The sequence below is a fragment of the Nocardia sp. NPDC047654 genome (genome assembly GCF_043205035.1).
In the GTDB taxonomy this organism is placed as follows: domain Bacteria; phylum Actinomycetota; class Actinomycetes; order Mycobacteriales; family Mycobacteriaceae; genus Nocardia.
In genome coordinates, this window is record NZ_JBIDDF010000018.1 from 1 (window position 1) to 56521 (window position 56521).

Annotated in this window: 56 protein-coding genes and 2 tRNA genes (1 of these 58 cut by a window edge); 17 read left to right on the top strand and 41 right to left on the bottom strand. The window is 68.4% G+C overall.

The window, feature by feature from the left end; translation table 11 throughout:
* Window positions 1–397 precede the first annotated feature (397 nt).
* The 24 genes from murA to argS form a co-directional block, all read right to left on the bottom strand.
* Window positions 398–1657, bottom strand: coding sequence for a UDP-N-acetylglucosamine 1-carboxyvinyltransferase (gene murA, locus ACGF7Y_RS31045; RefSeq protein WP_040865172.1), 1260 nt, complete (start codon window positions 1655–1657; stop codon window positions 398–400).
* A gap of 216 nt (window positions 1658–1873) precedes the next feature.
* A complete protein-coding gene (locus tag ACGF7Y_RS31050; protein ID WP_393240056.1) occupies window positions 1874–2455 on the bottom strand; it encodes a cob(I)yrinic acid a,c-diamide adenosyltransferase in 582 nt (193 codons plus the stop codon).
* A 51-nt stretch (window positions 2456–2506) separates the two neighbouring features.
* Complete coding sequence (locus ACGF7Y_RS31055; RefSeq protein WP_084466922.1) at window positions 2507–2929, bottom strand: DUF2550 domain-containing protein; 423 nt, start codon at window positions 2927–2929, stop codon at window positions 2507–2509.
* A 259-nt stretch (window positions 2930–3188) separates the two neighbouring features.
* Window positions 3189–3566 (bottom strand): F0F1 ATP synthase subunit epsilon, encoded by a 378-nt coding sequence (locus tag ACGF7Y_RS31060; protein WP_393240059.1) that lies wholly within the window; start codon window positions 3564–3566, stop codon window positions 3189–3191.
* A gap of 6 nt (window positions 3567–3572) precedes the next feature.
* Window positions 3573–5021, bottom strand: coding sequence for a F0F1 ATP synthase subunit beta (gene atpD, locus ACGF7Y_RS31065; RefSeq protein WP_159930782.1), 1449 nt, complete (start codon window positions 5019–5021; stop codon window positions 3573–3575).
* Between the two features lie 76 nt (window positions 5022–5097).
* The gene (locus ACGF7Y_RS31070) at window positions 5098–6069 is read right to left on the bottom strand and encodes a F0F1 ATP synthase subunit gamma (RefSeq protein ID WP_357125956.1); all 972 of its coding nucleotides are present in this window, start codon (window positions 6067–6069) and stop codon (window positions 5098–5100) included.
* Between the two features lie 132 nt (window positions 6070–6201).
* Entirely contained in the window at window positions 6202–7839 is a 1638-nt protein-coding gene (atpA, locus tag ACGF7Y_RS31075; protein ID WP_063051797.1) for a F0F1 ATP synthase subunit alpha, read from the bottom strand.
* A gap of 54 nt (window positions 7840–7893) precedes the next feature.
* Window positions 7894–8703: a F0F1 ATP synthase subunit delta gene (locus ACGF7Y_RS31080; protein ID WP_393240064.1), complete on the bottom strand. Its 810-nt coding sequence runs from the start codon at window positions 8701–8703 to the stop codon at window positions 7894–7896.
* A 19-nt stretch (window positions 8704–8722) separates the two neighbouring features.
* Window positions 8723–9283 (bottom strand): F0F1 ATP synthase subunit B, encoded by a 561-nt coding sequence (locus tag ACGF7Y_RS31085; RefSeq protein ID WP_393240067.1) that lies wholly within the window; start codon window positions 9281–9283, stop codon window positions 8723–8725.
* A gap of 5 nt (window positions 9284–9288) precedes the next feature.
* Window positions 9289–9537 carry an ATP synthase F0 subunit C gene (locus ACGF7Y_RS31090; RefSeq protein WP_039796339.1) on the bottom strand — a complete coding sequence of 83 codons (249 nt, stop codon included), beginning with the start codon at window positions 9535–9537 and terminating at the stop codon, window positions 9289–9291.
* Window positions 9538–9615: 78 nt separating this feature from the next.
* Window positions 9616–10464 (bottom strand): F0F1 ATP synthase subunit A, encoded by an 849-nt coding sequence (gene atpB, locus ACGF7Y_RS31095; protein ID WP_393240070.1) that lies wholly within the window; start codon window positions 10462–10464, stop codon window positions 9616–9618.
* Window positions 10465–10732: 268 nt separating this feature from the next.
* Entirely contained in the window at window positions 10733–11188 is a 456-nt protein-coding gene (locus ACGF7Y_RS31100; protein WP_040865163.1) for a hypothetical protein, read from the bottom strand.
* 11 nt (window positions 11189–11199) lie between these two features.
* The gene (locus ACGF7Y_RS31105) at window positions 11200–12357 is read right to left on the bottom strand and encodes a glycosyltransferase family 4 protein (protein WP_040865162.1); all 1158 of its coding nucleotides are present in this window, start codon (window positions 12355–12357) and stop codon (window positions 11200–11202) included.
* On the bottom strand, window positions 12354–13025 hold the full coding sequence (locus ACGF7Y_RS31110) for an L-threonylcarbamoyladenylate synthase (RefSeq protein ID WP_357125988.1): 672 nt from the start codon (window positions 13023–13025) through the stop codon (window positions 12354–12356). Before ACGF7Y_RS31110 ends, ACGF7Y_RS31105 begins: the two co-directional genes overlap by 4 nt.
* A 449-nt stretch (window positions 13026–13474) precedes the next feature.
* Window positions 13475–14353: a peptide chain release factor N(5)-glutamine methyltransferase gene (prmC, locus tag ACGF7Y_RS31115; protein WP_393240074.1), complete on the bottom strand. Its 879-nt coding sequence runs from the start codon at window positions 14351–14353 to the stop codon at window positions 13475–13477.
* Window positions 14354–14378: 25 nt separating this feature from the next.
* Complete coding sequence (prfA, locus tag ACGF7Y_RS31120) at window positions 14379–15449, bottom strand: peptide chain release factor 1 (protein WP_393240077.1); 1071 nt, start codon at window positions 15447–15449, stop codon at window positions 14379–14381.
* Between the two features lie 81 nt (window positions 15450–15530).
* Window positions 15531–15761, bottom strand: coding sequence for a 50S ribosomal protein L31 (rpmE, locus tag ACGF7Y_RS31125; RefSeq protein ID WP_039796334.1), 231 nt, complete (start codon window positions 15759–15761; stop codon window positions 15531–15533).
* Window positions 15762–16185: 424 nt separating this feature from the next.
* Complete coding sequence (locus tag ACGF7Y_RS31130; protein WP_393240080.1) at window positions 16186–16347, bottom strand: hypothetical protein; 162 nt, start codon at window positions 16345–16347, stop codon at window positions 16186–16188.
* Window positions 16348–16381: 34 nt separating this feature from the next.
* On the bottom strand, window positions 16382–18490 hold the full coding sequence (gene rho, locus ACGF7Y_RS31135; protein WP_393240083.1) for a transcription termination factor Rho: 2109 nt from the start codon (window positions 18488–18490) through the stop codon (window positions 16382–16384).
* A 328-nt stretch (window positions 18491–18818) separates the two neighbouring features.
* On the bottom strand, window positions 18819–19772 hold the full coding sequence (gene thrB, locus ACGF7Y_RS31140; RefSeq protein WP_393240085.1) for a homoserine kinase: 954 nt from the start codon (window positions 19770–19772) through the stop codon (window positions 18819–18821).
* Between the two features lie 25 nt (window positions 19773–19797).
* A complete protein-coding gene (thrC, locus tag ACGF7Y_RS31145) occupies window positions 19798–20919 on the bottom strand; it encodes a threonine synthase (RefSeq protein ID WP_393240313.1) in 1122 nt (373 codons plus the stop codon).
* Window positions 20920–20942: 23 nt separating this feature from the next.
* Entirely contained in the window at window positions 20943–22298 is a 1356-nt protein-coding gene (locus tag ACGF7Y_RS31150; protein WP_393240088.1) for a homoserine dehydrogenase, read from the bottom strand.
* Window positions 22295–23716, bottom strand: a complete 1422-nt coding sequence (lysA, locus tag ACGF7Y_RS31155; protein WP_393240090.1) for a diaminopimelate decarboxylase — start codon at window positions 23714–23716, stop codon at window positions 22295–22297. Before lysA ends, ACGF7Y_RS31150 begins: the two co-directional genes overlap by 4 nt.
* A 61-nt stretch (window positions 23717–23777) precedes the next feature.
* Window positions 23778–25436: an arginine--tRNA ligase gene (gene argS, locus ACGF7Y_RS31160; protein ID WP_393240093.1), complete on the bottom strand. Its 1659-nt coding sequence runs from the start codon at window positions 25434–25436 to the stop codon at window positions 23778–23780.
* Window positions 25437–25529: 93 nt separating this feature from the next.
* Here argS and ACGF7Y_RS31165 point away from each other — a divergent pair, with 93 nt between their 5' ends.
* From ACGF7Y_RS31165 to ACGF7Y_RS31175, 3 genes are all read left to right on the top strand, one after another.
* On the top strand, window positions 25530–26465 hold the full coding sequence (locus ACGF7Y_RS31165; RefSeq protein ID WP_393240096.1) for a DUF3105 domain-containing protein: 936 nt from the start codon (window positions 25530–25532) through the stop codon (window positions 26463–26465).
* Between the two features lie 545 nt (window positions 26466–27010).
* The gene (locus tag ACGF7Y_RS31170) at window positions 27011–27646 is read left to right on the top strand and encodes a DUF305 domain-containing protein (RefSeq protein ID WP_393240316.1); all 636 of its coding nucleotides are present in this window, start codon (window positions 27011–27013) and stop codon (window positions 27644–27646) included.
* Window positions 27647–27752: 106 nt separating this feature from the next.
* Window positions 27753–27825 (top strand) — tRNA-Arg (locus ACGF7Y_RS31175).
* A gap of 56 nt (window positions 27826–27881) precedes the next feature.
* On the opposite strand, the gene ACGF7Y_RS31180 is transcribed toward ACGF7Y_RS31175, so the two are convergent.
* The 4 genes from ACGF7Y_RS31180 to ACGF7Y_RS31195 all read right to left on the bottom strand — a co-directional run bounded on the left by ACGF7Y_RS31180 (window position 27882) and on the right by ACGF7Y_RS31195 (window position 30063).
* Window positions 27882–28259: a hypothetical protein gene (locus tag ACGF7Y_RS31180; RefSeq protein ID WP_393240098.1), complete on the bottom strand. Its 378-nt coding sequence runs from the start codon at window positions 28257–28259 to the stop codon at window positions 27882–27884.
* Window positions 28260–28331: 72 nt separating this feature from the next.
* Complete coding sequence (locus ACGF7Y_RS31185) at window positions 28332–28706, bottom strand: hypothetical protein (RefSeq protein WP_393240101.1); 375 nt, start codon at window positions 28704–28706, stop codon at window positions 28332–28334.
* A 258-nt stretch (window positions 28707–28964) separates the two neighbouring features.
* Complete coding sequence (locus ACGF7Y_RS31190) at window positions 28965–29171, bottom strand: DUF397 domain-containing protein (protein WP_393240104.1); 207 nt, start codon at window positions 29169–29171, stop codon at window positions 28965–28967.
* Entirely contained in the window at window positions 29161–30063 is a 903-nt protein-coding gene (locus tag ACGF7Y_RS31195; protein WP_393240107.1) for a helix-turn-helix domain-containing protein, read from the bottom strand. Before ACGF7Y_RS31195 ends, ACGF7Y_RS31190 begins: the two co-directional genes overlap by 11 nt.
* Window positions 30064–30221: 158 nt before the next feature.
* Between ACGF7Y_RS31195 and ACGF7Y_RS31200 the strand changes: the two genes are divergently transcribed.
* From ACGF7Y_RS31200 to ACGF7Y_RS31210, 3 genes are all read left to right on the top strand, one after another.
* Window positions 30222–30509, top strand: coding sequence for a hypothetical protein (locus ACGF7Y_RS31200; RefSeq protein ID WP_393240110.1), 288 nt, complete (start codon window positions 30222–30224; stop codon window positions 30507–30509).
* A gap of 94 nt (window positions 30510–30603) precedes the next feature.
* Complete coding sequence (locus ACGF7Y_RS31205; protein WP_393240113.1) at window positions 30604–30774, top strand: hypothetical protein; 171 nt, start codon at window positions 30604–30606, stop codon at window positions 30772–30774.
* Between the two features lie 274 nt (window positions 30775–31048).
* Window positions 31049–31666 (top strand): L,D-transpeptidase, encoded by a 618-nt coding sequence (locus ACGF7Y_RS31210; protein ID WP_393240115.1) that lies wholly within the window; start codon window positions 31049–31051, stop codon window positions 31664–31666.
* Between the two features lie 294 nt (window positions 31667–31960).
* Here the strand turns inward: ACGF7Y_RS31210 and ACGF7Y_RS31215 are convergent, their stop codons facing one another.
* Together ACGF7Y_RS31215 and ACGF7Y_RS31220 are read right to left on the bottom strand one after the other, a co-directional pair.
* On the bottom strand, window positions 31961–32644 hold the full coding sequence (locus ACGF7Y_RS31215) for a hypothetical protein (protein WP_357125906.1): 684 nt from the start codon (window positions 32642–32644) through the stop codon (window positions 31961–31963).
* Between the two features lie 288 nt (window positions 32645–32932).
* Window positions 32933–33307 carry a hypothetical protein gene (locus ACGF7Y_RS31220; protein WP_040865145.1) on the bottom strand — a complete coding sequence of 125 codons (375 nt, stop codon included), beginning with the start codon at window positions 33305–33307 and terminating at the stop codon, window positions 32933–32935.
* Window positions 33308–33456: 149 nt separating this feature from the next.
* On the opposite strand from ACGF7Y_RS31220, the gene ACGF7Y_RS31225 reads away from it, so the two are divergent.
* The 6 genes from ACGF7Y_RS31225 to ACGF7Y_RS31250 all read left to right on the top strand — a co-directional run bounded on the left by ACGF7Y_RS31225 (window position 33457) and on the right by ACGF7Y_RS31250 (window position 39968).
* A complete protein-coding gene (locus tag ACGF7Y_RS31225; protein WP_357045124.1) occupies window positions 33457–33858 on the top strand; it encodes a nuclear transport factor 2 family protein in 402 nt (133 codons plus the stop codon).
* A gap of 526 nt (window positions 33859–34384) precedes the next feature.
* Window positions 34385–34807 (top strand): hypothetical protein, encoded by a 423-nt coding sequence (locus tag ACGF7Y_RS31230; protein ID WP_393240120.1) that lies wholly within the window; start codon window positions 34385–34387, stop codon window positions 34805–34807.
* A gap of 4 nt (window positions 34808–34811) precedes the next feature.
* Window positions 34812–36230 carry a metallophosphoesterase gene (locus tag ACGF7Y_RS31235; protein ID WP_393240123.1) on the top strand — a complete coding sequence of 473 codons (1419 nt, stop codon included), beginning with the start codon at window positions 34812–34814 and terminating at the stop codon, window positions 36228–36230.
* 110 nt (window positions 36231–36340) lie between these two features.
* Window positions 36341–37363, top strand: a complete 1023-nt coding sequence (locus ACGF7Y_RS31240) for an iron ABC transporter substrate-binding protein (RefSeq protein WP_393240126.1) — start codon at window positions 36341–36343, stop codon at window positions 37361–37363.
* 2 nt (window positions 37364–37365) lie between these two features.
* On the top strand, window positions 37366–38919 hold the full coding sequence (locus ACGF7Y_RS31245; RefSeq protein WP_393240129.1) for an ABC transporter permease: 1554 nt from the start codon (window positions 37366–37368) through the stop codon (window positions 38917–38919).
* Window positions 38916–39968 carry an ABC transporter ATP-binding protein gene (locus tag ACGF7Y_RS31250; RefSeq protein WP_393240132.1) on the top strand — a complete coding sequence of 351 codons (1053 nt, stop codon included), beginning with the start codon at window positions 38916–38918 and terminating at the stop codon, window positions 39966–39968. Before ACGF7Y_RS31245 ends, ACGF7Y_RS31250 begins: the two co-directional genes overlap by 4 nt.
* 98 nt (window positions 39969–40066) lie before the next feature.
* Here the strand turns inward: ACGF7Y_RS31250 and ACGF7Y_RS31255 are convergent.
* Window positions 40067–40141: transfer RNA gene (locus tag ACGF7Y_RS31255), tRNA-Cys, on the bottom strand.
* A gap of 114 nt (window positions 40142–40255) precedes the next feature.
* On the opposite strand from ACGF7Y_RS31255, the gene ACGF7Y_RS31260 reads away from it, so the two are divergent.
* Both ACGF7Y_RS31260 and ACGF7Y_RS31265 read left to right on the top strand, forming a co-directional pair.
* The gene (locus ACGF7Y_RS31260; RefSeq protein WP_040865121.1) at window positions 40256–40807 is read left to right on the top strand and encodes a MarR family winged helix-turn-helix transcriptional regulator; all 552 of its coding nucleotides are present in this window, start codon (window positions 40256–40258) and stop codon (window positions 40805–40807) included.
* Window positions 40808–40932: 125 nt separating this feature from the next.
* Entirely contained in the window at window positions 40933–41979 is a 1047-nt protein-coding gene (locus tag ACGF7Y_RS31265; protein WP_393240135.1) for an Hsp70 family protein, read from the top strand.
* Window positions 41980–42028: 49 nt separating this feature from the next.
* Here the strand turns inward: ACGF7Y_RS31265 and ACGF7Y_RS31270 are convergent, their stop codons facing one another.
* The 6 genes from ACGF7Y_RS31270 to ACGF7Y_RS31295 all read right to left on the bottom strand — a co-directional run bounded on the left by ACGF7Y_RS31270 (window position 42029) and on the right by ACGF7Y_RS31295 (window position 48568).
* A complete protein-coding gene (locus ACGF7Y_RS31270) occupies window positions 42029–42856 on the bottom strand; it encodes an enoyl-CoA hydratase (protein WP_393240138.1) in 828 nt (275 codons plus the stop codon).
* Window positions 42853–43752, bottom strand: a complete 900-nt coding sequence (gene mmsB / locus ACGF7Y_RS31275; RefSeq protein WP_393240140.1) for a 3-hydroxyisobutyrate dehydrogenase — start codon at window positions 43750–43752, stop codon at window positions 42853–42855. The genes ACGF7Y_RS31270 and mmsB overlap by 4 nt, the downstream gene beginning before the upstream one ends.
* On the bottom strand, window positions 43752–44831 hold the full coding sequence (locus ACGF7Y_RS31280) for an enoyl-CoA hydratase/isomerase family protein (protein ID WP_393240143.1): 1080 nt from the start codon (window positions 44829–44831) through the stop codon (window positions 43752–43754). Before ACGF7Y_RS31280 ends, mmsB begins: the two co-directional genes overlap by 1 nt.
* A complete protein-coding gene (locus ACGF7Y_RS31285; protein WP_393240146.1) occupies window positions 44828–45967 on the bottom strand; it encodes an acyl-CoA dehydrogenase family protein in 1140 nt (379 codons plus the stop codon). The genes ACGF7Y_RS31280 and ACGF7Y_RS31285 overlap by 4 nt, the downstream gene beginning before the upstream one ends.
* A gap of 5 nt (window positions 45968–45972) precedes the next feature.
* The gene (locus ACGF7Y_RS31290) at window positions 45973–47472 is read right to left on the bottom strand and encodes a CoA-acylating methylmalonate-semialdehyde dehydrogenase (RefSeq protein ID WP_393240149.1); all 1500 of its coding nucleotides are present in this window, start codon (window positions 47470–47472) and stop codon (window positions 45973–45975) included.
* A gap of 112 nt (window positions 47473–47584) precedes the next feature.
* A complete protein-coding gene (locus ACGF7Y_RS31295; protein ID WP_393240152.1) occupies window positions 47585–48568 on the bottom strand; it encodes a DUF2157 domain-containing protein in 984 nt (327 codons plus the stop codon).
* 279 nt (window positions 48569–48847) lie between these two features.
* Here ACGF7Y_RS31295 and icmF point away from each other — a divergent pair, with 279 nt between their 5' ends.
* Window positions 48848–52066: a fused isobutyryl-CoA mutase/GTPase IcmF gene (gene icmF / locus ACGF7Y_RS31300; protein ID WP_393240155.1), complete on the top strand. Its 3219-nt coding sequence runs from the start codon at window positions 48848–48850 to the stop codon at window positions 52064–52066.
* A gap of 21 nt (window positions 52067–52087) precedes the next feature.
* Here icmF and ACGF7Y_RS31305 read toward each other — a convergent pair whose 3' ends face one another.
* On the bottom strand, window positions 52088–52489 hold the full coding sequence (locus ACGF7Y_RS31305; protein ID WP_393240157.1) for a Dabb family protein: 402 nt from the start codon (window positions 52487–52489) through the stop codon (window positions 52088–52090).
* 306 nt (window positions 52490–52795) lie between these two features.
* On the opposite strand from ACGF7Y_RS31305, the gene ACGF7Y_RS31310 reads away from it, so the two are divergent.
* On the top strand, window positions 52796–53866 hold the full coding sequence (locus ACGF7Y_RS31310) for an amidohydrolase family protein (protein ID WP_393240160.1): 1071 nt from the start codon (window positions 52796–52798) through the stop codon (window positions 53864–53866).
* Window positions 53867–53925: 59 nt separating this feature from the next.
* Window positions 53926–54333: a DUF3224 domain-containing protein gene (locus ACGF7Y_RS31315; RefSeq protein ID WP_393240163.1), complete on the top strand. Its 408-nt coding sequence runs from the start codon at window positions 53926–53928 to the stop codon at window positions 54331–54333.
* Here ACGF7Y_RS31315 and ACGF7Y_RS31320 read toward each other — a convergent pair.
* The 3 genes from ACGF7Y_RS31320 to ACGF7Y_RS31330 all read right to left on the bottom strand — a co-directional run.
* Window positions 54318–55115, bottom strand: a complete 798-nt coding sequence (locus tag ACGF7Y_RS31320) for a helical backbone metal receptor (protein WP_393240166.1) — start codon at window positions 55113–55115, stop codon at window positions 54318–54320. The genes ACGF7Y_RS31315 and ACGF7Y_RS31320 overlap by 16 nt on opposite strands.
* 260 nt (window positions 55116–55375) lie before the next feature.
* Window positions 55376–56143: an SWIM zinc finger family protein gene (locus tag ACGF7Y_RS31325; RefSeq protein ID WP_393240168.1), complete on the bottom strand. Its 768-nt coding sequence runs from the start codon at window positions 56141–56143 to the stop codon at window positions 55376–55378.
* Window positions 56140–56521, bottom strand: partial view of a DEAD/DEAH box helicase gene (locus tag ACGF7Y_RS31330; protein ID WP_393240170.1) — the final stretch only. 2435 nt of this gene lie beyond the right edge of the window; the window shows 382 of its 2817 coding nt (coding positions 2436–2817); its start codon lies beyond the right edge, outside the window; it ends in the stop codon at window positions 56140–56142. The genes ACGF7Y_RS31325 and ACGF7Y_RS31330 overlap by 4 nt, the downstream gene beginning before the upstream one ends.

Sequence of the window (56521 nt, forward strand, 5' to 3'; positions counted from 1 at the left end):
CACACGGGGGGTGAAGAGCCGGAACCAAATAAAACATTTGGCACTGACATTCATCGACACACTATTGAGTTCTCAAAGAACACACGCACACACATTCACCCCGAACATTCTCGGAACTTCAGTGAGGCAACTTTTCCAGCTTAGCTCAGTGGTGAACCCAGTTGCAAACTGGGGTCGCGGCCGAGCCATGTGATCGCCAGGCGCTCCTCGTCCTACCTCGTTTCCCTGGCCTCCGGCTCAGCGTTTCCGCTCAGCTCCTGGGCCCCGGGTCGGTGTCCGTGTCGCTCTGACTTGGAATAAGTTACGTGTCTGCGTGCACGATGTCAAATCCCCTGGTCATCACGCGTTTTCAGGGAAACGATCGATAACTCGCGCCCATCGGGATGGGCGCGAGCGCTCAATCCGCGGCGCCGACGCGCGTGACATCGCCGCCCAGCTCCTGCAGCTGCTCGACGAAATTCGGATACCCGCGATCGATATGGAAGACGTCGTGCACTTCGGTGGTCCCGTCGGCGACCAAGCCCGCGAGGACCAGACCCGCGCCGGCCCGGATGTCGGAGGACCACACCGGAGCACTCGACAACCGAGGAATCCCGCGCACCACCGCGTGGTGCCCATCGGTGCGCGCGTCGGCGCCGAGCCGGATCATCTCTTCCACGAACCGGAAGCGCGCCTCGAAGATGTTCTCGGTGATCATCGAGGTTCCGTCCGCGATGGACGCCAGCCCGATGGCCATCGGCTGCAAGTCGGTCGGGAAACCGGGGAACGGCAGGGTCGAGAAGTTCACCGCGCGCGGCCGCTCGGCCTGAACCACCCGGAAGCCGTCCTGCTCGAACGAGATGCGCGCCCCCGCGGACCGCAGCTTGTCGAGCACCAGCGACAGATGCTTGGGGTTCACGCCCGTGACGCGGATGTCGCCGAGGGTCATCGCGGCGGCGATGCCCCACGTCGCGGCCACAATGCGGTCACCGATGACGCGGTGGGTGGTCGGCGCGAGACGCTCGACGCCCTGGATGGTGAGCACCGAGGTGCCCGCGCCGCTGATCCGCGCCCCCATCCGGACGAGCATGTTGCACAGGTCGACGATGTCCGGTTCGCGCGCGGCGTTGTCGATCACCGTCTCGCCCTCGGCCAGCACCGCCGCCATGAGGATGTTCTCGGTCGCGCCGACCGAGGGAAAGTCGAGCCGAATCCGGGCGCCTTGCAGCTCGTCGGCCTTGGCCACCACGCAACCGTGCTCGATTTCGCTGGTCGCGCCGAGCAGGCGCAGGCCGGCCTGATGCATGTCGAGCGGGCGGGACCCGATGGCGTCACCGCCGGGCAGTGCGACGACGGCGCGCTTGCACCGCGCCATCAGCGGACCCAGCACGCACACCGACGCGCGGAACTGCGTCACCGCGGGGAAGTCCGCGTGGTACTTCGGTTCGGCGGGCGTGGTGATCGACACCGTCCCGCCGTCGATGGCCACGTCGCAGCCGAGGCCGCGCAGCACATCGCCCATCAGCGGCACGTCGAGGATGTCCGGGCAGTTCGTGATCGTGGTGGTGCCCTCGGCGAGCAGCGCAGCGGCCATCAGTTTGAGGACGCTGTTCTTGGCGCCCCCCACCGTGACCTCACCGACGAGTCGATTTCCGCCGGTAACCAAAAACCGTTCCATGCCGCCTCTCCGCGTATTCGGCGCACTGTTGGTGCAAGGATAGTTGGGGCGGCGCACTACGGTGCCGCCTCTCCACGACTCCCCTCGCCTCCGGACGTTTTCGCCGTTGGAGCGAGTGCCGCGAGATGGGCGTGTTCTGTGGTCGACGGGGTGGTCCCGACGCCTTGCCGGCAATACCCCGTGATCGCCCGGGTACTCGCCTGCGGTCCTACGCGATCAGGCGCTCGGCGGTTCCCCGCCGGGCTTCCACAGGATATCGCCGCCGGGATTGGCCACCCGGCTCAGGATGAACAGCAGGTCCGAGAGGCGATTGAGGTACTTGGCGGGCAGCACCTCGGTGTCCTCCGGATGCGCCTCGATCGCCGCCCACGCCGAGCGCTCCGCTCGGCGCGCGACCGTCCGGGCGGTGTGCAACAGGGCAGCCAGCGGCGTACCGCCGGGCAGAATGAACGAATCGAGCGCGGGCAACGCGGTGTTGAACTCGTCGCACCATGCTTCGAGCCGATCGATGTAGGGCTGAGTGACCCGCAGCGGCGGGTACTTCGGCTCCGCCACGACGGGTGTGGAGAGGTCCGCGCCTGCGTCGAACAAATCGTTCTGTATCTGCCGCAGTACCGCGAGCATCGTCTCGTCGGGCCCACCGAGGGCGATCGCCACACCGATGGCGGCGTTCGTCTCATCGCAGTCGGCGTAGGCCACCAAGCGTGGGTCGGTCTTCGCGACCCGGGAGAAGTCGCTCAATCCCGTGGTCCCGTCGTCGCCGGTCCGGGTGTAGATCCGGGTCAAGTGCACGCTCACAGCACAACCCTAGCGGGCGCCGCCGGACCTGGGTCCGCCGAGAGCCGTGGGCTACAGACCCGGCATCCGCCGCGTGCGGTCGGACGGGCGGGATTCCACCCAGGACAGGAAAGCGGTCAGGGAATCGCGATCCAAGGCGAGTTCGAAGTCGCCCGAGCGGTCCGACACCGCGATCACGGCGATGTCGTCGGTCATGATGTCGTACTCGTCGCCGCGCGGACCCCGGCGATCACCGATTTCGATGCCCTGCCGCCGAATGGCGGAGTCCGGGCCGAGTTTGAGGCTGGTGAGTTTGAAGAAGACCAGACGGTCCTCGTCGTAGCGGATCAATCCGTGGCGCCATCCTTGACCGCCGCGGGCGGGCAGGACACGCAGGATCGCGGCGGTTCCGCCGCGCCGCAACATGATGAGGCGGTAAGTCGAGGCAAGCGCGAGGAACACGAGCGTGAGCACCAGAATGATCAGGAGAACCATCCCGGTTTGCAATGCTGTTCGTCCCTTCGCTACGCCGCCGTGTGGTCCACACGGCATTCGATTGGCGGGTGTTCGCAGGCCCTTCGTGGTGACGCGGACTGCCGCTCGGCGAGCCTGATGTTCACACCGCGTGCGGTCATTCAACCACGGCACCGAGTTTACAAATGGCCCGGCCGTGTCCGACTCGCCTGAAAGACGCTGTCGGCGGTGAAGGGATTCTTCACCGCCGACAGCAGTCGTGCTCGAAAACAGGTTGTAACTACGCGTTCGCCGTCTGTTCGACCGCGCGCACGCGGGCCTGAGCCGCCTTCTGCTGCTCTTCGCTGGCGTCGGAGTCGGCCAGCACCCGGCGGGCCTCCTCGACGTCCACCTCGTCGGCGAATTCCGCCGACTCGGCCAGCACCCGAACCGAGTTCGCGGTCACCGAGAAGAAGCCGCCGTGCACCGCGGCGACGACCCGCTGACCGTCGGTGTCGACGATCGTCACGGTGCCGCCCTCGACCAGCTGGCCGAGCAACGGTTCGTGGCCGGCCATGATGCCGATCTGGCCCTCGGTGGTCTGCGCGCTGACGAACGTCGCCTGGCCGGACCAGAGCAATCGTTCGACCGCGACGAGATCGACTGACATTTCCGCCATCGGTGACTACTTTCCGAGGATCTTCTTGGCGGCCTTCTCGACATCGTCGAGACCACCGCAGCTGTTGAAGGCCTGTTCGGGGTAGCTGTCGAACTCACCCTTGCAGACGCGGTCGAAGTCGTCGATGGTCTGCTCCAGCGGCACGACCGAACCCGGCTGACCGGTGAACTTCTCGGCCACGATGAAGTTCTGGCCGAGGAACTTCTCCAGACGACGGGCGCGGCCGACGAGGACCTTGTCCTCCTCGGACAGTTCGTCCATACCGAGGATGGCGATGATGTCCTGCAGTTCCTTGTACTTCTGCAGGATCCGCTTCACCTCGTTGGCCACCCGGAAGTGCCGGTCGCCGACGATCGAGGCCTCCAGGATGCGGGAGGTCGAGGTCAGCGGGTCGACGGCCGGGTAGATGCCCTTCTGCGAGATCGGGCGGGAGAGCTCGGTCGTCGCGTCGAGGTGGGCGAAGGTGGTCGCCGGAGCCGGGTCGGTGTAGTCGTCGGCGGGCACGTAGATGGCCTGCAGCGAGGTGATGGACCGACCACGGGTCGAGGTGATGCGCTCCTGCAGCTCACCCATCTCGTCGGCCAGCGTGGGCTGGTAACCGACGGCGGAGGGCATGCGGCCGAGCAGGGTCGACACCTCGGAACCGGCCTGGGTGAACCGGAAGATGTTGTCGATGAACAGCAGCACGTCCTGGTGCTGCACGTCGCGGAAGTACTCGGCCATGGTCAGCGCCGAGAGGGCGACGCGCATACGGGTGCCCGGCGGCTCGTCCATCTGGCCGAAGACGAGGGCGGTGTCCTGGAGGACGCCCATCTCCTCCATCTCCAGGTGCAGGTCGGTGCCCTCACGGGTGCGCTCACCGACACCGGCGAACACGGAGGTGCCGGAGAACTCCCGCGCGATACGGGTGATCATCTCCTGGATCAGAACGGTCTTGCCGACACCGGCGCCACCGAACAGACCGATCTTGCCACCCTTCACGTACGGGGTGAGCAGGTCGATGACCTTGATACCCGTTTCGAGCAGCTCGGTCTTGCCCTCGAGCTGGTCGAACGACGGCGGCTTGCGGTGGATGCCCCACTGCTCGCCGTCGCGGCCGAGGCCGGGGGTGTCCAGGCAGTCGCCCAGCGCGTTGAAGACGTGGCCCTTGACCACGTCGCCGACGGGCACCGAGATCGGCTTGCCGGTGTCGGTGACGGTGGCGCCGCGGACCAGGCCGTCGGTCGGCTGCATCGAGATGGTGCGCACGATGCCGTCGCCGAGGTGCTGGGCGACCTCCAGAGTCAGGGTCTTGGCCACCGAGGTCAGGGCGATCTCGGCGTGCAGAGCGTTGAACAGCTCGGGAATGGCTCCGCGCGGGAACTCGACGTCCACGACGGGGCCGATGACCCGGACGACGCGACCTGCGGCGCCGCCGGTCCGGCTCGTGTTGTCTTGGGTGACAGCTGCGGTCATTGGTGTTGGTTCTCTCCGTGTCGATGTGCGGCCTTCGGGGGCCCTACGTGCCCTTCACTCAGGCCGCGAGTGGCGCTTAGTCGCGGTCCGAGCTCGACGCCAGCGCGTTCACGCCGCCGACGATTTCGCTGATTTCCTGCGTGATCTGGGCCTGGCGCACCGAGTTGGCCTCGCGCTGGAGCACACTCGCGAGTTCGTTGGCGTTGTCGGTGGCGGCCTTCATTGCGGTGCGCCGAGCCGCTGACTCGGATGCCGCTGCCTCGAGCAACGACGCGTAGATGCGCGTATTGACATACTTCGGCAGCAGCGCCGCCAGCAGCACATCGGCGTCGGGCTCGAATTCGTACTGCGCGTGGACGTCCGCCGTCGGTGAATCCGACACGATGTCCTCACCCAGGTCGAAATTCTCGTCGACGTAGCTCACCTGGATCGGCGCCAGACGGCGCACCTCAGGGCTCTGCGTCAGCATCGAGACGAAGCGGGTGTACACGACGTGCAGCTCATCGACGCCGGCGATGTCACCCGTCCCGTTCGGAGCGGGCACCGCTCCGTCGGAGCCGGCCATGAAGGCGTCGACCAGGTGGTGGCAGGCGGACGAAGCATCGGAGTACTTCGGCTGCTGCGAGAACCCGGTCCACGCCGACACGTACGAGCGGTTGCGGAAGGCGTAGTAGGTCAGGCCCTTGTTGCCCATCACGTAGAGCACCGGCTCTTTGCCCTCGTCACGCAGGGTGGTCATCAGCTCTTCGGCGCGCTTGAGCACGTTCGAGTTGTAGCCACCGCACATGCCGCTGTCACTGGTGATCACCAGCACGGCCGCCCGGCGCGGGTTGGCGCGCTCGGTCAGCAGCGGATGCGAGAGGTTCTTCGACGCGCTCGCCAGCTCGCTGAGGACCTTGGTGATCTCCTCCGCGTACGGCTTCGCGGCCGCGACCCTGGCCTGAGCCTTGGAGATTCGCGAGGTCGCGATCAGCTCTTGGGCCTTGGTGATCTTCTTGATCGAATTCACACCACGAATGCGGGAGCGCAATTCACGCAAGCTTGCCATCAGCGGTTCACACTCCCTTCATTCGCTGCGTGGGATTGACGGCATACGCCGAGCACGAGGAGGTCGCGCACGCTTCCTCCTTCGTGCCCGTCGCGTATGCCGCGGATCGAATAGCGCATTTGCCGGCTCGCGTTACTTCTCGACGTGCTTGCGGGTCACCGACAGCGACTCGACCTCTTCGTGGTCGAGCTGGCCCGCCTCGGCCTCGTTCACCACGGGAGTGCCGTCGGAGGTGAGGAAGGTCCCCAGGAACTTCTTGGTGGCCGCCTCGACCTGCTCGGCCGCCTCGCCGTCGAGCACCTTGCCGCCCTCGATGGCCTTGAACGCGTCGGCGGCGCTGCGGTGCAGCTCCTCCAGCAGCTCGGCGTTGAAGCGGCGGATGTCACCGACCGGGATCGAGTCGTAGTGGCCGCGGTCGACCAGGTAGATCGAGATGATCTGGTCCTCGACCGGCACCGGCGAGTACTGGTCCTGCTTGAGCAGCTCGACCCAGCGGGCGCCACGCTCGAGCTGCGCCAGCGAGGCCGCGTCGAGGTCGGAGGCGAACGCGGAGAACGCCTCCAGCTCGCGGTACTGCGCCAGTTCCAGACGCAGCGAGCCCGCCACCTTCTTCATGCCCTTGGTCTGGGCGGCGCCACCGACGCGGGAGACCGAGGTACCGACGTTGATCGCCGGGCGGACGCCCTTGTTGAACAGGTCGGACTCGAGGAACACCTGGCCGTCGGTGATCGAGATGACGTTGGTGGGGATGAACGCCGAGATGTCGTTGGCCTTGGTCTCGATGATCGGCAGACCGGTCATCGAGCCAGCGCCCAGCTCGTCGGACAGCTTCGCGCAACGCTCCAGCAGCCGGGAGTGCAGGTAGAAGACGTCACCCGGGTAGGCCTCGCGGCCCGGCGGGCGACGCAGCAGCAGCGAGATGGCGCGGTAGGCCTCGGCCTGCTTGGTCAGGTCGTCGAACACGATGAGCACGTGCTTGCCCTGGTACATCCAGTGCTGGCCGATGGCCGAACCGGTGTAGGGGGCCAGCCACTTGAAGCCGGCGGAGTCGGAGGCCGGGGCGGCGACGATGGTGGTGTACTCCAGCGCGCCGTGCTGCTCCAGCGCGGCCTTCACGCCCGCGATGGTGGAGCCCTTCTGGCCGATGGCGACGTAGATGCAGCGCACCTGCTTGGTCGGGTCGCCGGTCTCCCAGTTGGCCTTCTGGTTCAGGATCGCGTCGATGCAGACCGCGGTCTTGCCGGTCTTGCGGTCGCCGATGATCAGCTGACGCTGGCCGCGGCCGATGGCGGTCAGCGCGTCGATCGCGGTGATGCCGGTGGCCAGCGGCTCCTCGACCGGCTGACGCTCCAGCACGGTCGCGGCCTGCAGCTCGAGCACGCGCTGTTCCTCGGACTCGATCTCGCCGAGGCCGTCGATCGGCTGGCCCAGCGGGTTCACCACGCGGCCGAGGAACTTGTCGCCGACCGGGACCGAGAGCACGTCACCGGTCCGGCGGACCTCCTGGCCCTCCTCGATCTCGGCGAACTCGCCGAGGATGACGGCACCGATCTCACGGTCCTCGAGGTTCAGCGCGACGCCGAGCACGCCGCCCGGGAACTCGAGCAGCTCGTTGGCCATTGCCGAGGGCAGGCCGCTGACGTGCGCGATGCCGTCGCTGGTGTCGGTGACCACACCGACTTCTTCGATGGAGGTCTCGGGGGTGTAGCTCTGGGTGTAGCTCTCGATCGCGCTACGGATCTCGTCGGAGGAGATCGTCAGCTCCGCCATGTTCTTCCTGCTCTCGCTGTCTGGGTCTGGAATGTCGGGGGTGGTGGAAGCGCGCTAGGTCAGGGCCCGGCGCATCTTCTCCAGTCGGCCGATGGCGCTGCCGTCGATCACGTCGTCACCGACGCGCACCACGACTCCGCTCAGCAGATTCGGGTCGACCTGGATGTGCACCGTGGTCGCCTTGCCGTAGATGCGCCGCAGCGAGGCGGCAAGCCGGTCGCGCTGCTGCTCGGTGAGCCCGATCGCGGCGCGCACGTGCGCGACGATCTGATCGCGGCGCCCCGCCGCGAGGTCGGACAGCTCGTCGAAGGCGGCGCTGATGCCCGACCGCTGCCTGGTCACCACCTGCTCCGCCAGGGTCAGGGTGATGGGCTCCGTCTTGCCGGCGAGCAGCCTTTGGATCAGCTCGCCCTTGGCCGAAGCCTGCTGTGACCGATCCGACAGCGCCTGCTCCAACTCGGGGTTGTCGCTGATGATCCGGCCGAGCCGGAACAGCTCGTCCTCGACCGCTTCGATCCGGCCGCGCTGGGCCGCCGACTCCAGCAACGCCTCCTGTCCGAGCAGCACCAGGGTGTCCACCAGATCGGAAGTGCGCGACCAGTTCTCGGCCACCGCGGTGGTCAGCACTGCCAGCGTGGCAGCGCTGACCTTGCCGCCGAAGACCCGCTCGCAGAGTTCCGCACGCGCGGAACCCGGCACCGACACGTCCGCGAGCGCCACACGCAGCGAACGCTGGTCGTCCAGCACGGCGACAACGGCGAACAGTTCCGAGCCCGTCGTGGCCGCGGCACTGTCGCTTCCGGTCAGAGCGGCCCGAAGCGCCTCCCGAGACCGGGCACTGGCCTCGCGGCTCGCTGCGTACATGCTTCTCACTTTCGCGTCGTTACCTTCCGACCCCGATGCCTGCGTCCGTCTGGTCGAGCTCGTCGAGGAAACGGTCGATCGAGGCGGCCTGCTTGGCCTCGTCCGAGACCGACTGCCCGATGATCTTCTCGGCCAGGTCGACGGCCGTGCGGCCGACTTCGTGGCGCAGCTCGGTCAGGATCTGCTGGCGCTGGGCTTCCAGCTGGGTGTGGCCCGCCGCGATGATGCGGTCGGCTTCCGCCTGGGCCTCCGAGCGCATCTGGGCCAGGATCTCCTGGCCCTGGGTACGCGCGTCCTCACGGATGCGCGCGGCCTCGAGCCGGGCGTCGGCCAGCTGCTGCTGGTACTGCTGCAGGGTGAGCTGAGCTTCTTCCTGCGCGGCTTCCGCGCGAGCGATGCCGCCTTCGATCTTCTCGGAACGCTCGTCGAGTGTCTTCATCAGGCGCGGGATCACGTACTTGTAGAACAAGAACCCGATGATGATGACGCAGACGATCGACCAGATGATGTCGTACGTTTCGGGGATGAGAGGATTCACATCCTCTCCCTCCGCCGCCGCGAGCAAAACTGACTCGTACATCGGAATCAGAAAATGAAGCCGGCGACGAGACCGATGAGGGCCAGGGCCTCGGTGAACGCGATACCGAGGAACATGTTGGTACGGATGGTGCCCTGCAGCTCAGGCTGACGCGCGATGCCCTCGATGGCCTTGCCGACGACGATGCCGACGCCGATGCCGGGGCCGATCGCGGCGAGACCGTAGCCGACGGCGCCCAGGCCCTTGAAGGTGCTCTCGTTGGTGGCGGCTTCCTGGGCCAGGTAAGCGAGGCTCATGAGTCTTCCATTCCCTTTCTGTTGCTCACCCGCCGGTCGGCGTGGTGTAGCAGGTTTCCGGTAGTTGTGTCGGTCAGGTCAGTGGTCGGCAGCGTGCTGTGCGAGCCCGATGTAGACGGCGGTCAGCAGCGCAAACACGTAGGCCTGCAGGAAGATGACCAACAGCTCGAACAGGGTGAATCCGAGTCCCGCGAGCAGCGAGAACGGCGAGAACACCTTCATCCAAGAAGTGGCGTCGAACAGGAAGAACCAGGTCGCGCTGAAGAACAGCACGAGCATGATGTGGCCGGCCAGCATGTTCGCCATGAGTCGGACGGTCAGCGTGAACGGACGCAGGATGAAGGTCGAGACGAACTCGATCGGAATCAGCAGCACGTGCAGTGCGGCGGGAACGTTCGGAACGACGATGCTGCTGCGCATGTAGTTGAGGAATCCGTACTTCTTGATACCGACGTAGTTGAACGTCAGGTACGCGATGACGGCCAGCACCAGCGGCATGCCGATTCGGGCGTTCGACGAGATGTTCAACCCCGGAACGACACCCGAGAAGTTCAGAAAGAGGACCGTGAAGAAGATCGTCGCGATCAGCGGGAAGAACTTCCGTCCCGATTCCTTGCCGAGGACCTCGTCACAGATCTGCTCCTTGACGAAGACCAGGCCGATTTCGGCCACATTCTGCAGGCCGCGCGGAACGATCCGGGGCGAGCGGAATGCCAGCACCATCACGACAGCGAGAACGGCCGTCATCAGAATGCGGATCAGCATCAATCGATCGAGTTCGAACGGCGTTCCCTCGAACAGCACAGCTGGAGGGAAGAAGTCGGTAAGCGACGGCGCGTGGAACTCGGCCGCCAGAGTGGTGACGCTCAGCGTTCTCTCCCGTGTTCGGGCCGCGGGTACGGTCATTCCCGCGGTTCGATCGGACATTGACGATCAATTTGGGTCGACTCAGGTCGGCTCGAAGTTCGTCAGCAGCTGGGCGGTGGTTTGATTTCCACCAGGCGTCTGTACGTGTGTCGGCGACATTCGTCGACATGCAGAACCGGAAACCCTCGGAGCCCGGCACGGCAGTAAGCATAGCGGCCCATGCAGGGGATCTCGGCGGTGACCCCTCACAGATCCCCGACTTGGTCGCTTGCTTACCAACACTTTACCAAGTCATCTACGACAGCGTGTAGGGGGTGGGGTGTTTTCGTTACTCCCGGGTACCGGACGCGGTGTCCGGGTCGGTGGTCGTCACGTACGGAACCTTCTGCCGGACAACGCCGTACGTCTCCGCGCCGAGCACGATGACCAGGGCTCCGACCACCGTGAGGAACAGCACGACGCGATCGTAGAAGTGGAACCGCTGGAGGATCGCGACGACGATCAGCGCCACCAGGACCTTGCCCGCCCAGCTGACCAGCATGATCAGGCCGGCGGTACTCGGCGGCAGCTTCGCGCCGAACAGCACGACGGCCGCGGTGGTGAGGATGAAACCGCCACCGATCGCGGCGCCGAGCACGGCGCCCCACACTCCGGAGCCACCCGCGACGGCGGCGCCCAGCGCGACGGCCAGGACAACCAGCACGCCCAAGCCGATCAGGCCGTAGCGCAGCGCGGACCGCAGCGGCGCGTCGGGGCCGGGCACGGGTCGGGGTGTGAAGCTCACAACCGCCGACTTTACCCGGACGCCGATCCGTCACCCGCCGGGTCCCCACGCCGCAGCCCCGGAATGGCGGTGATCACCAAGGCGAAAACCAGCCCGCCCGCCATCAGCAACACGACCAGCGTGCGGTCCATCAGCGAGGTACCGACCGCGCCGAAGGCGAGCACACCGACCCACAAATAGATCAGCAACACCACGCGGCGGTGCGAATGGCCGATCTGCAGCAAGCGATGATGCAAGTGCATTTTGTCCGGCGTCGAGAAACTCACGCCCGCGCGAACCCGGCGCACAATGGCGAGCAACAGGTCGAGCACCGGAATGAACATCACCGCGCCGACCAGCAGCAGCGGGGAAAGCAGACCGACGATGTCGCGCGGGCCGTACCCCTGCAACGGGATTCGCCCCGACGCGCCGGTCGACACCGCGGCAAGCATCAATCCGATCAGCATCGAGCCGGAGTCGCCCATGAATATGCGCGCGGGCTGGAAATTGTGCGGCAGGAATCCGAGGCACCCACCCGCGAGCGCGGCGGCCAGCAATGCCGGCGGGTAGGTGTCCACCGAGCCGCCCTGCTCGTTCATCAGTCCCAGGCAGAACACGAAGACGGCCAGCGCCGCGATCAGACCCAGACCGGCCGCGAGGCCGTCCAGACCGTCGACGAAATTCATGGCGTTGACCAGGGTGACGGTGACCGCCACGGTGACCAGCCCGCCCTGCAAGCCGTCCAGCACCACCGTGGTGTTGCTGAACGGGTTGTAGATGACGTACCAGCCCAATCCCATGACGGCCATCACACCCGCCGCCGTCACCTGGCCGGCGAACTTCGTCAGCGCGTCCAGTCCCCAGCGATCGTCGACGATGCCGACCAACACGATGACCGTGGCGGCCACCAGCACGGCGATCGGGATGTCGGGTTTGTAGTCGAAGCCGCTGCGCAGCGCGGGCAGCTGGTGGGCGAACAGCACCGCGGCGACCACACCGATGTACATGCCGACGCCGCCCATCCGCGGAATCGGCTTGACGTGCACGTCCCGGTCCCTGGGCACGGCGACCGCGCCGAAGCCGATCGCCAGTACCCGCACCCCACCGGTGGCCAGGAACGTCACCACCGCGGAGATGAGCAGCACGACGAGCAGCTCCCGAAGCGGGACGACGGCACTCGAACCCATCATCCGCGCTGCTGTGCGGCGCCGCTGAGCGCTTCCGGCGACATGCCGAGCACCTCGGCGATGTCGGCGACCGGCACCGCGCCCACGCGCAGGATGCGCGGCTGGTCGGCGGTCAGATCGACGATGGTGGAGGCCACCGCGTGTTCGGCAGGGCCGCCGTCGAGATAGACGCCGACCAGCTCACCGAGCTGGTCACGGGCTTCGGGCGCGGTCTTCGCCGGGGGCTGCCCGGACACATTGGCACTCGACACCGCAAGCGGGCCGACCTCACGCAACAGCTCCAGCGCGACCGGGTGCAGCGGCATCCGCAGCATCACCGTCCCACGCGTGTCACCGAGATCCCAGGCGAGCGAAGGCGCTTGCTGCACAACGAGACTCAGGCCGCCGGGCCAGAACGCCCGGATCAGCTCGCGCGCCTGCGGGCGCACCGAGAAGACCAGGCCGTCGATGGTGTGCCAGGAACCGACGAGCACCGGCACGGGCATGTCCCTGCCGCGACGCTTGGCCGCGAGCAGCGAACTCACCGCGGTGGCATCGAACGCGTCGGCGGCCAGCCCGTACAGGGTGTCGGTGGGCAGCACGACCAACCGTCCGGACTTCAGGGCGCTGGTGGCTGCGGACAGTCCGGCGGCGCGCGAGTCGGGATCCGCGCAGTCGTAGACGGTACTCACGGCACCCATCCTGGCATGCTGGGCGGCTGGGCCGAGAACTCAGGCCGTACTAGTCGGCCGATACGGAGCTGCGTCAGGTCTCGCCTGGCGCGCCGAGCAGGTTCTGGGTGTGCCCGACGAGTTGCCCATGTGCTCACGAAATCAGTCGTCGAGTCGGCCGGCGGTCACCGCACCCGGGTCCGACCACAGTCGATGGATGACTTCGGCTCCGAACCGTGCCGGAGCCGCGGTTGGATCGAGCGCGCACCCTCGCGGTCCGGTCGGCTTCGCGTCTCGGATGCGGAAGCGCTTCCGGCTTCCGTGCGAACGCGCGAGGCGCCCGCAAAGCGGAGGCGCTCCGGCCTGAGGTGAACGAGCGCGGCGGGCAGCGGGTCGGTAGGCAGCGTAGGTGCGCGGAAGGAGCAGACCGGTTCGGATGTGTTTCCGGCGACAGACGCCCGCAGCGCGGGTCAGGTGTGAGTGGCGGCGACGAAGCGAGGTTTGCCCGCCAGGTCCGGGTGTTCGACGACGTCGGTGAAGGCGCCGGTGGCGGTGAGGAGGGCGGCCACGCCGGAGCCGTTGGTGTCGTCGTGCTCGATGGCGGTGGCGCCGCCGGGGCGCAGCAGCCTGGTGATGTTCGGGATCATCCCCCGGATGACCGACAGCCCGTCCGGGCCGCCGAACAGGGCGACCGACGGATCGTGCTCGGCCACCTCCGGGTCGAGGCGAGCGCCCTCCGGGATGTAGGGCGGGTTGGACAGCACGATGTCCACCCGGCCGTTCAGATCGGTGAGCAGTTCCGGATCGGTGGCGTCGTCGGCGTAGAGGGTGATGGGGGTATCACCCGCGGCGATGCGGTCGTCGGCGTTGCGCCGCGCCCAGACCAGTGCGGCGGGATCGAGTTCGATGGCGTGCACCTCGGCGTCGGGGCGCGCGTGCGCGACAGCCAGCGCGAGCGCTCCTGATCCGGTGCACAGATCGACGACGATCGGCGCGTGATCGTGCGGCAGCGCTTCCAATTGCGCCAGCGCCCACGCGTACAACAACTCGGTCTCCGGGCGCGGCACGAAGACGCCGGGGCCGACCGCGAGGTCGAGCGCGCCCATCACGGCCGTTCCGGTCAGATGCTGCAACGGGATTCGCTCCGCACGACGGGCGACCAGCTCGCGGAACGCGTCCAGCTCGTCCGGCGCCACCAGCGGGCTCAGCGCCAGCCGGGTTCGCTCCACACCGAGAACGTGCGCGGCCAAGTGCTCGGCGTCGGCGCGGGGGCTGTGCACCCCCGCGGTCCGTAACGTCTCGATGGCGTCGTTGATGACGGGGCGCAGCGCGACTCGGGTCGTAGACATGGCACCGACTCTGCCCGAAAGACGGTTATTCCGCGGCCATACGTGCTTCCCGATCCGCCTTCCCGAGAGCGTCCAGCAGCGCGTCGAGATCCCCGTCGAGCACGGCGTCGAGGTTGTGCGCCTTGAAACCGATCCGATGGTCGGTGATCCGGTTCTCCGGGAAGTTGTAGGTGCGGATCCGCTCGGAGCGGTCCACCGTGCGGATCTGGCTGGCGCGGCCCGCCGCCGCCTCCTGATCCGCCTGTTCTTCCGCCAGCGCCTGCAACCGCGCCGCGAGCACCTGCATGGCGCGCGCCTTGTTCTGCAACTGGGAGCGCTCGTTCTGGCAGGTGACGACGATGCCGGAGGGCAGATGGGTGATGCGCACCGCGGAGTCGGTGGTGTTGACGCCCTGACCGCCCTTCCCGGAGGAGCGGTAGACGTCGATGCGCAGATCCGACTCGTCGATCTGCACCTCTTCGATCTCCTCGGGCTCCGGATAGATCAGCACGCCCGCCGCCGACGTGTGGATGCGGCCCTGCGATTCGGTCACCGGGACGCGCTGCACCCGGTGCACCCCGCCCTCGAACTTGAAGCGCGACCAGACACCCTCGCGCGTCGCGTCGCGGCTCTTGATCGACAGCGTCGCCTCTTTGTAACCGCCCAGGTCGGACAGGGTGACGTCGAGGATCTCGACCTTCCAGCCGTGGCGCTCGGCATACCGCACGTACATGCGGGCCAGGTCGGAGGCGAACAGCGCGGACTCCTCGCCGCCTTCCCCGGACTTCACCTCGAGCACGACGTCGTCGCCGTCGTGCGGGTCGCGGGGGGCCAGCAGGTCGGCGAGCGCCTGTTCCAGTTCCTCGACCTGTTGTTCCAGCTCCGGGACCTCCGCGGCGAACGCGGAGTCGTCGGCGGCGAGTTCCCGTGCGGCGGACAGATCGTCGCGCGCGGTCTCGAGCTTGCGATAGGTGGCCATGACCGGAGCGAGCTCGGCGAACCGCTTGCCGACCCGGCGCGCGGCGCCCGCATCGTTGTGCAGCGACGGATCGGCCAGCTGCGTCTCCAGGCCCGCGTACTCGGCCAGGATGTCGTCGATGGCGGACGGTTGCGTCACAGTGCTTCCTTCTCCTGATGCCGGTCCCTACAAAACACCGACGCCCGGCCTGCGCAGCAGGACCGGGCGTCGGCGAGGAAGCTACTTGGCGTCGGCCTTCTTGCCGGCACGCTTGCCGTAGCGGGCCTCGAAGCGGGCCACGCGGCCACCGGTGTCGAGGATCTTCTGCTTGCCGGTGTAGAACGGGTGGCACTGCGAGCAGACCTCGACGGTGATGTGTCCCGACTCCTTGGTGCTGCGAGTCTGGAAGGTGTTGCCGCAACCACAGACGACCGTGGTGTCGACATACGTCGGGTGAATTCCTGCCTTCATGGATGTCCTCTCGATTGTGGTCGCCGGGTCGCCCGCGCGCGCAAGCGCTGAGCGTGAACCGGAACCGACTAGGCGGGAGCTCTGCTCACCTGAGCAGACGCAACGACGGTCCAGTATGCCAGAACTGCCGTTACGCTCCCAAAACGCCCCCGGCGGGTGGTTTGTTCCCGCCCAGGTAATCCCCTACCGTTCCCGCCCCTGGAAGTCCGGGCACGCGAATCCGCGCCGCCTCCGGGACCCTGAAGTCGGGTAGTCCGCTACTCAGGAACGTGAACAAATTCGTTCATAGAGTTGCATACCTGGTGCACATCGGCGCGCCGAGACAGGAAGGAGACCTGGTGAACATCCGAATCGCGTCCGCGATCCTCGTTCTGCTGACTCTCGCGGTCGCCGTCGGTTTGTTCGCGCTCCCGGCAGGCACGCCCTACCCGGCGCCGGAGAACGCCGTGTACATCCGGGCTTCCGGGTCCGCCGCGCCGAACTCCGGGGTGGGGACGTGTGCGCTCGTCATGAGCTTCCTGATCTGCGGCGCCGCCACGATCGGTGTGGCGTTCTTCGGCCCCGGAGCGCCGAAAGGGTCCCGCATCAGCGGGACCCTTTCGACCGAACAGCTGGTCAGCTCACTCGTCGAGCGCGCCGGGCGCGGTCTTGCTCACCTGCATCAGGAACTCGAGGTTGTTCTTGGACTTCTTCAGACGGTCGATCAGCAGATCGATCGCCTGGTGCGAGTCCAGGCCGGACAGTACGCGGCGCAGCTTGTGCAACACCGCCGCCTCGTCGGGGTTGAGCAGTAGTTCGTCCTTGCGGGTACCGGACGGGTTGACGTCCACCGCGGGGAACACTCGCCGCTCCGCGATCTTGCGGTCCAGCTTGAGCTCGGCGTTACCGGTGCCCTTGAACTCCTCGAAGATCACCGTGTCACCGGTCGACCCGGTCTCCACCATCGCGGTGGCGATGATCGTCAGCGAGCCGCCGTTCTCGATGTTGCGCGCCGCGCCGAGGAACCGCTTGGGCGGATACAGCGCGGTGGAATCCACACCACCGGAGAGGATTCGACCCGAGGCGGGCGAGGAGTTGTTGTACGCGCGCCCGAGCCGGGTGATCGAGTCGAGCAGCACGACGACGTCCTTGCCCATCTCCACCAGGCGCTTGGCGCGCTCGATGGCGAGTTCGGCGACCGAAGTGTGGTCTGACGGCGGACGGTCGAAGGTCGAGGAGATGACCTCGCCCCGTACCGAACGCTGCATGTCGGTGACCTCTTCTGGACGCTCGTCGACCAGCACCACCATGAGGTAGACCTCGGGGTTGTTGGTCGCGATCGCGTTCGCGATGTCCTGCAGGATCGTGGTCTTACCCGCCTTCGGCGGCGACACGATCAGGGCGCGCTGGCCCTTGCCGATCGGCATGATCAGGTCGATCACACGGGTGGTCAGCTTGTTCGGCTGAGTTTCCAGCCGTAGGCGCTGGTTCGGGTACAGCGGGGTGAGCTTGCCGAATTCGGGACGACGCTTGGCCGCCTCGACGTCACCGCCGTTGACCGTGTCCAGTCGCACCAGCGGATCGAACTTCTGGCGCTGGTTGGACTGTTCGCCGTCGCGCGGAGCGCGCACCGCGCCGGTGATCGCGTCACCACGGCGCAGGCCGTTCTTGCGGACCAGGTTCATCGACACGTAGACGTCGTTCGGCCCGGCCAGGTAACCCGACGTGCGGACGAAGGCGTAGTTGTCCAGCACGTCGAGGATTCCCGCGACCGGCTGGAGGACGTCGTCCTCGCGGATCTCGAGCTCACGGGCCTCGCCGCCACCGGTCTCGCGGTCACGCCCACGACGACGCTCACGGAAGCGGCGTCCGCGCCGTCCGCGACCGCCTTCCTCGTCGTCACCGCCGCGGCCGCCCGCGCTGCCGTTCTGGCTCTGGCCACGCTCGCCCTGGCCACGGTCACTCTGACGGTCGCCCTGGCCGCGCTCGCTCTGACGGTCGCCCTGGCCACGGTCACTCTGACGGTCGCCCTGGCCACGGTCACTCTGACGGTCGCCCTGGCCACGGTCGCTCTGGCCACGCTCGCGGCGACGCTCGCCGCCCTGGTCGGCGTCCTGCTTCGATTCGTCGGCACGCGTCTCGGCGGGTGCGGTCTCGTTCGCCGATCGCGCCTGGTCACGGCCACGGCGCTGCCGGCCACGGCCGCGCTGGCCGCTCTCCCTGCCGGACTCCTCGGTGGTCTCGGTCGCCGTGGACGATGCCGACTCGGCCGCGTTCGTGGCGGCGGGCGCGGAATCGGCGGGGGCCGTCTTCGCCGGGGCGGGAGCCTCGGTGGGCGCGGCCGAAGCCGCGGGCGTCACGTCGAGGGTCGCCTGCTCGGCCTTGGCCGGCGCCGCGGAAGCGGCGGTCTTGGCGGGGGCATCGGCTTTCGCGGGGGTGTCGGCCTTGGCGGTTACCGCGGACTTGGCCTCGCTCTTGGCGGGCTTCTCCGCCTTGGCTGCCGCCGCCCTTCCGGCGGCCTGATTCTCCTTGATGGCGGCGATGAGATCGCCCTTGCGCATCCCGGAGGTGCCTCGGATACCGAGCTCCCCCGCAAGCGCGCGCAATTGCGGCAACAACATTCCAGTCAGCCCCGATCGTGCGACGTCGGTGTGTTCGCTCATCTTCGAAATCTGTCCGGATTCACTTTCGCGGTCGCCCGTCGGGTTCGATTCCACGCCGGGTGTCGCGAGCAGGTCCGTATCTGTCACGGAAATCCTTTCCTTCCCTCGATCGCCGTGTGCTGTTTCGAGGGTTCGTCCCGCAGCCCGGGCATTCTGCCGGACTGGGATGCGTCCGTCCGGGCGCTGTGTGCCGTATCACCTGCTCCGCCGGACCGGCGGCTTCTCCACCATTGGTGAAAGGTGGGGAGAGATCATTCCAGTTGCGCAGCTACGCAGCACCCCCATGGCCTGGAGGCTCGAGCCTGGAGCCTGCTGGAGCGATTGCCCTGATGAAGCACCGGCGTCTGATGCGCACGATGTACGGACTTGCCCAGGATAGCTGTCTATTGCGAATCTCGGCAAGACAGACTCGCCGTCAGTCGACCAGGACACCTTCGGCGATTCCCGGCTCCACCACGCGCAGGCCGTCGGCCGCCGCCAGTTCGCGCAGTTCCGCTGGAAATTCGCTGGTACCCAGGGCCAGGATGGTCGGACCCGCTCCGGAGACGGTGGCCGCGATCCCCGCCGTGCGCAGGCGGGTGATCCAGGCCGTGGTCAGCGGTAGCGCGGGGGCACGCTGGGCCTGGTGCAGACGGTCCGAGGTGGCCGGCATCAGCAGGTCGGGACGCTGCGTCAGCGCCACCACGGCCAGCGCGGCGCGGCTGACGTTGAACGCGGCGTCGCCGTGCGACACGACGTCGGGCAGCAGGCCGCGCGTGTGCGCGGTGGACGAGCGCTCCTCGGGGATCAGCACGATCGGACGCAGCGCGGGATTGGCCTCGAGCCGCACCGCGCGGTAGACGCGACCGTGGTATTCGGTGCCCGGCGCCTCGTCCGCGGGACGCTCGCTCTCGGTCCACGAGACCACGATCCCGCCGAGCACACTGGCGGCCGCGTTGTCCGGATGACCCTCGAATTCCGCGGCCAGCTGGACCATTCGGTCGGCCGACGTGGCCAGCGCCGGGTCCAGCTTCGCGGCCAGTGCGCACCCCGCGGCGAGTCCGCCGACCACCGCCGAGGCCGAGGAGCCCAGCCCGCGGGAATGCGGAATCACGTTGCGGCACACCACATCGAGACCGTCGGCCCACACGCCGGCCGACTCCAGCCCGCGCTCGATCGCGCGGACAACGAGATGTGAAGGGCCCCAAGGGACATCGTCGGCGCCCTCGCCCTCGACCCGGATGGTTAGCCCGGAATCGGTGGTGCGCACCTGGATCTCGTCGTAGATCCCCAATGCCATACCGAGCGAGTCGAACCCGGGGCCGAGGTTCGCGGTGGACGCGGGTACCCGCGCGGTCACGGTCAGACCGGCGGGCAGCGTCGCGCTCATGAGCTGGCTCTCGCGCGAATTCAACTCAGGCCAGCTCTAGTTCGGCGGCGACCGCGACCGGGTCGACCGCGACCGGCTGCACCTGCGGCAGGCCCAACAGCGCGGTGTCGGGATCCTTCAGGCCGTTGCCGGTCACGGTGCAGACCACGGTGAGACCGGAATCCAGCCAGCCCTCCTTGCGGGCGGCGAGCACACCGGCCACGCTGGCGGCCGACGCGGGCTCGACGAACACGCCCTCGGTGGCCGCGACGAGGCGGTACGCGTCGAGGATCTCCTCGTCGGTGGCGGCGCGGAACGCGCCACCGGACTGCTCCTTGGCCTCGACCGCGCCGTTCCAGGAGGCGGGCGCGCCGATCCGGATCGCGGTCGCGATGGTCTCGGGGTCCTTCACCGGTGCGCCGTTGACCAGCGGGGCTGCGCCCGCGGCCTGCACGCCGAGCATGCGCGGCAAACCGCCGGTGACGCCGTCGGCGTAGTACTCCCGGTAGCCCCGCCAGTACGCGGTGATGTTGCCGGCGTTGCCGACGGGAAGGGCGTGCACGTCGGGCGCCTTGCCGAGCACGTCGCAGATCTCGAAGGCCGCGGTCTTCTGGCCCTCGATGCGCGCCGGGTTCACCGAGTTCACCAGGCCGACGCTGGGGAAATCGGCGGTGACCTTGCGGGCGAGTTCGAGGCAGTCGTCGAAGTTGCCCTGCACCTGGATGATCTTCGCGCCGAGCATGACCGCCTGGGCCAGCTTGCCCATCGCGATCTTGCCCTGCGGGATCAGCACGGCGCAGCTCATGCCCGCGCGGGTGGCGTAGGCCGCGGCGGATGCCGAGGTGTTGCCCGTGGACGCGCACAGCACCGCTTGCTGGCCGCGGTACTTGGCGTCGGTCATCGCCATCGTCATGCCGCGGTCCTTGAACGAACCGGTCGGGTTCAGGCCCTCGACCTTGAGGTACACCTCGCACCCGGTGATCTCGGACAGGTGCGGCGCGGGCACCAAGGGCGTACCGCCCTCGTACAGCGTGACCGGCTCCCAGTCGGCCGCGCCCGCGAGCCGGTCGCGGTAAGCCGCGATCAGGCCCGGCCAGCGGGAGTGCACTCCTGCCTGGGGCGCGACGCCGGTCGTACGGCCCCCCGGCTCCCGGCCGCCACCCCTCATGGAGTCGCTGCGCGACGCTGTGGTCATTCTTCGGTGCCTTCCAATCTCAGAACGCTGGTCACAGATGTGACGGATGCCATCTCCGCCAGGGCGGCCACGGTGTCCGCGAGCGCCGACTCCACTGCGTGGTGGGTCACCACGACGAGGCGCGCACCCGAGCCGTGCCCTTCTTGACGGACGGTCGAGATGCTCACCCCGTGATTGGCGAATTCGCCCGCCACCGCCGCCAGAACCCCAGGACGGTCCTCGACCTGCAGGTTGACGTGATAGCGCGTGGGCGTATCGCCGATCGGCGCGATCGGTAGCTCAGCATAAACCGATTCGCCAGGAGCGCGACCCCCGTAGAACTTGTTCCGGGCCGCCATCACCAGATCGCCGAGGACGGCGGAGGCGGTCGGCGCGCCGCCGGCGCCCTGCCCGTAGAACATCAGCCGCCCGGCGTTCTCCGCCTCCACGACGACCGCGTTGAAGGCCCCGGTCACCGCGGCCAGCGGGTGCTTGCGCGGAATGAGCGCGGGGTAGACGCGCACCGAGACGCGCTCTTTGCCGCCCTCCTCCGGCCCGGGCTCGCCGGGACCCGCGTCCACCCGCTCGCAGATGGCCAGCAGCTTGACCGTGCAGTCGAGCGCCGAGGCGGTCTCCAGATCCTCTGCGGAGATCCGCGAGATCCCCTCGCGGTACACGTCGGCGGCGGTGACCCGGGTGTGGAAGGCCAGCGAGGCGAGGATCGCGGCCTTGGCCGCCGCGTCGTAACCCTCCACGTCGGCGGTCGGATCGGCTTCCGCGTAGCCCAGGCGGGTGGCCTCCGCCAGCGTCGCCGAGTAGTCGGCGCCGGTCTCGTCCATCGCGGAGAGGATGAAGTTGGTGGTGCCGTTGACGATGCCGACCACCCGGTTCACCCGGTCGCCCGCCAGCGACTGGATCAGCGGGCGCACCACGGGGATGGCGCCGGCGACGGCGGCCTCGAAGTACAGGTCGGCGCGGCTGCGCTCGGCGGCGGCGGCGAGTTCACCGGTGTAGTCGGCCAGCAGGGCCTTGTTCGCGGTCACCACGGATTTGCCCGCGTTCAGCGCGGCCAGGATCAACCGGCGCGGCGGATCGATGCCGCCGATCACCTCCACCACCAGGTCGACGTCGTCGCGGGCGACCAGTGCGTCGGCGTCGGTGGTCAGCAGGCCCGCGGGAAGACCGCGGTCGGTGTCGAGGTTGCGGACCGCCACCCCGCGTAGCACCACGGGGGCTCCGACGCGGGAACGCAGGTCCTCGGCGTGCTCGCGCAGGATGCGCACGACCTCGGTGCCGACATTGCCCATGCCCAGGACCGCGACACCGATCGGGCGATCGGTCCCCCACGCACCCTTGTTCGCGTTCGCCGTCACGCTTCCACCTCCAAGCTGAGCAGGTCCGCCACCGTCTCCCGGCGCAGGATCAGGCGTGGCTGTCCGTCCCGTACCGCGACGACCGCGGGACGGGTCAACTGGTTGTACCGGCTGGACATCGAGTAGCAGTACGCGCCGGTGGCGGCGACGGCGACCAGGTCGCCGGGGCCGACATCGGCGGGCATCCAGGTGTCCCGGATGACGATGTCGCCGCTCTCGCAATGCTTTCCGACGACGCGCGCGACCACCGGTCCGGCCTGCGACGACCGCGAGACCAGGCGGCAGTCGTAGTCGGCCTGATACAGCGCGGGCCGGATGTTGTCGCTCATGCCGCCGTCGACGCTCACGTAGCGGCGGCGCAGGCCGCCGTCCAGCGAGACGTCCTTGATGGTGCCCACCTCGTAGAGCGTCACCGTGCCGGGCCCCGCGATGGCGCGGCCGGGCTCCACCGCGATCACCGGCGTGGGCAGACCCGCGCGTTCGGCTTCGGCCGCGACCAGCTCGCGCAGATTCGCGGCGAACCGGTCCAGCGGCGGCGGGTCGTCCGACGGCAGATACGAGATCCCCAGTCCGCCACCGAGATCCAGCGTCGCGATCTGCGCGGTGCGCTCGACGCCGAACTTGTCGATGGCCTCCCGCAGCAGGCCGAGCATGCGCCGCGCGGCGATCTCGAAGCCGTCGATCTCGAAGATCTGCGAGCCGATGTGGCTGTGCAGGCCGACCAGGCGCAGGTTGTCGGCGTCGAAGACGCGCGCGAGCGCCTCCATCGCGTCACCGCCCGCGATCGAGAAACCGAACTTCTGGTCCTCGTGCGCGGTCGAGATGTATTCGTGGGTATGGGCTTCCACCCCGACGGTGACCCGGACCAGCACGTCCTGCACCACGCCCGCGCGGATCGCGACGGCTTCCAGGCGCTCGATCTCGATGAGCGAGTCGACCACCACGTGGCCGACCCCGGCGGACACCGCCGCTTCCAGCTCCGCGACCGATTTATTGTTGCCGTGCAACGCGATTCGCTCCGCGGGGAAGCCCGCGTGCAGCGCGACGGCCAGTTCGCCGCCGGAGCAGACGTCCAGCGCCAGGCCCTCGTCCCGGATCCAGCGGGCGACCTCGCCGCACAGGAACGCCTTGGACGCGTAGTGGACTCGCGCGTTCGCCCCGAAGGCGCGGACCATGTCACGGCAGCGGGAACGGAAGTCGTCCTCGTCGACCACGAACAGCGGCGTGCCGAAGCGCTCGGCCAGCTCGTACACCGGCACGCCCGCCAAGTGGACGACGCCGGCCTCGTCGCGAGTGGCGTTGCGCGGCCATACGTTGGCGGGCAGGTCGATCATCTGCTTCGGATCGCTCGGACGCTCCGGCAGGTTCGGTGCGTGCGGAATCTCGGCATGCCGTGGACCGGCGGGATGCGCGCTCATGCTCCGACCTCGCTGTGCTCGCTCACTGAGCCTTCCTTCCTCGCTGTGGTCGATCGGCCGGTCACATGCGCTCCGGCGCGCCGACGCCGAGCAGGGCCAAGCCGTTGGCCAGGACCTGGCGGGTCGCGTTGACCAGAGCGAGCCGGGCCGCGTTCGTCGGGGAGACGGGGTCGTCACCCAGCGGCAGGACGCGCAGGTTCTTGTTGGTCTGGAAACGGTGGTACGCGCCGGCCAGCTCCTCCAGGTAGCGGGCCACCCGGTGCGGTTCACGCAGGCTCGCCGCACCGGCCACCACGCGCGGGTACTCGCCGAGAGTGCGGATCAGCTCGCCCTCCTCCTCCGCCGACAGCAGCGCGAGGTCGGCAGTGACGGAGTCGTAGTCGAACTCGGCGGCGTTGCGGGCGATGGACGCGGTCCGCGCGTGCGCGTACTGCACGTAGTAGACCGGGTTCTCGTTGCTCTGGCTGGCCCACAGGTTCAGGTCGATGTCGATGCTCGAGTTCACCGACGAGCGCACCAGCGAGTACCGAGCCGCGTCCACGCCGATCGCCTCGACCAGGTCGTCGAGCGTCACCACGGTGCCCGCCCGCTTGCTCATCTTCACCGCGACGCCGTCGCGCAGCAGGTTCACCATCTGCCCGATCAGCACCTCGACGGTCGCCGGATCGTCGCCGAACGCGGCAGCGGCGGCCTTCAACCTGCCGATGTAGCCGTGGTGGTCGGCGCCGAGCATGTAGATGCACAAGTCGAAGCCGCGGGAGCGCTTGTCCTGGAAGTAGGCGATGTCGCCGGCGATGTAGGCGGCTTTGCCATCGCTCTTGAGGACCACCCGGTCCTGGTCGTCACCGTATTCCGAACTGGCGATCCACCAGGCGCCGTCCTTCTCGTACAGGTCGCCGGAGTTCTTCAGCCGCTCCACGGCCTGCTCGACCGCGCCGGAGGCGAACAGCGAGCTCTCGTTGAAGTAGACGTCGAAGTCGGTGCCGAACTCGTGCAGCGACTCCCTGATGTGCGCGAACATCAGCTCGACGCCCTCGGCCCGGAACACCTCGAGGCGCTCGGCCTCCGGCTTGCTCAGCGCGTCGGGGTGCGCGGCCAGGATCTTGTCGGCGATCTCGCCGATGTAGGCGCCCGCGTATCCGTTCTCCGGGGTCGGCGCTCCGGTGGCGGCCGCGACCAGCGAGGCGGCGAACCGATCGATCTGCGCTCCGTGGTCGTTGAAGTAGTACTCGCGCACCACGTCGGCGCCCTGCGCGGCCAGAATGCGGCCCAGCGCGTCGCCGACCGAAGCCCACCGGGTTCCGCCCAGATGCACGGGACCGGTCGGGTTGGCCGAGACGAACTCGAGGTTGATCCGGGTGCCCTTCAGCGTCTCCGCGGTGCCGTACGCGGCGCCCGCGGCGAGTATCCGCTCGATGATCGCGCCCTGCGCCGAGGCCGCGAGGCGGATGTTCAGGAACCCGGGCCCGGCGACCTCGGCAGCGGCGACGCCGTCGGCCGCGGCCAGCGCGTCGGCCAGCCAGGTGGCCAGATCACGCGGCTTGGTTCCGGCGCGCTTGGCCACCTGCATCGCGACATTCGTGGCATAGTCGCCGTGTTCGGGGTTGCGGGGGCGTTCCACGGTGACCTCGTCGGGCAGGACCGCAGGGTCCAGTCCACGTTCGACAAGCACCTTCGCCGCTGTCGAGCGAAGGAGATCTGCAAGGTCAGCTGGAGTCACGAGTCTCTATCCTATGGTCTTGGCGGGTGTACACCTCGGGGTGGGCACTGCGCAGCCAGCGGATCCATCAACGTCGAAAGAGCACACTGAGCGATGCCTAGCAGTCCCAGCGCCAAATCGGCCAAGGCCGCCAAGGCCGCGGCGAAGTTGTCCGATCCTCGCAAGCGAGGCAGACGAGGACAGCTTCCGAAGAAGAACCGGCAGATCCCCTGGCCGGCCATCGGCGCGGCCGTAGTAATCATCGCATTGATCGGCGCACTGGCTTACAACCTGGTCCCCAAGTACCGGGAAAAGGCCGACCTGGACAAGTACACGCCGAGCGCGCAGAAGAAGGACCCGTCCGACGGGATCGCGGGTGTGGTGAAGAAGGAATACCCCGCGGGTCTGCACATCGCGTCCAACCAGCGCGTGGCCTACGACCAGGCGCCACCCTTCGGCGGTCCGCACGACCAGTCCTGGGCGACCTGCACCGGCGTGGTCTACAGCAAGCCGATCCGGGTGGAGAACGCGGTGCACTCCCTCGAGCACGGCGCGGTGTGGATCGCCTACAACCCGGACAAGGTGAACGCCGACGGCATCGCCACGCTGAAGACGAAGGTCGAGGGCAAGCCGTACACGATGATGTCGCCTTACCCCGGCCTGGATTCCGCCGTATCGCTGCAGTCCTGGGGTCATCAGCTGAAGCTGGACAGCCCGGACGACAAGCGCGTCGGCCAGTTCATCACCGCGCTGCGGCTGAACAACTACGCCTACCCCGAAGTGGGCGCCGACTGCTCGACCATCGTCTTCGACACCGACAACCCGCCGCCGTTCGACCCGACGCCGCCCGGACCGGACGCGGTGCCGATGGACGGCAAGGGCCTACAGCAGGACCAGTCCGAACTCGGTGGTGCGCCCGGCGGCCTGCCCGGTGTGCCCGGCGTTCCCGGTCTTCCCGGCCTGCCGGGCTTGCCCGGCGCTCCGGTGCCCCCGCAGCCCGCGCCCGTCCCGCCCGCGCCCGTCCCGCCCGCACCCGGCGCGGGGCAGTAGTGGCCGGCGATCGAAATCGCGGAGCCTCCGCTGCGCCCGGTGATCCCGAAGCCACCGGCTCGGGCCGAGGGAAAGCCGCGAGGTCCGGTGGGGGCGAAGCCACCGGGTCCGGCGACCGCGCGGCGTCTACCGAACCCGGCACTCGTGCGGTGACGGGGACCGGTGGTGGCGAAGTCATCGGGTCCGGCACTCCCGAAACCGTCGGCTCCGGCAGTTCGGAAAGCACCGGCTCCGGCGGTCGCGAAGCCACCGGATCCGGGACTCCCGAATCCACCGGCTCCGGCACTCGTGAGGTCACCGGGCCGGACGGTCGCGAAGCCACCGGATCCAACGAAAGCGCAGCATCGACCGGATCGGGCGGTCGCGAAGCGTCGCGCGAAAGCACCGGAGTCGCCCAAGAGGCTCATATTTCGGCCGACAAAGCACCTACCAGCTCCGACACGGGCGAAGCACCAGCCGGATCCCACGATCGCGAAGCGACCGGATCAGATACCCGCGAAGCACCGGCCGGCGTCGGCGGGCAGTTCCGCCGCCAGCGCACCGCCCTGCTGACGCTCGGCATCATCGGGGCCATTCTCATCGGCTTCGCGATCGGCGTACTGGCCCGGATTCCGCTGGACAGGTCCCCGGAACCGGATCCGGCCCCGGTCGACGTCGGTTTCGGCCAGGACATGTCGGCGCATCACGCGCAAGCGGTCGAAATGGCGGGCGTGGTGCTGGTTCGTTCCACCGACACCGAGGTACGCCGTCTGGCCTACGACATCCTCACCACTCAGCAGAGCCAGATCGGGCGCATGCAGGGGTGGTTGCAGCTGTGGGGCGAACCCGCGCAAGGGGTGGACGGGTTCATGGGCTGGATGACCGAACCGATGGGCGGCCACGATCACTCCGGAACGGACATGCCGCACCACTCCGGCCCGGTGTCCGCCATGCCCGGCATGGCCACGCCCGCCGAACTCGCGGCGCTGCGCCAGGCCACCGGCCCCGCCCTGGACACCAAGTTCCTACAGCTCATGCTGCGCCACCATCAGGGTGGTCTGCCGATGATCGACTACGCCGCCCAGCACGCAGCCACCACAGCGGTGCGCACCCTCGCCGAAACCATGGCCACAACCCAGCGCGGCGAATCCGATCTGATGACCACCATGCTCACCGCCCGAGGCGCCGCCCCCCTCCCCTGACCCGAAACCACACCGCCGCCCGCGCTTTTTGGCGGACGGCCACCGATACGATAGGCTGACCCAGCCCGATCGGACCGCCTCCCCGGCCCCGACCGAGCCCTATCCCGCCCTCGTAGCTCAGGGGATAGAGCGTCTGCCTCCGGAGCAGAAGGCCGCAGGTTCGAATCCTGCCGAGGGCACCGCGGGCCGCCTACCAGATCACTGGTAGGCGGCCTTTTCCGTGCCGTAGCCGGAGTCAGTCCAGTAGGCGGTTACAGACACTGGCGTCTGCGCCACGACCGTATGCCCGTTCGAAGTCCTCGTAGCCCGGATCTATCTTGTCGTCCAGGTAGTACGGGACCAGTGCCGCCTCGACGCTGTTGCACACCCATTTCTCACCCGATCCACTGTTCTGCATCAGGAAGGTGATCCAGTGGTGGCCGGTCAGAGGAGCGCCCGCCGAGGCCGTGCATTCGCGGCCTTTGACGGATTCGAAGTGCGGTAAGTCGATCGTGTAGCCGCAGGTGTAGGTGGGCAGAACTTGCGCCTCTGCGGCGGGGGCGGTCACCAGACCGGCGGTAGCTGCCAGCAGGAGTATCGGCAGCCCGAGTCGGACCGTTCGGGTTGTACTCATCGGGGTTCCTGTTCGAAATCGGAATCAATGCTTCCAGCACTCATAAACAGCTGTCTCGCGCGCACCGCGCGGTCAGATCGGGCGGCAGTTGCTCGCGTCCACCCCGGCGTTGAGCACCGCCTCCGCCTCGTAAGCTCCCATTCCCGGATGGATCGGCTTGCCGAGGTGCGGGAATGCGCCACCGCACTCCCATTTCTCACCGGTGACGCTGTTCTCCATCCTGACCGGATAGAAATAGTTACCGTCCAGCGGAGCGCCCGGTGACGCTGCGCACTTGCGCGCTTGCATCGAACTGAAAACCACTAAGTAGCTGGTGATGGGCGTGTACTTGCAGGTATAGGTCGGCAGCGGGGGCTGCGCCACGGCGGCGGGAGCCGTTGCCAGACCAGCGGTAGCGGCCAGCACGAGCAGGGGAAGCCCTAGGAGGGTCGGACGGGTTGCGATCATCAAGGCTCCTACGCGAGAACGAAATGACTATCGCGCGACCCTCACCGACCGGCCTGAAGAAATCCTTAACGACTGGTAAGCACGGACGTCGACCCGCCGCGGCTTCGGTGCTGCCTTTCCGGCTGGAGTGCCCGGACCGGCCGCTGGGAATTCGGTTACCTCCACCGGCCGCGGGATACCGCCGCACTGCTCGCCGACGTCGCCACGCTGCGGGAACTGCCGCTGGTCGAGGTAACCCTCAGCAAGGTTGCAGTAGCTTTATGCCCGGTCGAACCCGCCACGGACCACACCGGCGGTGAAGGTGTCCCATTCGCCGGGCGTGAAGATCAGCGCCGGGCCGGTCGGGTTCTTCGAGTCACGGACGCCGACCGTGCCTCCGGCCAGGTGGGCGACCTCGACACAATCGGCTCCCCCTTGGCTATGGCTCGATTTGAACCAGCGCGCTCCGGACAAGTCAGCGTTCACGGTCGAACTCCCTCGCTATCTCTCGCAACAGGTCACGGCTCGGGCGGACGTCCGGTCCTGCCTGCTGAAGCATCGCGAATGCCTCACGGAATCTGAGCACATCCGCTGGCCCTTCAAGGTACGCGGCGCCGGTGTAGTTCTCGCAATAGATGACCGGGGGCTCCGTCAGCTTGCCACGCCCGTCGCGGGCGAAGTCCAAGATGGTGAACGGCGGTAGGGCTGCCCCGAGCGGAATTCCGGCGTGGAACGGCAGTATCCGGATATCTACGTTGGCCAGAGTGCTCATGTCTGCGAGGTGCCTCGACTGGGCAGTCATGACACGGCGGTTACCGACCACCGTTCGCAGCACGGACTCGTGGAGCACGAACGACGCTCTTGTCGGGTTACGCGATCGGGTGAGAAGGTGTTGCCGCTGAGCACGAACCTGAATACGGCGTTCCAGCTCCTCCTCGGTGTCCTTTGTGAAGTAATGCCGATCGATAGCCCGCGTGTAGTCCGGTGTCTGTAGCAGTCCCGGTATGAGCAATGGCTGATAACTCGCCAATTCTGTCGCGCTGGCTTCCAACCCGACGTACAGGTTGAACCACGCCGGGATCAAATCTCCGTAGGTATGCCACCACGACTTCGCCGGCGTCTGCTCAGCGAGCACCCTGGCGACAGCCGTGTTCTCCCCACTCAATCCATAGATTTCGCAGAGTCCTGAAACGTCACGGACTCTGACCTTTTCGGTCAATCCGCGCTCCAGGCGGCTCAGGGTCGATTTGTTCCACTCCATGAGGGACGCGGCCCGTTCCAGGGTGAAACCCGCTCCCTCCCGAGCCTCTTTCAGATACCTGCCGAGCTGTCGTCGCGGCAGTGTGCTGCCCGTTTCCTCCGCGCGGTCGTCTGCCATGCACGTCTCCCCTGCCGTTGCATTCCGAGATCTCTGTTTGTTGCGGTCCGCGCCGATCGTAGGCGGCGTTGTACAACCCGAGCTGGTGATTTGCGCGAGTTTGCCCACGTAATGTGTTGCCCCGCGCCGAGATCGGCGCCCAGCACATCCTTTGCCGCATGCCACCGGACATCCGACTCAGCAGAACTCAGGCCGACGTGCTGGCAGCGCTCGAACCGGGCGGAATCTTGTCCGTCGACGCGCTGGTGAAAACGGCGAACCTGACCGGATGGCAGGTGCGGCGCACGGTGCCGCCGCTCGAGTCGGCGGGGCTGATCGTGCATGCCGGACTGGTCGGCCGTCGCGGGTACCAGATCACAGCCGGCGGCAGGCGGGCGCTGTCGGCCTATGACGAGATCGACACCACGCGAGCGAGGCCAGATGTTGCGCCGCACGACGTTTGGTGACCACGCCGTTCTCTGGCAGATCGTCCGAGGGGCAAGAATCGCGATCGAATCACTGATCGACCATGCCGCGACGACCCCGGCCTACCGGATGAGAATGGACGGCTCGATCATCGATATCCCGAACGGCGACCCCGGCGTGATCTTCTTCGGGGAGGGCGAACACCGCCCCGACCTCGCCCAGGTCCGCGAGTGGTTCCCCGAACGCTTCCACCTCTGGGACGCGGTCAGATTCGACTACTGGAATGCCGTAGCACCACGTCGATAACGCCGGGGGCACACCACGGACAGGTCTACCCGACGTATGCCGCAGCCGTGTGCCGCTCGTCGACTCACCCGCTGGGAAGCGGTGGTGAATACGATTGCATCGGGTGATGGCCTTTCGGCCGTACGCGGTACGGGCACTATGCGAGCTAGCGGGCATCCGGCTACACGGAGGAGCGTGAACAGTATTGGCTGACGCTGGGACCCGGCGCGGGCGGGTACTGCGCTGGACCGTGACAGGGGTTTTGGTGGCGGTCGCAGTGGTCGGGATCGTATCGGTGATCGGAATCAGCGGAAGTCGGCCGCCGTTCGATCCGGACGCGGTACCCGGCACTCAAGTCGTCTGGGTGACGGCGCCTGCCGGGGCCGATCGGGGGACGTTGGCATTGTGGCAGCGGAACCGGTTTCGGCGGTGGGAGCGCACGTTGGCGGTGCCCGCCTGGGTGGGCAAGGCGGGTATTTCGCGGGAGGCGAGGGAAGGGGCGGCGTTTACGCCGGAGGGCACGTTCGCGTTGACCGAGGGCTTCGGCCGGCTACCTCAGGCAGGCGCGAAACTTCCCTACCTGTCGGTGGATCCGTCGAATACCTGGTGGTGGGTGTCCGACCCGGAGAGCCCGCTGTACAACCAGAAATATCGGTGCGCCGAGAGTGAATGCCCGTTCGACACCACACTCAGCGAGAATCTCGGCCGGACCGATCCGCAGTACAACTACGCGTTGGTCATCGACTACAACCGCTTCCCCGTCGTGCCGAATCGGGGCTCGGCTTTCTTCGTCCACGTGGAGGTCGGCAGGCCGACGGCAGGATGCGTCGCGGTCGGTAACGACGTCATGCGTACGTTGCTGACCACCCTCGAGCCGTCGCGGAAGCCTGTTATCGGCATCTATGCGATCTGAATCCGTTGCCGCGACCAGCTCGATGGCGAGGCTCGGTTACTCGGCCGAACGGAGCGACATCCGCTCGCGCCGCACGGTCACCAGGCCGTCCACTGGCGGCAACTAGCCCGCCAGTGCGCCGCGCCGAGGACAAGCGCGTGCATCGACAGCCGCGAACGTCGAATCCGGCGATCGAGCGACTGACGGCGTTGGATATGTAGACGAGGGGTTTCTCGAATGCCGCCGTGATACGAGCGAAGGGCCCCGGAAGCCGGAGCCCTTCTCGAATGGTGGTTGTCGCCTGCGATCAGAGGGTCACGACAAAGGTTCGGTGGGCTTGGCGGCGGACGTGAGGACGCCGGCGTTGGTGAGGTAGGTGAAGGCGGGGGCCGTCAGACCGGGCTGGAGGAAGTAGAAATGAGCCTTGGTGACGGTGCCGTTCTCGGTGGCGTCGCAGAGGGCGTGCAGGGCGGTGGGGTCGACGGTGAGGGCGGTGAGCTTGCCCGCCTCGTAGTCCATCTCCACCCACTTCGCGTGGATGGCGGCGCTCATGACGCTGCCGGTGAAGCTCTCCCGGTCGGAAGCGGCGCTCAGGCCCATCTCGAGACCGTCGTCGAGGTCGGTCGGCGTGTGCTGCCAGCGGCCGAACTCCCACCAGCGCACGAAGCTGACCGGGCCGTCGACGCCGCCGGGCAGCTTTGCCGTCGGTTCCACCGAGCGCACCCAGGCGGGCGCCGCGGCAAGCGGATCGTAGGAGGTCCCGGCGACCTCGTTGTCCTCGTCCCGCCCGAATAGCAGCGCGCGGTCGCCGGGATATCTGACCAGCGAGTACCAGTTGCCCTCGCCGTCGTCGCTGATCAGCCGGCCACCTTCCACTCCGGCCGTCTGCCCGATCTCCTGTCCGCTCGCGACCCGATCCGTGCGAGTGGCGGCGGTGATCACGTCCAAGACGGTCACGCGCGCCCACAGCACCTCGGGATGCGGCAACTGAAATCCCATGCCGGGCAACGTATCACCGGCCCCCTACGGCGACAACCGATCGGCAACCGGCCGGACAACCCACTCGGCCGCGCGTGCCCACCCTGGCAAACAGGGGCCGACAGGGTGCTCACAGGGGCCTCTCAGGCTCGAAAAGAAGAGGCAAATTCGTAGCTATGACGGGTGGCTGGTGCAGCATCCCGCACCGCGAGTTCCGCCGACCCGGTGAACTCCGATCGCTCGGCGCGTCCGGAACGCAGCGCACGAATAACACCAGGTTCGAGAACACGCCCCGCGGCGGGTCGCCGATCAGGCGGACTCCGGTTCGGATCGCTCGGTGCGCCGGGGGCGCAGCGCGTAGGCCGGAACCAGTTGGTCGCGCACGTGCAGGTCCGGGCGACCGTCGGCGAACTGGATGCTGTAGGTCACCCGTCCCATCCAGTCCCCGTCGACGGTAGGGAACCAGTGCGTCAAGGTGCCGGGGCGCTCGCCGCGCATGACGACTCCCGCGCCGTTCACGTGCCGCGGGGTGCCGGGGTCGCGGACCAGGATCGCGTCCAGCCGCACCCACACCGGGCGCGGCGGGTAGGTCAGTGTCCGGTAGTAGTGGCCGGTCCTGTTCGGGTAGACCAGCTCCGGTCCCGTGCCTTCGGTTCGCGGCGTTTCATCGCTTATCGAACCCATGTTCGAATGTTAGCCGGACATATGCGGCAAGCACCAGGCAACCCGGTCTCGAATCGGACGACATGACTTCGGCCACACGACTATGACGGTCGCGCCCGAGACGTTCTAATATGATCGTTCTAGAACAATCACTTTAGAAGGAGTCGGACATGTCCGTGAAGAGCGAGGTCGTCAAGGGTTTCTACACCGCTACGCAGACGGGTGACGGACCGGCGATCCTGGCCCTGCTGCATCCGGAGTTCGAAGTGCGCACCGCCCCGGGCATGCCGTGCGGCGCGGGCGGCGCCTTCCACGGCCCGCTGGCGGCCATGGCGCGGATCTGGGGCGCGGTTGCCAGGGACTTCGACACCGCCCCGTTCGACGAGACCTGGCAGGAGACCACGGACGGCACCGTCGTGGTGACAGGTCACTATCGCGGCGCGGCCCGCGCGACCGGCCGCGAGTACGAGGCCGAGTTCGTGCACCTGTGGCAGGTCGACGACGAAGGCCGCATCACACGCCTGCACCAGTACACCGACACCGCGCGCTGGCACGCCGCATTGGCCGCCTGACGCAGCGGAAACCGTTCGCCGCGCGTCCGACCACCGCACCGCAACGCGTGTGTCGCGGCCACCCGGTATCCACCGTTCCCGTCCTCGATACCCCTCGCGTACCGAAGCCGCCCGTTGCCCGTTGCCCGTTGCCCGTCCGAACGATCCGACCCGTTTGGTTTCCGCTACCCCGGGCACGCCTTGGCGTAAAGATCCAGCCACCGGGGGTAGACCGGAGGACGAGATGGCTTATCCGCCGGGCGGGCAACCGCCGGATGATCGACCGCCCCACCCGCAACAGCCCTCGCCTGGCCACCCACCCCCCGAGCCCGGCCAGGTACCACCGGGCCAGGACTATCCACCGCCCGAGCCCGGGCAGCCGCCTCCGGGCTATCCGCCCCCGGGGCAGTCACCCTCCGGCCCGGACTATCCGCCACCCGGCCCCGGGCAGCCCCCCTCGGCCCCTGGTTATCCGCCGCCCGGCTACCCGCCCCAGGGATATCCGCCGCCGCCCAAGAAGGGTCACACCGGCTTGATCGTCGGCTTGGTGGCGATAGTCGCTCTGGTGATCGCGGGCGCGGCGATCACGGGGGTGTTCCTGACCTCGCAGGGCAGAGGCCCGCTCGCCTCGGACGAGAAGCGGATCGAACTCGCGATTCGCGACTTCTACGAGACCCTCGACACGCGCGGCTTCCGCGCGGCGGCCGAGCAGGCGTGTGCGCACGAACGCGCCGCGTTCGAGGCGATGTCCGAGAGCGAGAAGAACGAATTCGACAGCACCTCGATTTCGGTCACGATCGATAGGATCGAGGACATCGTCGTCACCGGGGACACCGCGACCGCGAAGGTCACCGGCAAGCTGACCGTCGCGGCACCCGGCGGGCAGCCCGACACCGAATCCAGCACGACCGAGCATCTGACGAAAGAAGACGGCAAGTGGAAGGTCTGCTCCGCGGAGGGCACCCGCTGATCGCATGCACCCACGCATGAGTTGTTGCGGACCGAACCGCAGAACCGTTCTCGGGGCACTCGGCCTCGCCGCACTCCTCCCCTTCGCCGGTCGAACGAAAGCTCGGGCACTGCCGGACGCGGCCGTCGCCACCGATCTGGAAGTCGTGACGATCACCGACACCTCGGTGATTCTCACCTGGACCACGCTCGCCCCCGACCCGGCCGGCCGGCTGATACCCGTCGACGCCGACACCCACGTACGGATCGGTCCCGCCGACTCGGCGCGCGCTCCGGCGCCGGTTTTCGCCGACGACCACCCGACGCCGTTCCACTATGCCGAGATCGGCGGCCTCGAACCGGGCCGCGCCTACCGCTTCGAAGCCTGGTCGGCGGATCTGCGCGCCGCGCCCGCACTATCGCTCACCACGTCCGATCCCGCCGCGCCGGAAGCACGCGGCGAGTTCACCACCCTGGTTCCGCCGCCCGGCCGCAGGCTGCGCACCCTGGCGCTGGCCAACGATGTGCACTTCGGCGAGCAGATCAGCGGGCTGATCGCCGGTGACCTGCCGCCCGGCTTCCGGCAGGGCCCCGGCCTCGCGCCCTATCCCGAGGTGATGCTGGCCGCGGTGCTGGACGACCTGCGCCGTCCCGACCGGGGAGCCGAACTGCTGCTGCTCGCGGGCGACCTGACCGCAGAAGCCTCCGAGCTCGACACCCGCACGGTGCGGGCCCGTCTCGACGGGTGGGGTGCGCTCGGCCGCGACTACCTCGCCGTGCGCGGCAATCACGACCGGCCGCACACGGGCGGCGAGTACGCCGGTTGCGCCCCCGCGCCCGCCGACCACCGTGACTGCTGGGCCGATGCCTTCTCCGCGCGCCAGCAACTCGTCGAGCACGAAGTGGGCGGGCTGCGCGTGCTCGGCTTGGATACCAGCAGCCTGGACGGCGCGGGCGGGTCCATCGAGCGCGCGCAATTCGATCACCTCGCCGAACGTCTGCGCGCCGATCCGGACCGGCCGACCCTGCTGTTCGGCCACCACCCGGTCACGACCGAGTCCGGACTGAGCAACCTCGCCGGACCGGGTTTCGTGCTCGACGGGCGCGACAGCGGTGAACTGCAAGCGCTCTACACCCGCTCCCCCGGCGTCTTCCTACAGCACAGCGGCCACACCCACCGAAACCGCCGCACCAGGCCGGACGCGCCGTGCGCGGTGGAGTTCCTCGAGGTCGCCGCCGTCAAGGAGTACCCGGGCGGCTACAGCCTGCTACGCCTCTACGAGGGCGGCTACATGGTCAACTTCTACAAGACCCGCACCGAGGACGCGCGGCGCTGGAGCGCGCTCACCCGCGGCGAGTACTTCGGACTGCTTCCGGATTACACGCTGGGCACCTGCGCCGATCGCAATCACGTTGTGCCGCGCGACTTCTCGGGGCTGCGGTAGCGGGCGCGCGGGTTCGCCGCATCCGGGAAACGTTTGCGCACGTCGAACGCTGTATCTTCCTTAGGTAAGCCTCAACATATGCAACGGGGAACGTGGTCGGAAGGACGAGGATGAAGCCGGTCAGATGGAAGACGATTGCCGCTGGATTGGTCCTCGCGATGACGGCGCTGGGCAGCACGGCTTGCTCGAATTCCTCCGACGACGCGAACGAGATCACCGTCTACAACGCGCAGCACGAGTCGCTCACCAAAGAATGGGCCGACGCGTTCACCAAGGAAACCGGCATCAAGGTGACGTTGCGCCAGGGCGGTGACACGGCGCTGGGCAACCAGCTGGTCGCCGAGGGCGCGGCCTCGCCCGCCGACGTCTTCCTCACCGAGAACTCCCCCGCCATGGCGCTGGTGGAGAACGCGGGCCTGTTCGCCGACGTGAACGCCGAGACGCTGGCGCAGGTGCCCGCGCAGTTCCGCCCGTCCACCGGCAAGTGGACCGGCGTGGCGGCGCGCTCGACGGTTTTCGTCTACCACAAGAACAAGGTCCAGCCCGGCCAATTGCCTGCCTCGCTGCTCGACCTGGCGCAACCGCAGTGGAAGGGGCGCTGGGGCGCGGGCGTTTCCGGCGCCGACTTCCAGGCCATCGTCGCCGCCCTGCTCGCGCTGAAGGGCGAGGACGCCACCCGCGCCTGGCTGAAGGGCATGAAGGAGAACGCGACGCCGTTCCCGAACAACGTCGCCACCATGAAAGCGGTCAACTCCGGCAGCCCGGACGGCGGCGTCATCTACCACTACTACTGGTACCGCGACCAGGCGAATACGAAGGAGAGCAGCGCCGACACCGCCCTGCACTACTTCAGGAACCAGGACCCGGGCGCCTTCGTCAGCGTCTCCGGCGGCGGCGTGCTGAAGGCGAGCAAGAAGCAAGAGGCGGCGCAGAAGTTCCTGGCGTTCATCGTCGGCAAGGCGGGGCAAGAGGTGTTGCGGGACGGCACGTCGCTGGAATACCCGGTCGCCAGTGGCGTGGCCGCGAACCCGGCGCTGCCGCCGCTGGCCGACTTGCAGGCTCCGGCGATCGACCCGTCGAAGCTCGATTCGAAGAAGGTCACGCAGCTGATGACCGAAGCCGGTCTGCTGTAGCCGTGGCACTCCGGAACGTCGTCGCCGCGCCCCGGGTCGGCAGACCGGGGCCGGTGGTCACGGGCGTCGCGCTGCTGCTGGTGGCGGCGACGTTCGTGCCGCTCGGGTACATCGTTTCGACCGTTTTCTCCACCGGTGTCGATCAGGCGGCGGAACTGGTGTTCCGGCCCAGAGTCGGTGAACTGCTGGGCAATACGGCCGCGCTGGTGGCGTGCACCGTGCCGATCTGCGTGGCGCTCGGCGTCGGGCTGGCCTGGGTGGTGGAACGCACCGACGTGCCGGGGAGGTCGTGGTGGGGGCCGGTTTTCGCGGCTCCGCTGGCGGTGCCCGCCTTCGTCAACAGCTACGCCTGGGTCAGCGTCTTCCCGACCATGCACGGTCTTCGGGCAGGCGTGGTGATCTCCACGATGTCCTATTTCCCGCTGGTCTATCTGCCCGCCGCCGCCACGCTGCGCCGCCTGGATCCGGCGGTGGAGGAGTCGGCGCGGGCGCTGGGCTCGGGACCGGTCGCGGTGTTCGCGCGGATCGTGCTACCGCAGCTGCGCTTGGCCGTCCTCGGTGGCGGACTGCTCATCGGGCTGCATCTGCTCGCCGAGTACGGCGCCTTCGTGATGGTCCGGTTCGACACGTTCACCACGGCCATCTTCGAGCAGTACCAGTCCAGCTTCGCCGGTCCGGCGGGCAGCATGCTGGCCGGTGTGCTCGTGCTGTGCTGTCTGGCGCTGCTCGGGGCCGAGGCGGGACTGCGCGGCCGGGCGCGCTACGCGCGGATCGGCAGCGGGGCTCCGCGCGCCGCGGCCCGGATCCGGTTGGGCGCGGGAACGTTACCGGTTCTGGCCGCGCTCGTCGCGGTGACGGCGGCCGCGCTGGGCGTGCCGCTGTGGACCATCGGGCGCTGGTTGCGCATCGGCGGAGCGGCGGTATGGGATGTCGCCGACATCGGCAACGCGCTCGGGCAGACGGTCGGCCTCGCGGCCGTCGCCGCGCTGCTCACCACCCTGTGCGCGTTCCCGGTGGCGTGGATCGCGGTGCGTTCCACCTCGGCGTTCGCGCGGCTGGTCGAGGGCGCCAATTACATCACCAGCTCGTTGCCCGGCATCGTGATCGCGCTGGCCATGGTGACCGTGACGATCCGGTGGGCGCCCGCGCTCTACCAGACGGCGGGCATGGTGATCGCCGCCTATCTCCTGCTGTTCCTGCCCCGTGCCCTGGTCAGCGTGCGGGCCGGGCTCGCCCAGGTACCGGTCGGCTTGGAGGAGGCGTCCCGTTCGCTGGGTAAATCGGCGCCGGCGACGTTCTTCCTGGTCACGCTGCGTCTCGCGGCGCCGGCCGCGGCCGCCGCCGCCGCACTGGTGTTCGTCGCGGTGGCGACCGAGCTGACCGCAACCCTCTTGCTGGCGCCCAACGGAACTCGCACGCTGGCGATGCGGTTCTGGGGCCTGTCCGGCGAGTTGGATTACGCCGCCGCCGCTCCGTACGCCCTGATCATGATCGCCGCCGCCGTGCCCGTGACGTACTTGCTGTTCACCAACTCGCAGAAGGCGGCCGGGATATGAGTCGCGTTGTCGTCACCGATGTGTCGAAGACCTTCGGTCACACCCGGGTTCTCGGTGGCATCACCCTGGACGTGCCGAACCGCACCGCCACCGCCGTGGTCGGATCGTCCGGATGCGGCAAGACCACGCTGCTGCGCGTGATCGCCGGATTCGAGTCACCGGACACGGGTTCGGTGTCGATCGGCACGGAAATCGTTGTCGGCGAACGCGTCTCGGTGCCGCCGCAGCGTCGCAACATCGGCTATGTCGCCCAGGACGGGGCGCTGTTCCCCCATCTGACCGTCGGCCGGAACATCGCCTACGGCCTGCCCGGCTCGGCGCGCCGCAACCACCGGCGGGTGCGCGAACTGCTGGAGATGGTGTCGCTGCCCGCGTCCTACGCCGACCGGCGGCCGCATCAGCTCTCCGGCGGCCAGCAGCAGCGCGTGGCCCTGGCCCGCGCACTGGCGCGCAAGCCGTCGGTGATGCTGCTGGACGAGCCGTTCAGCGCGTTGGACGCGGGCTTGCGGGCCACGACCAGGCAGGCCGTGGCCGACACGCTGCGCGAGGCGGGCATGACCAGCATCCTGGTGACCCACGACCAGGAGGAGGCGCTGAGTTTCGCCGATCAGGTCGCGGTGATGCGGGAGGGGCGCTTCACCCAGGTCGGGACGCCGGAGGAGGTCTACGCCACGCCGAAGGACCTGTTCACCGCCCGGTTCCTCGGCGATTGCGTGCTGCTGGAGGCGGTGGTCGAGGGCGATGTGGCCAAGTGCGCACTGGGCCGGATTCCGGTGCAGCGCAACGCCGCGAGCGGACCGGCCACCGTCATGCTGCGACCGGAACAGCTCGTGGCCGATGTCGCTTCGGAGAACGAGTCGGAGAGCGGCCGGATCAGCGCGGTCGACTTCCGCGGCGCCGACGTCATCCTGACCATCGACCCGGACGGCGCGAGCACTCCCATCCGGGTACGCCGCGCCAGCGTCGCCGCCCCTGTCACCGGGCAGCGGGTGCGCCTCGACGTGGTCGGCACGGCCGTGGCGTACGCCGAACCGAACGACGCCGTCTGACGCGGAACGCTGGCGGGAACCAGGCATACCGGGTAGGGGCGTGCCTCGAAATGCTCGGCTCGGCGATGACGCGCACCGAGCCGAACACCGAGGAAACTTGGAGCGAGCGGCGGGAATTGAACCCGCGTAAACGGCTTTGCAGACCGTTGCCTAAACCACTCAGCCACGCCCGCCTCGCCTTAGATAGTGCCCCCGGCGGGTAGGCCCGGCCCACCATTGCGCTCACGGTGATCCGAAGCCTGGTCGGATGTCCCCGTCCGCCCCTGGCGGCATGGAATGATCGGAACATGTCTCGGCCACGCCCGCTTCCGAACGACCCGATCGAGGAGGCCCACCGCCAGTGGGTCGGCCACGGCTGGGGAGATGTCGCCGACGGCATGGCCGCGGTGACGTCACTGGTGCGGGCTCAGCAAATCGTGATGGCGCGGGTGGACGAGGCGCTCAAACCCACCGGCTTGACCTTCTCCCGCTACGAGCTGCTCATGCTGCTCAATTTCAGCAAAACCGGTGCGCTGCCGATGGCGAAGGCCAGCGCGCGCTTACAGGTGCACCCCACCAGTGTCACCAACACCGTGGACCGGCTGGAGGCGGCGAAGCTCGTCGAGCGCGTACCGCATCCCAGCGACCGGCGCGCTACCCTGATCGAAATCACCGACGCGGGACGGGAATTGGTGGCGAAGGCGACCGAGGAACTCAACGCGAAGGTTTTCGCGCTCCCCGGATTGCCCCCGGAACGACTGCACACTCTGCTGCAACTGCTCGCCGAATTCCGACACGCCGCGGGCGACTTCGACACCGCCGAGGGAACGGCGCGCTGGTCGGCTACGGCCACAGACTGATTCGACGTACCGGTCGGTCGCATACCCGGTGCTACCGACCGGCGGGTGACGATCGGGCATCCAACCGGCGAATTGCCGGGCATGCCGTCTTGGCAGCGGAAGCGAAAAGGTCCACCATGTAAATCATGGTGCTGGTCTTGGGGGTATCGGCGGGCGCTGGCGGCGCCCATGCGATGCTGACACACTCCGATCAGCCACACCTACCCCCGATCGATCGCTGCGAAGTGCCGCGCCGGGCGGGCGGCGGTGTCGAGGAATCGGTCTTCGAGGCGATCCGCCGGATGAACGGCGCCGCCGACCGGCGTGACGAGCTGATCTCGGGCACGGCGGTGACGTGCCGCTGTCCGCTGCACGCCGACGCCATCCGCGCGGGCGTGCGCGGCCGCGGCGTGACCATCGTCGACGAACCCCTCGCCCAGCTGCGCTATCTGCGCTTCACCGGGCAATTGCCGGACAGCGGCTCGGTGATCCTCTACGACCTGGGCAGCTCGGGGCTGACCATCACGCATGTCGATTGCCGCACCGACGCGATCCTGTCCAGCAAGCGCAGCACGGTGCTCGGTGGCGACGGCTACGACGCGCTGCTGCGCTGGCGGCTGGCCCGCGACGGCGTGCTCACCGACACGCCGACCATCCGGCGTCACCGCGAGGAACTGAGCGAGGCCAGGGTGGTCACCGCCATCGACGACGGCACCGGCGACCGGGCCGTCGTCACCCGCAGCGACCTGGCCGAACTGTGCGCGGCGGGCATCCATCACTCGGTGTCGTTCGTGCGGCAGATCATCGACGAGACCGGTGTGCGGCCGGAGGCCATGGTGCTGCTCGGCGGCTGCACGCGCAGCCCGAGCATTCGCGCCGAACTGGCGGAACTGATCGACCTGCCGATCGTCTACGACCCCGAGCCCGAGTTCGTCTCCGCGCGCGGCGCCGTGCTGCTCGCCGCCGAACGAAGGGGCGGCGACGTGCGGATGGCCCGGCTGCGCGCCGGAGCCACCCTCGTCCCGGTCGCCGTCGACCGGCGCAAACTCATCGCGGCGGCCGCGGTCACCGTCGCCCTGGGCGCCACCATCGCAGGACTGCTCGCCGCGGAGAAGGACGCGCCCACGCCGGAGGGCAACAAGGTGCCCACGCCCGCGGAGATCGTCGCGCCCACATCGGGGCGCTTCGGATAACTCGCGACGAACCCGCCCGGCCGAGGGGATCGGCCGGGCGGGTCGGATGTCAGCGGTTGGTGAACTTCGCCGGACGCTTCTCGACGAAGGCGCTCATGCCTTCCTTCTGATCCTCGATCGCGAACAGCGAGTGGAACACTCGGCGTTCGAAGCGCAGGCCCTCGGCGAGCGTGGTCTCGAACGAGCGGTTCACCGCTTCCTTGGCGATCATGGCGACCGGCAGCGACATCGACGCGATGGTCTCGGCGACCTCGGCCGCGGTGTCGAGCAGCTCCGCCGCGGGCACGATGCGCGAGACCAGCCCCGCCCGCTCGGCCTCCTCGGCGTCCATGTTGCGGCCGGTGAGCACCAGATCCATGGCCTTGGCCTTGCCGATCGCGCGGGTCAGGCGCTGCGAGCCGCCGATGCCGGGGATGACGCCCAGCTTGATCTCCGGCTGCCCGAACTTCGCGGTGTCGGCCGCGAGCAGGACGTCGCAGATCATGGCCAGCTCACAGCCGCCGCCCAGCGCGTAGCCCGCCACCGCGGCGATGGTGGGCTTGCGGAACTGCGCCAGCCGGTCCCAGCGGGCGAAGTAGTCGTCCATGAACATGTCCATGTACGACTTGGGCTGCATCTCCTTGATGTCGGCGCCCGCCGCGAAGGCCCGTTCCGAGCCGGTGATCACGATGGCACCGATCTCGTCGTCGTGCTCGAGTTCGTCGAGCGCGGCGATGACGTCGTCGAGGACCTGTGCGTTCAGCGCGTTCAGCGCCTTCGGGCGATTCAGCGTGATCCAGCCGACCCGGCCCTTGCGTTCCAGCAGAATCGTCTCGAAGTCGGGCCCACCCGTCGCCCGGCCGCCGCCGCCCACGGACTCGCTCTGCGATGCGTTCATCCTTCTGCACCCTCTTGGTCGGATCGGTCACGGATATCGGTGACGATAGCCGAGAAGTCCCGTCCGGCATCCGTCTGGTTGAAGCGGTCGTAGATCGCGGCGGCCAGCAACCCGAGCTGACCGTCGATGTTGTTCTCGCGCAGGGCGTTCGCGGCCAGACCCAGGTCCTTCGCCATCAGGGCGGTGGCGAAACCCGGTCGGTAGTCGTTGTTGGCCGGGCTGGTCGGCACCGGGCCCGGAACCGGGCAGTAGCTGGTCAGCGCCCAGCTCTGGCCGGAGGCGGTGGAGACCACGTCGAAGAACGACTGATGGCTCAGGCCCAGCTTCTCGCCCAGCACCAGCGACTCCGACAGCGCGATCATCGACACGCCCAGCAGCATGTTGTTGCAGATCTTCGCCGCCTGGCCGACGCCGGAGCCGCCGCAGTGCACGACCTTGCCGCCCATCACCTCGAGCACCGGAAGGGCGGCGGCGAAGTCCTCGGCGGCCCCGCCGACCATGAAGGTCAGCGTGCCCGCCGCCGCGCCCGCGACACCGCCGGAAACCGGCGCGTCCAGCGCACGGTGCCCGGCGGCGGTGGCGCGTTCGGCCGCGGTCTTGGCGTCGGCCACGTCGATGGTGGAGCAGTCGATGAACAAGGTGCCCGGTGCCGCGGCCGGAAGCAGTTCGGCGTACACGTCGAGGACGAGTTTGCCATTGGGCAGCATGGTGATCACGGTGTCGGCCGCGGCGGCCTCGGTGGCCGTGCCGACCGGGATCGCTCCGTCATGCTCGGCCTGTTCGCGCGCCGCGGGCACCGGGTCGAAGGCGAGCACCTCGTAGCCCGCGCGCACCAGGTTGGCCGCCATCGGCGCGCCCATGTGGCCGAGGCCGAGGAAACCGATTCGCTTGCTCATCACGCCACCTCCTGGGTCGGCAGACCCAGCTCTCGATCGCCCAGCTCGGCGAAGTATGCGTCCACCTGCGCGTCCGTGACCGCCTCGAGCGTCGCGGGCGACCACCGGGGGTTGCGGTCCTTGTCGATCACCTGCGCGCGAATGCCTTCGACCAGGTCGTGCGACGACAGCGACGCGATGGACACCCGGTACTCCTCGTTCAGCACCGCCTCCAGGCTCGGGGCGGTGCGGGCCGCGCGCAGCGAACGCAGCGTGACCTTCAGGGCGACCGGAGATTTCGCCAGGATCTCGGTAGCCGCCGCCTGCGCGTCGGGTGCCTCGTGCGCCTGCAACCGCGCGACGACCTCCTCCACGGAGTCGGCTCCGTAGCAGTCATCGATCCAGTCCTGCGCGGCGGCCAGCGCGGAATCCGGCGCGTCCGTGGCGAACTTGGCGATCGCGATGTCGGCGCTCTCCGTGCGCAGCGTCTCCAGCAGCGCGGGCAGATGCTCGGAGACGACGAAATAGTCGGCGAAGTTCGCGGCGATGGCGTCACCGGCGCTCATGCGCGCGGTGGTGAGCCCGACGTGCGTGCCGATCTCACCCGGGGTGCGCGCGAGCAGATAGGTGCCGCCGACGTCCGGGACGAAGCCGATGCCCACCTCGGGCATGCCGATCTTGGACCGCTCGGTGACGATGCGGTGGCTGCCGTGCCCGGAGAGCCCGACGCCGCCGCCCATCACGATGCCGTCCATGATCACCACGTACGGCTTCGGGTAGCGGCCGATCAGGGCGTTGAGGATGTACTCGTCGCGCCAGAACCGTCCGGTCGCCGAATCGGCGCTGGTGGCACCGCTTTTCGCGTCGGCGTGGATGGCGACGATGTCGCCGCCCGCGCACAGGCCCCGCTCGCCCGCGCCGGTGACGACCACGGTGCGCACCGCGTCGTCCTCGGCCCAGGTACGCAGCGCGTCGGTGATGGCGAGGGCCATCGAGTGATTCAGCGCGTTGATGGCCTTGGGCCGGTTCAGCGTGATCAGGCCCAGCCCGTCGCGCTGTTCGAGAAGAACCTCGGGTTCACTCGTGGTCTGTCCGCTCATGCCGCTCCTACCAGTGCGCGGGCGACGACCACCCGCATGATTTCGTTGGTGCCCTCGAGGATCTGGTGCACCCGCAGATCCCGGACGATCTTCTCCACGCCGTACTCGGTCAGGTAGCCGTAGCCGCCGTGCAGTTGCAGGGCCTTGTTGGCCACCTCGAAGCCGGCGTCGGTGGCGAAACGCTTCGCCATCGCGCACAGCTCCACCTTGTCCGCCGCGTCGGCGTCCAGCGCCGCGGCGGCCCGCCACAGCAGGGTGCGGGCGGCCTCCAATTCGATGCGCATATCGGCGAGATCGAATTGCAGCGCCTGGTTGCGCAGCAGCGGCTTGCCGAACGCCTGCCGCTCGGCCAGATACGGCACCGTCTTGTCCAGCGCCGCCTGCGCGCCGCCCACCGAGCACGCGGCGATGTTGAGCCTGCCGCCGTTGAGGCCGTTCATCGCGATGCGGAAGCCGTCGCCCTCCGCGCCGAGCAGGTTGGCCGCCGGGACCCTGGCATCGGAGAAGATCACCTGCCGGGTCGGTTGGGCGTTCCAGCCCATCTTCTTCTCGTTGGCGCCGACGGAGATGCCGGGGGTGTCGGCGGGCACGATGAACGCCGAGATCCCGCGCGCACCGTCGTCGCCGGTCCGGGCCATGACGACGTAGACGTCGGTGGAGCCCGCGCCGGAGATGAACTGCTTGGCGCCGTTGAAGACGTAGTCGTCACCGTCGCGAACGGCCTTGGTGCTCAACGCCGCCGCGTCGGAGCCGACCCCTGGCTCGGTGAGCGCGTAGCTGGCCAGCAGTTCCATCGCGGTCAGCCGGGGCAGCCAGCGATTGCGCTGCTCGTCGTCGCCGTAGCGGTCGATCATCCAGGTCGCCATGTTGTGGATGGAGATGTAGGCGGCGATGGCGGGGCAGCCGGTGGCCAGCTGCTCGAAGATGCGCACGGCGTCGAGCCTGCGCAGGCCCGAACCGCCCACGTCCTCGCGCACGTAGATGCCGCCGAGGCCGAGCGGGCCCGCCTTGCGCAGCACATCCACCGGGAAATGCTTCTGCTCGTCCCACTCCAGCGCGTTCGGGGCGAGGAATTCGTCGGCGAAGCCGCGGGCGGTGTCGCGGATCGCCTTCTCGTCGTCGTCGAGGATGAACATCTGGATCAGTCCATCGTCGGGATGACGAACGCGTTGCTCTCCTTGAGCCCGGCGGGCCAGCGCTGCGTCACCGTCTTGGTCTTGGTGTAGAAGCGGATCGAATCCGGGCCGTGCTGGTTCAGGTCGCCGAAGCCGGAACGCTTCCATCCGCCGAAGGTGTAGTACGCGATCGGCACCGGGATCGGCACGTTGATGCCGACCATGCCGACCTGCACGCGCGCGGCGAAGTCGCGGGCGGTGTCCCCGTCGCGGGTGAAGATCGCCACGCCGTTGCCGTATTCGTGCTCGTTGGCCAGCCGCAGGCCCTCCTCGTAGTCCGCGGCGCGGACCACGGTGAGCACCGGACCGAAGATCTCCTCGCGGTAGATCCGCATCTGCGGGGTCACCTTGTCGAACAGCGTCGCGCCGACGAAGTAACCGTCCTCGGCGCCTTCCACGACCAGGCCGCGTCCGTCCACCACCAGCTCGGCGCCCTCCTCGACACCGATCTGGACGTAGTTGTTCACGCGGTTCACGCCGTCCTGGCCGACCAGCGGCCCGTAATCGGCGCCCGGGTCGTCGGAACGGCCGACGTTGAGCTTGTGCACCCGCTCGGTCAGCTTGGCCACCAGGCGGTCGGCGGTCTCCGCACCGACCGGGACGGCCACCGAAATGGCCATGCAACGCTCGCCCGCCGACCCGTAGCCCGCGCCGATCAACTGGTCGGCGACGTCGTCGAGATCGGCGTCCGGCATGACGATCGCGTGGTTCTTCGCGCCGCCGAAGCACTGGGCGCGCTTGCCGTTCGCGGTCGCGGTCTCGTAGATGTACTGCGCGATGGGGGTGGAGCCGACGAATCCGACGGCCTTGACGCGCGGATCGTGCAGCAGCGTGTCGACGGCTTCCTTGTCACCGTTGACCACGTTGAACACACCGGGGGGCAGACCGGCCTCGAGGAACAACTCGGCCAGCCGCAGCGGCACCGAGGGGTCGCGCTCGGAGGGCTTGAGTACGAACGCGTTGCCGGTGGCCAGCGCGGGACCGGCCTTCCACAGCGGGATCATGGCCGGGAAGTTGAACGGGGTGATGCCCGCGACGACGCCGAGCGGCTGGCGCATCGAGTACACGTCGATGCCGGTGCCGGCGCCCTCGGTGTATTCGCCCTTGAGCAGGTGCGGGATACCGACGGCGAACTCGATCACCTCGAGGCCGCGCTGGATGTCGCCCTTGGCGTCGGCGATGGTCTTGCCGTGCTCGGAGGACAGCAGCGCCGCCAGCGAATCCATCTCGTCCTGCACCAGGGTCAGGAACTTCATGAGAACGCGCGCCCGCTTCTGCGGGTTGAACGCGGCCCATTTCGGCTGCGCGGCCTCGGCGTTGGCGATGACCGCCTCGACCTCGGATTTGCTCGCCAGCGGCACCCGCGCCTGCACCTGGCCGAGGTTGGGGTCGAAGACGTCACCGAACTTGCCGGAAGCGCCCGGCACATGCTGTCCGCCGATGAAATGGGTGAGTTCGCGAACCATGCCAGTCCTGTTCTCGTAGCGATCGGGGCACCGCGGTGCGGTATGCGGTCATCCTATAGTTGGACGTCCAAGTATCAGCAAGGCCGAGGGGCCGATGTGATTCATCCCACGGCTACGGCTTCGGCACGGGAACGGCCGGATCGGCTTCCTTCGCCCGCCGCGGCCGCACCAGCCGGAACGCGCCCAACCCGAGCGTGATCGCGCCGATCGCTACGACCACCGCCGCCGCGCCGAGCGAATCGCCGGTCCATTCCGAGACCGCCTCCCCCGCCGCCACCGCGATGGCCACACCGCCCCCGACGACGAGCACCGCCGACCGCTGGGTCGCGTACAACGCGAAGCAGACCACGGCGATCAGCGCCGTGATCCCGTAGGCCCAGGTCCGGCCATCGATGTCGAGACTCTGCGCGGCGGCGACGGATGTGACGATCGCGATCAGGTATCCGATCCGGAGGTCCGCGAGGGCACCGATTCTGGTCAGCGCGAACCACGCGCCACCGAGCAGCAGTACCGCCGCGCTGCCCCAGCTGTCGTCGAGACCGATCACTTCGGTGAGGATCCCCGCGACGGCCGCGGGCACGAAGCAAGCGCAGACCAGCAGTCCGATCACCGACGGCAGCGCGAGGTAACCGAGTACGGCGATCACCGCTCCCGCCGCACAGGCGAAAACCCACGCGGCATCGGTGCTCGCGTTCTCGAGCGCGGTGCCGACGGACCCGGCGAGCGCGACGGACCCGAGCGCGAAGAGCACGGCCGCCAGCCTCGCGCGGGCACTGTTCGCGCTCGTGCGGCCGGTCGGCACCCCGGCGAGCAGAACACCCCCGAACAGCAGACCCGCCGACACGACGGCGAGCACGCCCACTCGGACCGGCCGGTCGAGCGTGTCCCAGGACGAGGCCGCCACCAGGGCGATTCCGCCGAACAGCAAGCCTGCTCCGACATAGGAGGCGATCTCGGCGAGCACCTTCCCACGCGCCACCACCGCCGCCCGCTCGACGGCGAGCGCCGCGAGCACCGCGTCGGCCTGGTCGCGGGTCAGCACACGCTCGGCGACCAGCCGCCCTACCGCGGCTTCCGCCCTGTCGTCGCTCACCATGGGCCCAGTATGTCCGAGTCGGCCGCCCTGACAACACAATCGGCCGGAGCGGAGCATCGCGCACGGATACCACCGTCCGATCGTCACGGCGAAAGGCACCCGGCCCGGTATGCCTTCGACGTCGACCGCCGCCGAAATCCGCCGGCCGCCGACCCGAAACCGGCACGGCGGCAGCGACGCGGACAACCCGTCGGCGACGCTGGCGATGTGATCGCAGTCACCGTACGATTAGTTTGACGTCCTAGTATCGGGCGACAATGGAATCCCGAGAGGAATCCCGTGGCCGACAGCAGCGCGCTCTACGCGCCCACCCACCCCGTTCGCTTCGTCACCTCGGCGGCCCTGTTCGACGGGCACGACGCGGCGATCAACATCATGCGCCGCATCCTGCAGAGCCAGGGCGCGGAGGTGATCCACCTCGGCCACAACCGCTCGGTCAGCGAGGTGGTCGACGCCGTGCTCACCGAGGACGCCCAGGGCGTCGCGGTCAGCTCCTACCAGGGTGGCCACGTCGAGTACTTCGAGTACCTCGCCGACGCCTTGAAGAAGGCCGGAGCCGAACACGTGCGGATCTTCGGCGGCGGCGGTGGCGTGATCGTGGCGGAGGAGATCGCACGACTGGCCGCGGCCGGCGTGACCATCTTCTCTCCCGAGGACGGACAGCGACTCGGCCTGCCCGGCATGATCAATCAGTTGATCCGCGCCTGCGACGTCGACCTCGCGACCGAGCCGCCGGTGCCGGAGGCGGTGCTCTCCGGCGAGCGCGCCGCCTTGGCGCGCGCCATCACCTGCCTGCAAGCGGACGCGCTGCCGGAGGCCGACCGGCGGAAGCTGGCCGAGGCCGCGGCGGCGCGCACCGTGCCGGTGCTCGGCATCACCGGGACGGGCGGCTCCGGAAAGTCCTCGCTCACCGACGAACTGGTGCGCAGGCTGCGTTCGGATCAGCAGGACAAGGTGCGGGTGGCGATTCTCGCGGTGGACCCGACCCGGCGGCGCGGGGGTGGCGCACTGCTCGGCGACCGCATCCGGATGAACGCACTCGACGGCGAGCACGTCTTCTTCCGCTCGCTGGCCACCCGCGGTGGACGCGAACTACCGGACAATATCGATCTGATCGTGACGGCTTGCAAGGCAGCGGGTTACGACCTGGTCGTCCTGGAGACCCCCGGCATCGGTCAGGGCGACGCCGCGGTGACCGACCACGTCGACGTGTCGATGTACGTGATGACGCCCGAGTTCGGCGCCGCCTCCCAGCTGGAGAAGATCGACATGCTGGATTACGCGGACGTGGTGGCGATCAACAAGTTCGAGCGTCGCGGCGCCGCGGACGCGCTGCGTGACGTGGCCAGGCAGTTGATCCGCAACCGCGAGGAGTTCCATGCCGCGCTGGAGGACATGCCGGTCTTCGGCACCAGCGCGGCGACATTCAACGACGACGGGGTGACCGCGCTCTACCAGCACCTGACGGGCCTGCTGGCCGGCCACGGCCTGCGGCTGGAGCCCGGCGCGCTGCCCCGGGTGGACACCCGCACGTCCACGCGCTTCGCCCAGCTCATCCCGCCCGCGCGGGTGCGCTACCTGGCCGAGATCGCCGAGACCGTGCGCGGCTACCACGCCGAGACCGCGGCGCAGGTCGCCGCCGCGCAACGGCTGCAACGCCTCGAGCAGGTGGCGGCCGAACTGCCCGGGGACACGGCCGTCGCCGAACTGGCCGAACGCGCCCGCGCCGACCTGACGCCCGCGAACGCCGCACTGCTGGCCGAGTGGCCCGCCCTCGCCGAGTCCTATCGCGGGGAGGAACAAGTGGTCCGGGTGCGCGACCGGGAGATCCGCACCCCGCTGCGCCGGGAGACTCTGTCCGGCAACTCCATTTCGCGCGTGGCCTTACCTCGTTTCACCGATCACGGCGAGCTGCTGCGCTTCCTGCGCGCCGAGCACCTGCCGGGGCGGTTCCCGTTCACCGCAGGGGTGTTCCCGTTCAAACGGGACAACGAGGATCCGGCGCGCATGTTCGCGGGCGAGGGCGACCCGTTCCGCACCAACCGCCGGTTCAAAGTGCTCAGCGAACATTCCGACGCGAAAAGGCTGTCCACGGCCTTCGATTCGGTGACGCTCTACGGCCACGATCCCGCGGAGCGCCCCGACATCTACGGCAAGGTCGGCACGTCCGGCGTGTCGATCGCCTCGCTCGACGACATGAAGGTGCTCTACGACGGTTTCGATCTGACCGCGCCGACCACCTCGGTGTCGATGACGATCAACGGCCCCGCGCCGACCATCCTGGCCTACTTCCTGAACACCGCGATCGATCAGGCGCTGGACCGCTTCGCGGCGGAGCAGGGACGGCCGCCGACCGACACCGAGGCCGCCGACCTGCGCGCCCGCACGCTGGCCACGGTGCGGGGCACGGTGCAGGCCGACATCCTCAAAGAGGACCAGGGCCAGAACACCTGCATCTTCTCCACCGAGTTCAGCCTGCGCATGATGGCCGACATCCAGGAATGGTTCGTGCGCAACGGCGTGCGCAATTTCTACTCGGTGTCGATCTCCGGCTACCACATCGCCGAGGCGGGCGCGAACCCGATCAGCCAGCTGGCTTTCACCCTGGCCAACGGTTTCACCTATGTGGAGGCGTATCTCGCGCGCGGCATGCACATCGACGACTTCGCGCCGAATCTGTCGTTCTTCTTCTCCAACGGGATGGACCCGGAGTATTCGGTGATCGGCCGGGTGGCCCGCCGCATCTGGGCCGTCGCCATGCGGGACCGCTACGGCGCCAACGAGCGGTCGCAGAAGCTGAAGTACCACATCCAGACCTCCGGCCGGTCGCTGCACGCGCAGGAGATGAACTTCAACGACATCCGCACCACACTGCAGGCGCTGATCGCGATCTACGACAACTGCAACAGCCTGCACACCAACGCCTACGACGAGGCGGTCACCACCCCGACCGAGGAATCGGTGCGCCGCGCCCTGGCCATCCAGCTCATCATCAATCGGGAGTGGGGGGTCGCGATGAACGAGAACCCGCTGCAGGGCAGCTTCCTGATCGACGAGCTCACCGATCTGGTCGAGGAGGCCGTGCTGGCCGAGTTCGAGCGGATCAGCGAACGCGGCGGCGTGCTCGGCGCGATGGAGACCGGCTACCAGCGCGGCAAGATCCAGGACGAATCGATGCGCTACGAACAGCGCAAGCACGACGGTTCGCTGCCGATCATCGGGGTGAACACCTTCCGCAACTCCCACGCCGAACCGCACCGGGAGCTGGAGCTGGCGCGCGGCACCGAAGCGGAGAAGCAGTCGCAGCTGCGGCGGGTACGCGAATTCCAGCAGCGCAACCGGGACGGCGCCCATGCCGCCCTCGCCCGGCTCGAGGCGGTCGCCCGCACCGACGACAATATTTTCGAGGTGCTGATGGAGGCCGCCCGGGTGTGCACGTTGCAGCAGATCACCGACACGTTCTTCACCGTCGGCGGGCAGTACCGCCGCAACGTGTGAGACACGCGAGCGGCTGAGCCATCAGAAGATCCGCACCTCGGGGACGGTGTCCATCAGTGCGGCCCACTCCGGGTACCGGGCGAGCTTCGCCTCGTGCAACGCCATGATCTTCTCGCGCAGGTCGAGATCGGGCTGATCGGAGACATCCGGGCCGATCGCGATCTTCGCGATGTGCGGGATGATCCGCGGATCGCCCTCCAGGTGGACCGGGTCGTACAGGTACCGCTCCAGCGCATCCAAGTCTTCGATGCCGACGCAATAGCCGTGCGTGAACCCCTCGGACGCGTCACCCAGGTTCTGGCCGACGGTCGAGAACGACACGGACTCGACCGACGCGGTGCGGCGCATGAGCGTGAGCACCTCGGCCTTCTGCTCCTCGGTCGTCTCCGGGTGAAAGCTGAAGCGCAGCAGGTGAACTATCATGGACTCCTCCTCGAATTGAACTTGCTAGTTCAATCTAGAGAACTATCTGGTTTATACACAAGATCTAACTCGTCAGTTCAGTTCAGGCGGTCGGGAAGCTGGCGTGCCGAGCTGAGCGCGACACGGCAGCACGGGGCGCATCGACAAGCGGCGGGCGGTCCTGGAGTCGCCTTCACCGTCTTCGCCCGCCCCGGTTGTGCCGAAGCGCGCGTGGCCGCTTGCGCGTCCCGCTGATTCACCGGCCTGTCTCGCGCGGGGCATGTGACAATCGCCGAGCAAACCTTCGGCGCGGTTGGGATGGCAGACATGGAGCTCTCGGGTATACGGATCATCGACGCACACATCCACCAGTGGGATCCGTTCACCACACCGCGAGATTTCAGCGCCTTGGCGAAGCTGCTCCGGCTGCTGCCGGTCCCGGTGGACGCGGCAAAGCGCCTCGCACCGCGGCGCGACCGTGAGTTCGTCGGAGATCCGGTCGCCTACCTGCGGCCCTATCTCCCGTTCGACTACCGCGCCGACGCGGGCAACGCGCCCATCGAGGTGATCGCGCACATCGAAGTCGAATGGTCGCAGCGGGGACCACTGGGAAAGGCCGGGGAGACGGCCTGGGTGGCCGGGCTGCCGCTGGAGGCGGCCCCGCGGCTCGGCGCGATCCTCGCGGGCGGAGACCCGGCCGACCCGGCGTTCGCGGAGTTGCTCGACGCGCACGCCGCCGCGTCACCGCTGCTGCGCGGTGTCCGCACCATGGTCGCCCACCATCCCGATTCGGGCGTGCGATCGTTCACCGACGCGCCCGGCACGCTCACCACCAAGGAATTCCTGGACGGCTTCGCGCGGCTGGCCGAGCGCGGCCTCTCGTTCGAAGCGTGGGTGTACTCGCACGCCATTCCCGACGTCACGGCGCTGGCCGAACGCTATCCCGAGGTGCCGATCGTGCTGAACCACCTCGGCACCCCCGCGGGGATCTTCGGCGCGGTCGGCAAACACACCGGTACCAATCCCGGACTGCGCAGGCAGCTGCTGGTGCGGTGGCGCGACGATCTCGCCGAACTGGCCGCGCGCCCGAACGTGGTCGCGAAGGTGAGCGGGCTGATGATGCCGATCCTGGGCCACCCGATCCCGCCGCGGGGCACGCCGACGCCCACGGGGCACCTGCTCGACCGGATCGGCCCGCTGGTCGAGCACGCGCTGGACGTCTTCGGCGCGGACCGTCTCATCTGGGGCTCGAACTTCCCCGTGGACAAGCCGGTCACCAGCATCGGCAACAGCATCGAGGCGATCGCGACCGCCGTCACCGGCCACGGCGGTGGACGGACGGAATTGGAGCAGGTCTTCCGGACCACCGCGCAGCGCGTCTACCGGATCGCGGACTGAACCAGGACCGGCGACCGGGACGGTCGATCATGTCGGTGCCCGTGGTTACCATCCGCTGCGTGAAAGCTACCGGCACCTTCTCTGTGAGCAATTTCGTCCCGACCGAGGTGGTGCCCGATCCCACCATCGCTACCGCGTTGCCGGTCGGCGTCGCCCTCATCACCAAGCAGTTCGCCGGCGCGATCGACGGCCGCTCCTCCACGATCTTCACCGCCGCGTTCGACCAGGCCACGGGCATGGGCAGCTACACGGCGATGGAGTCGTTCGAGGGCGCGCTCGACGGTGTCGCGGGTACCTTCAACTTCCTGCACGTCGCGAGCACCACCGGCGCGGACCGCACGAACGAGTTCTGCGTGATCGTTCCGCACAGCGGCACCGGTGACCTCGCGGGCATCACGGGCACGGGCGGAATCGGCGTGGACGCCGACGGCACGCACCACATCTGGTTCGACTACGACCTGGGTTGAGCCGCTCGGGCGAGTTGCGCGGTGAGCGTGCCGCGCGCGGTCGCCAAGGAAGGCCCGTACCAGGTGAGGGCCCGGCCCTCCACCAGCGCGACCGGGATATCCGGAAACGCCTCGGGCCCATCGTATTCGGTGAAGACATACGGCTCGTCGGGCAGCACCGCGAGGTCGACGCCCACGGTCAGCTCGGCCTCGGTGAGGCGCGGATAGCGGTCGGGCCGATCGGCATGCACCAGCCGCAGGCCCAGGCGGTGCGCGATGTCTCCGGTGAACGTGTTCCGGCCGACCACCATCCACGGATCGCGCCAGACCGGAATGACGGCGGCTCGGGCCGGTTCGGGCGGCGGTGTCGCCCAGGAGGATTCGGCTTCGGCCAGCCATGCCGGAACACCGGCGCCGAGCACGTCCACGCAGAGCCGGGTGAGCGAGACCATGGCCTCGTCGACCGTCTCCACCTCGGTGACCCACACCGCGACGCCGGCCGCGCGCAGCCGCTCGACATCGATGCGGCGGTTCTCCTCTTTGTTGCACAGCACCAGGTCCGGGGCGAGTTCGATGACGCGCCGCACGTCCGGGTTCTTGGTCCCGCGGACCCGTTCGACCTCCAGATCGGCGGGGTGCGTGCACCATTGTGTGGCGGCGACCAGGACTTCCGAGCAGGTGCGCGCCACCGCCTCGGTCAGCGACGGAACGAGCGACACCACCCGGCGCGGGGGTGTGCGGAGGTCCACGAGGGTACCGAGGTCGTCGCGAGGCAACCCGGACGCTGGGCTCTTCCCTGCCATACGGTCAGCCTATAACAGGGGATCTGCGCTGTTCGGCGCTCTTTCCGGCGGGAAGAGGCCAGGGGCGACCGCTGGACAAGTTCGGCGCAAGGGCAGCGTCCGGGCGTCAGTGGGGCAGTTCCGTGCCGAGTTCCGCTGCGCGAGACTGGATAGCGGCACCCGGCGTCGGGAAGTCTCCGGTCCCTTCGCTCCGCCGGTATCGATCCCGCCCCGACAGACCGGCGGTAACCGACAGCCCCGACGCCGGGTGCCTACCAACGTCAGCGGTCGAACAGCCGATAGAGCGCGGTGAGCTCGCGCAGGCCGGTCGCGGCGGTCGTCTCGTCGGCCGAGGTCATCCGCAGCGCCTTGCGCAGCAGCATCGGATCCAGATCCTCCGGGGCCGGGCGGAATTCGACGGCGGGCAGGTCCGGCAGTGGGATGCGCTCACCGTAGGGGTCATCGGAAGCAGGCGCTCGCGGCTCGCGTTCGATGCCGCCGATCAGGGTGTCCAGGTCGAGCCCGCGGAGAGTCAGGATCTCGCGCGGGTGTTCGTCGAGCCGCTCGGCCAGCAGGTAGCAGACCGCGGCCACGTGCTTGCACGGCCAGCCGGGGTCCGGGCAGGTGCAGGTGAAATCCAGCTCCGCCGCGGTGCTCGGCAGCAGCACCGGTCCCAGCCCGCTCGGCAACGCGCCCGAGGCGATCTCGGCGAGCATGCCCGGAGCCGAGCGGATGGTCTCGATGAGTTCCTCGAGTTCGTCCTCGCGCAACGGGCGCACGGTGAACACCGCGGTGAAGGGTCGCGGTTGGCTGCCCTGCACTTCCGCCGTCACCGCCCCCGGCTCGATCCGGTAGTTCACCACCTGACCGGACCTGGCGTAATTGCGGCCGCGCGCCAGCCGGCCGGGCTCCGCCATCCGCTCCACCGATTCCACCAGCGCCTTGCCCCACCAGGTGCGCCCGAAGCCGCCGCGCCTGCTGCGAGCTTCCACGCCACCGCGCACCGGCAGCTTCTTGCCGTACTCGGAGTAGTCGACGAAAGGACTCATTCGCCCACCGCCGCCGCGCCGAGGGTGAACAGGTCGCGCAGTTCGTCGGTGCTCAGCTCGGTGATCCAGTTCTCTCCCGCGCCAACGGCCAGGTCGGCGAGTTGCCGCTTGCCGTTGATCATCTCGTCGATCCGCTCCTCGATCGTGTCCACGCAGACCAGCTTGCGCACCTGCACATTGCGCCGCTGGCCGATCCGGAAGGCGCGGTCGGTGGCCTGGTTCTCCACCGCGGGATTCCACCAGCGGTCCAGGTGCACCACGTGATTGGCGGCGGTGAGGTTGAGCCCGGTGCCGCCGGCTTTGAGCGACAGCAGCATCAGCGGCGGGCCGTCCGGCGCCTGGAATCCGGTGACCATCGCGTCGCGCTTCTTCTTCGGC

Coding starts and splice junctions, on each gene's coding strand:
- murA (WP_040865172.1), bottom strand. CDS start 1,657: ATGGAACGGTTTTTGGTTACCGGCGGAAATCGACTCGTCGGTGAGGTC.
- ACGF7Y_RS31055 (WP_084466922.1), bottom strand. CDS start 2,929: ATGGTTCTCCTGATCATTCTGGTGCTCACGCTCGTGTTCCTCGCGCTT.
- ACGF7Y_RS31060 (WP_393240059.1), bottom strand. CDS start 3,566: ATGGCGGAAATGTCAGTCGATCTCGTCGCGGTCGAACGATTGCTCTGG.
- atpD (WP_159930782.1), bottom strand. CDS start 5,021: ATGACCGCAGCTGTCACCCAAGACAACACGAGCCGGACCGGCGGCGCC.
- ACGF7Y_RS31070 (WP_357125956.1), bottom strand. CDS start 6,069: ATGGCAAGCTTGCGTGAATTGCGCTCCCGCATTCGTGGTGTGAATTCG.
- atpA (WP_063051797.1), bottom strand. CDS start 7,839: ATGGCGGAGCTGACGATCTCCTCCGACGAGATCCGTAGCGCGATCGAG.
- ACGF7Y_RS31080 (WP_393240064.1), bottom strand. CDS start 8,703: ATGTACGCAGCGAGCCGCGAGGCCAGTGCCCGGTCTCGGGAGGCGCTT.
- ACGF7Y_RS31085 (WP_393240067.1), bottom strand. CDS start 9,283: ATGTACGAGTCAGTTTTGCTCGCGGCGGCGGAGGGAGAGGATGTGAAT.
- ACGF7Y_RS31090 (WP_039796339.1), bottom strand. CDS start 9,537: ATGAGCCTCGCTTACCTGGCCCAGGAAGCCGCCACCAACGAGAGCACC.
- atpB (WP_393240070.1), bottom strand. CDS start 10,464: ATGTCCGATCGAACCGCGGGAATGACCGTACCCGCGGCCCGAACACGG.
- ACGF7Y_RS31105 (WP_040865162.1), bottom strand. CDS start 12,357: ATGATGGGTTCGAGTGCCGTCGTCCCGCTTCGGGAGCTGCTCGTCGTG.
- prmC (WP_393240074.1), bottom strand. CDS start 14,353: ATGTCTACGACCCGAGTCGCGCTGCGCCCCGTCATCAACGACGCCATC.
- rpmE (WP_039796334.1), bottom strand. CDS start 15,761: ATGAAGGCAGGAATTCACCCGACGTATGTCGACACCACGGTCGTCTGT.
- ACGF7Y_RS31130 (WP_393240080.1), bottom strand. CDS start 16,347: ATGCGGGACCCTTTCGGCGCTCCGGGGCCGAAGAACGCCACACCGATC.
- thrB (WP_393240085.1), bottom strand. CDS start 19,772: ATGAGCGCGACGCTGCCCGCCGGTCTGACCGTGACCGCGCGGGTACCC.
- thrC (WP_393240313.1), bottom strand. CDS start 20,919: ATGAGGGGTGGCGGCCGGGAGCCGGGGGGCCGTACGACCGGCGTCGCG.
- lysA (WP_393240090.1), bottom strand. CDS start 23,716: ATGAGCGCGCATCCCGCCGGTCCACGGCATGCCGAGATTCCGCACGCA.
- ACGF7Y_RS31165 (WP_393240096.1), top strand. CDS start 25,530: ATGCCTAGCAGTCCCAGCGCCAAATCGGCCAAGGCCGCCAAGGCCGCG.
- ACGF7Y_RS31180 (WP_393240098.1), bottom strand. CDS start 28,259: ATGAGTACAACCCGAACGGTCCGACTCGGGCTGCCGATACTCCTGCTG.
- ACGF7Y_RS31185 (WP_393240101.1), bottom strand. CDS start 28,706: ATGATCGCAACCCGTCCGACCCTCCTAGGGCTTCCCCTGCTCGTGCTG.
- ACGF7Y_RS31195 (WP_393240107.1), bottom strand. CDS start 30,063: ATGGCAGACGACCGCGCGGAGGAAACGGGCAGCACACTGCCGCGACGA.
- ACGF7Y_RS31200 (WP_393240110.1), top strand. CDS start 30,222: ATGCCACCGGACATCCGACTCAGCAGAACTCAGGCCGACGTGCTGGCA.
- ACGF7Y_RS31205 (WP_393240113.1), top strand. CDS start 30,604: ATGGACGGCTCGATCATCGATATCCCGAACGGCGACCCCGGCGTGATC.
- ACGF7Y_RS31215 (WP_357125906.1), bottom strand. CDS start 32,644: ATGGGATTTCAGTTGCCGCATCCCGAGGTGCTGTGGGCGCGCGTGACC.
- ACGF7Y_RS31220 (WP_040865145.1), bottom strand. CDS start 33,307: ATGGGTTCGATAAGCGATGAAACGCCGCGAACCGAAGGCACGGGACCG.
- ACGF7Y_RS31225 (WP_357045124.1), top strand. CDS start 33,457: ATGTCCGTGAAGAGCGAGGTCGTCAAGGGTTTCTACACCGCTACGCAG.
- ACGF7Y_RS31235 (WP_393240123.1), top strand. CDS start 34,812: ATGCACCCACGCATGAGTTGTTGCGGACCGAACCGCAGAACCGTTCTC.
- ACGF7Y_RS31240 (WP_393240126.1), top strand. CDS start 36,341: ATGAAGCCGGTCAGATGGAAGACGATTGCCGCTGGATTGGTCCTCGCG.
- ACGF7Y_RS31250 (WP_393240132.1), top strand. CDS start 38,916: ATGAGTCGCGTTGTCGTCACCGATGTGTCGAAGACCTTCGGTCACACC.
- ACGF7Y_RS31260 (WP_040865121.1), top strand. CDS start 40,256: ATGTCTCGGCCACGCCCGCTTCCGAACGACCCGATCGAGGAGGCCCAC.
- ACGF7Y_RS31265 (WP_393240135.1), top strand. CDS start 40,933: ATGGTGCTGGTCTTGGGGGTATCGGCGGGCGCTGGCGGCGCCCATGCG.
- ACGF7Y_RS31270 (WP_393240138.1), bottom strand. CDS start 42,856: ATGAACGCATCGCAGAGCGAGTCCGTGGGCGGCGGCGGCCGGGCGACG.
- mmsB (WP_393240140.1), bottom strand. CDS start 43,752: ATGAGCAAGCGAATCGGTTTCCTCGGCCTCGGCCACATGGGCGCGCCG.
- ACGF7Y_RS31280 (WP_393240143.1), bottom strand. CDS start 44,831: ATGAGCGGACAGACCACGAGTGAACCCGAGGTTCTTCTCGAACAGCGC.
- ACGF7Y_RS31285 (WP_393240146.1), bottom strand. CDS start 45,967: ATGTTCATCCTCGACGACGACGAGAAGGCGATCCGCGACACCGCCCGC.
- ACGF7Y_RS31290 (WP_393240149.1), bottom strand. CDS start 47,472: ATGGTTCGCGAACTCACCCATTTCATCGGCGGACAGCATGTGCCGGGC.
- ACGF7Y_RS31295 (WP_393240152.1), bottom strand. CDS start 48,568: ATGGTGAGCGACGACAGGGCGGAAGCCGCGGTAGGGCGGCTGGTCGCC.
- ACGF7Y_RS31305 (WP_393240157.1), bottom strand. CDS start 52,489: ATGATAGTTCACCTGCTGCGCTTCAGCTTTCACCCGGAGACGACCGAG.
- ACGF7Y_RS31310 (WP_393240160.1), top strand. CDS start 52,796: ATGGAGCTCTCGGGTATACGGATCATCGACGCACACATCCACCAGTGG.
- ACGF7Y_RS31320 (WP_393240166.1), bottom strand. CDS start 55,115: ATGGCAGGGAAGAGCCCAGCGTCCGGGTTGCCTCGCGACGACCTCGGT.
- ACGF7Y_RS31325 (WP_393240168.1), bottom strand. CDS start 56,143: ATGAGTCCTTTCGTCGACTACTCCGAGTACGGCAAGAAGCTGCCGGTG.